The following is a 55,033-nucleotide window of genomic DNA, read 5'->3' as shown; positions in this document are numbered from 1 at the left end:
TCCTTGTCGTGTACCGCGGTTCTCGCGACCGATACGTTTGAACCGCGTCATACAGCGCGGTTCCCACGCGTTGAGCCGGAATTCTCCGATGGTCGGCGCGGCGTAGCTCCCGGTCGCTTGCGATCTGGGCCACCACGTATCTGTATGCGAGAAAGAGGCCGAGAAGAGTCAGCGCCAAGGGAAGGCCCACGTCTGTCAGGAATGTCGGGTCGTCAAGTCGGCAACCCACACCGGCGAGATAACTCTGCGTGCATGAAGCCGCTTGGAGGTGCATGGCATGTTCCTAGCACTTAGATTGCCGCCATGCCCGCCCGCTTCTTCACCCGCGAACAAGTCGCCGAGGAGCTCAACATCTCCGAGGCCCAGGTCTACGCACTCATCCGCCGCGGCGACCTACCTGCACTCAAGCGCGGGGGCGAGCGGCATGGCAATTGGCCGCGCCAGCATCGAGGTCACACGAGCGAGTGGCAACTGTTAGGCGACGACGTCCCAGGTCATACCGCAGTTGCTGCACTTCAGTGGTCGCGGTCACGCAGGTGCTGCGAGTCAGCGATTCCGGCGATTGGAACGAAGCGCTTGAGATCGGCCTTGTAAATGCAGTAACTCTGAGCGCCGAGTACGGCGATGTCGGTCTCGGTGCTGCGCTCCGTGACGGCGCGAAGCTCACCATTGTCCTGAAGCAACCATTCTGCGGCCGAGTGCTCGTCGACAAGCACGGACCCGATCGCGACCGCGACTCGGGCGTGGCGAGCGTCCTGCAAACTAATCGTGCCGGCGATCAGAATCGCGCCATCGTTCTTCTTTAGGTCCGCCTCGTAGTGGCCGTAGACGCTGATCGACCCATCAGGCCCCTCAGTGGTTGCCGGACCCGTAAACGATCCGTAGACAATCAGCGAGCGTCCCGCCCGGACGGTGGCACCGCCCGTCACCGCACCACGAATGATGAGGTCACCATCAACATGGAGGTGCTCGGAGAACTCGCCAGTCATAGTCCTAGTCACCATGGCGAGGAGACTACTCACGCTCGCGCAGTTGGTCCGGCATGATCCATCCCTGCCCAGTGACCCCAGGGAAGCTACCGTGAACGCCTGCCTGCCGACCGAGCCCCTCCGAACCTACTCACAGAGGTCGAGTCCCATGTCGATCAGGGGCGAGATGTCCTTCTTAAGGCCGTGGCCGAGCTCGGGATCGTCGGCCCAGATGGATCTGATCTCTTCGTACTGCTTGGTTTGTCTCGCGAGACCGTTGACCGCGTATCGAGAACCGTCCGGCCCGGTGAAAACGACGTTGCCTACCCCGGGACCGCCCGGATCCTCGCAAGCTAATGAGCCGCTCTTGACAGTCAGGGGCCATTGATCGCCCATGTCACTTCGGCTGACCGAGAGTCCCCCGCCCCCGCTGCCGTCCGTGCTGGCATCGGAGGCACAGCCCGAAAGGGTGGCCACAAGCATCACCGCTGTGGTCGTCAACCGTTCCCGCAGGGGCACGCGCGTGGTGGACAAGGCTGCCGCTGCGTCCTCAGAGCCCGACCTTGTCGGCCGCGAACTCTGCCTGCGCCTGAGTGAAGCCGTTGCCCGCGCGGGAGGAGAGTTGCTGGATTAGGCTGGCGCGACTAAAGCCCATGCCGCTATCCATGTAGTTCTTCGCCGCCTGCACGGCCTGCTTGTTCCAGTTCGGCTTGAGGTGCCTCACAGCGAACACGGCGTCAGCGCGCTTGAACCCCGAGCCAGCCTTCGACGTCAGCTGCTGGATCAGACCGGATCGACTGAAGCCCATCCCGCTGTCGAGGTAGTTCTCAGCAGCCGAGATGACCTGCTCCTGGGCGGCAGTGAAGTTGTTGCCCTTCTCGGATGAACCGCTTGAGCCGGCGTCAGTCTCTTCTGGCACCTCGCAGCCGCTTAAGGCAACAACGGCGGCGACCGCAACGAGGGCTGACGTGATGATCCTCTTCATTTTGCGACTCCCCCGTGTGGCGTAGGTGACTTGCGGTCCGTATGCGACCGGCCGACAGAGGATGGCGCGCCTAGGGTTCGGATGGCTAGGAAGTCCCATGATGCGGTCTGCCTGGGCTGGACCACTCCATATTGGCGGTCTCAAGCACAACCACAGCCGTAGCCCTGTTTCGCTGTCGTCGCTCGGGGCAGCCTGCACCGCATGACCAACTGGGTCACCCACCGACAGGCCGCCGAGATCCTCGGTTGCCATCCCAGCTATCTGCCCAAGCTGATCGCCAAGGGAGACCTCCCCGGTAGGACCGGGGTTAATCACCGAAAGCCGTCTCTGGACCGCGCCCAAGTCGAAGCCCTTGCCGAGCGTCGGGCGGAGAAGCGGGCGACGCGCGAGCCGACCAAGCCCCGCAAGTATCAGCGCGTCGACCACCGACCCGACACCATTCACGACTGGCTCAGCATTAACGAGGTCGCGAAGCTCCTCGGCATCGGCCGTTCCACGCTCAGGTACCGCATCGCCCGCCAGCAACTCCCCGCCACCCAGAACGGCGGACGGTGGTGGGTGCGGCGGGATCTGCTCGAGCAGGTGGAGGCTGCGCGGCTGGTGCGTAGGACGAGACGACCGTAGGTGTGCCTCGAACAAGAATTGCCGGGCACAAGCACTCCTAGTGGATCAGGTCTCGAACTCAGCCAATTTCGTTCTGGCCCAAGCTCCGAGCTGGGGTAAGTCGCTCTTCTGCGGGGTCTTTCCAGAATCGGAAACGACCGCGCCGAGTGCACTGCCAGAGTAGTAGTGCACCCAGTAGCCCTCCCTGCAAAGGGCGATGCGGTACTGCTTTCCGACCTCACGGCTGTTGCCAGTGTCGTCCCATCGAGCAATCCCGGTGGGCCACATAAGGGTAGGGACGTTCTCGTACTTGGCGTCGCGGAAGAATCCCCCGGGCCTGACCTTCTTCCTGATGAAGCAGTCCGAGCCTGGGACGCCAGCCGCGATGAACCGCTCCGCTAGCGCCACAGGGCTTGCGGCTAATGCGCTGTCAGCCAAATCCACCGCTTCCTTACTCGCTTGCGCTTCGGCCATCTTTTGCGCTTGCTCGGTCGCCAGCCGCCTTCGGCAAGGCTCACATTGATTGACCAGCGCGTAGCCGTACCCGTCGAGTCCACGATGCGACGTGCAAAAGGCGACCCCATCGGTGGCGCAGCGGCCGACCGCGACAACGCCGCAAGCGTTCCCACCTACGAGCACCTGGCACTCGGCTGACATATCGGAATGCTACGACGCGCCCGCGCCCCGTCGACACGTCAACGGATCGAATGCTGAGCACAGGAATGGACCTCTAGCCTGCTGCGGTGGCCCCAAGCTTCCTCACCCGCGAGCAAGTCGCCGACGAACTCGCCATCAGCGAGTCCCAGGTCTACGCACTCATCCGCCGCGGCGAACTACACGCACTCAAGCTCGGCGGACGCGGACAATAGCGCATCGGACGGGTCGACATCGAGGACTACATCGAACGCACCTACGCCGAGACTGAACGATGGATCAACGGGCACCCGTTCACCGATGAGGGCCCCGACGATGAGTTCTAACGGTCCCTCATGTGAGCGGGCCAGTTCGGCGGCGCGGGCCAGCGACTGGACGGGTGGTCGTCGAGCCGGTGCGTAACCGAGAGAGCTCGACGACCACCCTCGTCACAAGGTGGTCGCGACCGCACGTGGGCGGGTGGGCAGTGAGGCCGCTGAGGGGGAAGTGACGTGCGAGGTACCTACCCCTCCACCCGATAGATATGCACGAGATGTCCGAAAACTTATGGAGAAGGCCGCAACTGGTCGGGGCACCGCTGGGTCTGTGACCTCCAGGAGACACTGGGTGTGTGCCCGAGCCCCGCACCTACCCACCCGACGAACGCCCCGACGTCGAGGTCCTCGTCGACGGCCACTGGTACGCCGGCGAGCTCCACGCCTGGTGGCCCACCGACGACGGCAGCTGGGAAGCCACCTGCAGCTGGAACACCGCCGCTGGCAACCAGTACCGCGGGAGACTCTCCGCCGACCGAGTCCGGCCGCTCTAGCGTCCTAGGAGCTCAGCCACTTGGCTGCATTGCTGCCAGCTTGCGGTCGCTGTTCTCAAGCGCGCGGCCCGCCTTCTTCCAGCCGGCCTGAGCCTCGTCGTTGGCCGTACCCTCACTGAAGTCGCAGTTGTAGTCGTCGATGCAGTCACCCCATGCGTTCAGCACTTTGCTGTAGGCGTTGAGGGCGTTCTCGAGCGGCACCGCTACGGGGATGCATCCAGCTCCGGCCGCGTCGAGCTTGGGAATCGTGGCGTCGTAGGCCACCTGCGCGTCTCCCAGTCGGTCTCCGTAGTCGCCATAGTTGAGCCCCACGTCGAGACGGGAATCGACCTGCGCCAAGGAGACGCGGAGTGGCTTGGTGGCCTCGACACACTTCCTGTACGCGGCCAGCTTCGCTGCCTTGTCAGCTGCGGCTTGCTTCGCATCAGCAGCCTTGCGCGCTGCCGCGGCCTTCCTGTCCTTATCGGCCTGAAGTTCAGCCTCGCTGGGACCACCGCAGCCCACGAGCAATATCGCGACCAGCGATATGGAAGCGGCCGAGATGAGTCTCATATCTCGGAGGCTAGGGACTTTAGGTAGCGGAGGACTAGGGGGCGCCCATCCCGCGGTCACCCGAGGGTAAGACCAGGCTGCGGGTGACGGATCATGGTCGCTTCTTCCGCTTCTGCACGCCCTTGGCCGCCTTCTTGTCAACGCCCTTGCCGACCCCTTGGGCGATCCGGTCAGGGTGAGTCTTGAGCTCCTTCTCGAGGCTCTTGATCGCAGCCTCCTGGCGCTTCACGGTGGCGGCGACCGACGCAAGATGCGCGTTCGACTGGGCAATCTCCTTGCCATACGCAGCCTGACCCGCATAGGCGCCGACACCCGCGACGGCAGAGGCCCGCTGGTTGTAGAGGGATTCGTACTCCTGGATCTTGCCCTTGCCCATCGACGCCAGCGCCTGGGCCTTCACGGGGTCACCAGTCGATGCGATCGAGGCGAACGCGTCACCGTTCAGGCCCGCCTTGGATAGCGTTCCGAGCACGCCCTTGAACTGGTTCGCCTTCGCGATGTCGGCCTTCAGGGTTGCGAACGCGCCACCCACGCCAGCGCCAGCGGACCAGACGTCCGAGTCACCAAACAGGTCCGAGGTGAACGCGCCCTTGACCGAGGATGAGAGTTCGTCGCGGCGGGACACCAGGTCGTCACGAGCGGCAGTCTCGCGCTCCACGGACTTTGTGGCGAACCACAGGGCGGTCGAGAACTCCTTGAGGTCGCGCTTGACCGCGTTGTCGTTGCGGCCACGGACAGCAGGACCCTTGCCCTTGCCGCCACGACGGCCACCCTTGGCGAACCACTCGATGTCGTCAGGGTCGCCGCCAAGCAGTTCGACCGTCTCTTCGGCGATCCTGCGAGCGCGGGGGCGCCGGTCGTCATTGGCGAGTGGGATGTACGCCTCACCCTGCGTCTCCGGCTCACGCCAAACGCGCGTGACGCCGGGGCCAGCGAGCTCGGGCATGTGCCGGTTCGCGACGTCGCCCATCGCGTACCGACGAACCTCGGGCGACTCGGGGACCGAACCGAAGATGTTGCCGTAGGCATTGGTGATGCCAGCCGGGCCGCGGTTGCTGGACGCGTTCTCCCGCGTGAAGATGGTCCGCTGAATGCGGATCATCTCCGTGGTGATCGTGACCTTCTTGTTCTGCAAGGCACGGATCTGAGCGTTCAGCGCCCTGACTCGCGCAGAGGACGGTGAAGCGCCCTCCTCGAGCGCCTGGACCTTCTTGCTCTTGAGTGCCGCGATCTGAGTGTTGAGCGACTTGACTCGCGCCCTGGACGCCTCGGCGCCCTGCTCCTGAACCGTGGGGTTGGCTACGAGGCGGTCGATCAGGCCGAAGTCCTTGGCCCACTGGCGGGCGACCGGACCAGAGAAACCCATGTCCTTCGCTAGGGCGATGAACTTTTGCCGAGCGTCATCTAGGAACTTCGTCTTGCCGAAGCTCTCCTTCATGTCCTTGCCGGCATTCTGCATCTGTGTGCCGATGGCAACTAACTGCGACCGGGCTGCGATACCGGCCCGCTGGACCTCGATGCTGCCCTTCTTGATGTCACCGTTGGCCTTGAGGACCTTCCCGTTCTCCTTGACGAAGTCGCGCGCATCGAGCAGAGCCGAACGGAGCGCATCCTTCGCGGAGACGTGACCCATTGCGGCGTTGGCGGCGTCGATCGCCGCCGTCATCTGTGCAACGGACGACGCGGCCTCGCGTGCAGCCTCGGCGGTCATCCGGTAGCCATTCGCAGCGGCCTGAGCCGCCGTCGCGCTCACCCGAGCCGACGCGGCGGCATCCGCCTGACGCGGCGACAGAGTGCTCTGCGTCTGCGCGATCGCCGCGGCCCGCTGCGCCGCCTGAGACTTCGCGATCTTGTCGGCGTTCGGGTTGCTCTTGGGCCCGAAGTCGAACATCGTCGTCATCGGGTCCTTGAAGAAGTCCCAGAACCCAGGATCCTTCAGCTTGGTGACCCGCTTCTCGACGTCCTCCATCTGCTTGTTGAACGTCTCGAAGTCGACCTTGCCCGCCATTGCGTTCAGTGAAGCCAGCGAGTCGTTCAGGTCGTCGTTCGCGTGGGACAGGTCGATCACGGCGCCGACACCCGCACCCAGCGCGGCGCCCCAAGGGCCAGCCATCGTGCCCATCAGGGCAAGTGAGGCGGTGTTGGTGATGCCCATCCCGTCCGCAGCTCCAGTAGAGAGCAGCGCCAAGCCGCCGACCGCCATGCCCGCCTTACCGACGGCGGCGCCCGTCTGGCGCATGGCGGCGCCGAGCCGGGCCGCCTCGGCCGACCCCTTCCGCATGAGGGGGACCTGCATCCCGAGCGACTGCTGCGCTGCTACCTGCTGCGTCCGCAGGGTGCTCCAGTCCTTCGCGAGGCCCCGCACGTTCGCGCCGTAGGTCTTCATCCCGGCGACCGCAGGGCCACCAAAGGAAGCAGCAGAGATCTTCGACGAAGCCCGCATCGCCAAGTTGAGAGCCGAGAAGGCCGCGACCATGCTAAACAACGGGGTGCCGAGATCCGAGTCCGCAATGGCACCGATTGCCTTCGCGAACGCCTCGATGCCAGCCAGCACCGGCCCGCCGATCGGGGCCGCAGCCTGCACAATCTGCACCAGGGCGTTACCCACCGCAGCGAGCGCTTCCCCCACCTGGGGGCCAGCGGTGCGGATGTAGTCCACGAACTCTTGGAACCCCTGGGTCGCATCCAGCCCGGTCGCCCACCTGTCGAGCGAGGTGGTGGCATCGACCAGCCACTCCGAGAACCCTCGGTTCAGGGGCGTGAACGCCATCCACATCTCAGCCATCGCGTGACCGACGTTGCCTGCCGCGGTCGCCATCTCGGACAGTGCCGAGGGTGCCTCATTGCCGAGGAAGTCGAAGAACTCCGACCAACGGTCGCTCGCCAGGGAGTCGCCAGTGGCGGAGGCGATACTGCCGAGCTCCCCAGAGACCGCAGCCACGATGCGCTCCACGGTGGGCAGCAGCGTCTCGATCGAGTTGATGCCCTCGATGACGCCGGGGAACATCCCGGTCGCGGCCACGTCCCGGATGCCCTTGAGCGCCGGACCCATGCTCCGCAACTCGGTCACAAGATCCCGAGCGGCCGGAGAGATCGCATCCATTGCAACCTGAGCGGCCTCAAGGTTCTCCGCGGTCGGCTCAAGACCGGCCTTGTTCATCGCCTCGAGCGCGTCACCGACACCGTGGAACGCGGCGATAGCCGTACCGCCAGCAAGGGCGGCGACCCCGAACTGCGCCGCCAGACCCGTCACGGCAGGAATGGCTACGGCGGTCAGCGGGATCAAGCCAGGGCCGATCGACGCGGCCAGTTCGCCGTAGACGCGTAGGCGGCCAGTCAGCTGGTTGATTGAGTTTGCACTCTGGTCTGCACTCCGCGCCAACGAGTCGCTATCGCGCGAGATGGTGGCAGTGCCCTTGGAGGTCCGAACGGCCGTCCCGTCGAGGCTGTTGAGCTGGCGCTCAAAGACCGCGGTCTGCGCAGCGGCCCGCGCCATCTTCGAGGTGAACTGGTCATCGAGCTGTAGGACGACCCTCTCCACACGGGTAGCCATCAGATCGCCGCCCATTCCATTGCCCGACGCTCCTCGCGATCGGCGATGAGCAGGAGGTCCACGCACTCGGATAGGACCTGCGCCCCTGCGATGCCGTCGTCCCTGCCTGACAGTGAGAACGCCTGCAGGACGCCGGTGAAGACGTGAGATGCGGTGACCCGCTCCTCGGCCGACATGTTGGCGATGACGTCAGCGATCTTGTCGAGCCGCGCCTGAGTGTCCGGATGCCTCACGATGTCCGAACTCACGTGACACCGCCCGAGGCATCGAGACGACTGGATTGGAGAAAGCCCAGACCCGTAGAGAATCCGAGAGGCAGCCGCCCCCGGTGGGTCAGAGCGCCCCGGGGGAGGGGGGTGGATGGCCCCCAGTTCGGTCGGGGGGCGCGAGGAAAACTCAGGTCTCTGGACAGCGAGTCACCTTCACCACGGTCCGGGTCTGATGCCCGGCTGGGCCCAACCCCCCAGGGGGGTCCGAAATGTTTGAACCCGGCGCACCTATTAGAGACCTCCACCACGGTCCCTAAATACCGGACACTTCCGGCGTATCCCCCCACCCCCTGCGGAGCAGAGGTGGCGCCACGCCCGACCACCTGCGGGAGTGGCACCACCGTCGTTTGCCCGCTCACGCGGACTCCTTGACCAGAGCCACCCGTGCCGAGGCATCGGTGTCCAGCCGCTGCACAGCTTCCTCTGCCGCTCGCACCGCCCGGTCGTGCTGGGCTTGCCGCTGTTCCAACGCCTCATCCAGAAGCTCGCGCGCATGCGGCCCGTGGGCAGAGTCAGGCCAGTCGGGGTGCTCCTCGCGCAGCGCCTCCGCCACCGCCGCATGGGCTGAGGCCGGAACGGGGGGAAGACCGGGCTTCAGCAAGGCAAGCTCTTGCTCGGCCTCGCGACGATCGTGCAGCTCCTTGACGGGCTGCCAGATGGAGGCGACCAACTGGTAGCTCGAGGGAGTCTTCATCCGGTCTACCGACCCGAACATGCCGGCCAACCTCGCGGCGTCTTCGTGCGTCACGTCGGCAGGATCCAGCGGAAGGCGCTGCAACCACACCAACTCAGCCGGCGTGAGCTCGTCCTGACCGGACTCGCGGCGGTAGCTGACGGCCGTGTGCGTGGTGGCTGGGTGAACGTAGGTCCCCTTGGCCGCCCGAGGCATCTGGCTACACCCCTCCAGGAACTCCAAGCGCTTGGGTGCGTAGGCACCGCTGCGCCTTACGTTGCGCGCCCTCGCGGACGCCTTGCCCTGGGTCATGCCTGTCCATCGGGGGGTCCGGATGAGGTCCAGGATCATCCTCGATCCGGTCATGGCCTTTACGGCGTCCCTTGGATCAGCCATCTCAGGCTCCTTTCGATTCATTCGCCTTGGCCGTGGCCACTGCGATCACTTCGTCGATCTCGGCAACACGAATCCGTGAAGCGCCGCCGAGGCTGATGGGGTGGAACTCGCCCGCCTTGATCTGGCGCTTGAGCGTGCTCACCGAGATCGACAGCAACTGAGCTGCGGTCTCGTAGGTCACAAGGCGAGGGGTCATGACCTCAATCTGCTCGCTTCGCAACCCCGGCGCGAGCGATGAACCCGCCTGACCCCGAGTGACCCCAGAACCCAACTCCTCAAGCAAGCGATCCACCCCTGCGGGCGCGACTCCCCCGTTGATGTGCAGCTCCTTCTTCTTTGCCCGCACGGCATATATGAGGAAGGCGACCGTGTCCCCATCGAGGCGCATCAGCATCGGGCCCGTGCCCGGTCTGGTGGTCATCAGTGGGCCTCACAGTCGCTGCACCGTAGACCGGCCGGCTCTGGCCAGTTGATCGCCTGGTGACGCTGAGGCCCTCCGTGAAGGGCGTCGAGAACGACCGACAGCCGGTGCGTGTAGTCGTGCAATCGGCCAGTCAGGATGACCACCGCCCCACCACGCCTCACTGTGGAGCGGTGGACCCATCCGGGACCATCTCCTCCTCGAGACCGCCGCTCGCCCATCTCGGCACTGGTGGATCCTCCCCCTGGACGCCCCCTCCCCCATGGATGGAGAACGATCCGGGGAGGGTGTTCGCCAGTGCGGGAGAGGCGAGCGGTCGAGCGAAGACGGTGCGCCCGCCACCCGCGTGGCGAGTTGTGATCTGCAGTGACCTCCACGATGCTCCCGCGGTGACTTCCCTGAGCCTGACCACCCCAAGCATTGATGTTGTGCTGGCGATCGTCGGCCTGCTCGTTGCCGCCGTCAGTCTTCAAATGGCCGCGATGCGCACTGGGAATGGCAGGGTTGAGAGTTTCCCCCTCTTGATGCGCCGAGTGATCCCGGGCATCAAGAGGTTGCCTAGCGTGCGCGAGGAGGGGGCGACGGCCACCGAGAATGAGCAGGACGAGATGAACCTCGGCGTCTTGGCGATCGTGCTCATCGCAGCCTTGGCGACCTTCGTCTACGCCATCGTGTCCTTGATCATCTCGCTTGTGGACTAGGCACCCGTACACCTTCGCCGTCACGTCTATGGCCGGGCCATTCCAACCGCAGGCAGCGCGCGGGGGGCGCTTGCACATGCCAGTGGCGGTCACGACGCACTTCAGGACGCTGGCAGCAAGAGACGAGCCCCCGCCCTGGCTCTTCGTTGCTGCCATCGTCGCCTTGGTCCTCACGAGCGGGGGCGACGATGGATGATTGGATTCCGCGCTGGGGGTATCTACGGTCTTGCGCCGAGAGCGGGTCGGGGGTTTCGCCACCTGACGGCGGCGTACTAGAAGAGAAGAGAAGGGCGTGAGCCTGAAACGACTACCGATCAGGTAGTCACTTGAGTTCAAACGACTACCGTGCTCGTAGTCGTTAGGGGGTGAAGTGACCACACCAGCGGTAGTCGTTTGGACATCGGCGCCCATCACTGGACCACCTTGAGAGCTCGGCGACTCTTCGCGATTGAGTGCCGCTTGCAGGCGTCCTCGGGGTTGCCTGGACCACCCGTCATGCGGTGGGCCGGGACGATCAAGCAGAGGGCGCGTGAGCCCTCTGCTAGCAGTCCCCACTCAACCGCTTGCTGGATCGCTCGGTGCACCGTCCTGCGGTCGGCGGGTACGAACGTGCCCTGCTCGTCGAAGTGGCCCAAGTTCTTGGCGATCTCCTCACGACGAAAGTTCGCGTGGCCGTTGGCCCGATGGTTGCCGAACGCCAGGAACGCCACCCGCAGTGGCATGGAGAAGCGCGGGTTGGCTGCATCGTCCTTCCACGGCTGGTGGTAGTGGATTGACCAGTGACCACGATCTCGATCCGGTGCGCTCATACGACCTGGCCCCTCTCGAGCTCGATGACCGCCGCACGGTTCTCGCACGCCTCGATGAGCGCATCCAAGCGCCGGTCGCGCTCCTCGGGCGTTTCCCTCGGGCAACGCCCGAGGAAGTCCCCCTCACGCACACGACAGGCGTCGAAGACCCGAGCCCGGTAGCGCCACTGGCTGGCCCACCCCTGACTGATGCAGTCGCGAATCAGGTCAGTGGCGAACCGAGCCGCCTGCTCGGCCGGCACGGGGCGCGTCACCACAGGCCAGCCTCATCGTTCCCGGCGTCGTCGATACGCGAGGAGCTCGGTGGAGGCGGTGCGGGAGACGGGACGTCTCCCTCGAGCTTCACCTGATACCCGTTGCGCTCCAGGACGGCCACGGCGTCACCGAGACGCCTGCGGTCCAGGCACCATCCCCGTGCGTCGGGTCCATGGACATAGATCGGCCGCATGCGCGCACGACCCAAGCACTCGCGCACCAGGGGCCCAACGATCAGCACCATGTCGCTGTCGACGACCACGAGCGCCGCCGTCTTCATGACGCCGCCAGGATCAGCTCGAGCACGATCTTGCGGCACTCAGGGCCGAGACCGACGCGGACCGAGCGCGCTGCGCGTAGTGGATGCCGGCAGCGCATGCACCGCGCGGAGTGATCTACCGAAGTGTCTCTGATGTGGTCTAGGCTCGTCTCGTCGCCAGTCGTGACACCTTGGGGCCGCTCTTCGCCGGGGCGGCCTCTCTCATGTTCAGGCAGCATCGGGACCGCCCAGCGCCTTGAGCTCCGATTCCGCGGTCTCGGCGGCCGCGGTGAGTTCTTTCGCTTTCCGGCGGGCGCGGGCGCTCATAAGCGCCAACTTCTTGAAGTGCGCCTTACGCAAGTGCGCGGCGCGGACGGGGTCACCGTCTGCTTGCTCGAGGAAGCGCTGGTCCTGCGCCGCCCGGGCGGGAGCCGTTCGCGCGGAACGATCAATCGTGTTGGCCCACGACTGGTGGGCGGCAAGGCTACCTAAGAGCGAACGCTCGGCTTCGGTGATTTCGGACATGATGCACCTCACGAAGAAGGTGCACCGAACGCCCGTTCACTGGTGCGGTGGTCTGGAGACTAATCATCCTGGCCCCGCCGCTCCCCTTGGAGCGGTGTACTACATCACCAACTATAGCGTGTGTGATCCGTAAATCAGCGGAACTTCGCCAGCAGTCGCTTCGGGTCAAGCGCCTCGAAGTCCTCGAGGTGGGTCGGACAACGGACCCACAACGGGACACGACCGGTGGAGAAGGGCAGGTCGATGACATCAAGCAAGTGATGGGCACGACCCTTGCGATCTGCAATCCAACTCAGGTCCCCGGGACCTTTCACCTTCCACTGCTCGAGGTTCTCCAGGGCGTTCCTGAGCAACGCATCGTCGTCGAGCATGGCGCCCTGAAGAAGGTCGCTGAGGTACGAATCCTCAATCCATGGTCGCAACTGCGTCGCATCCGAAGGCGCCCAGGGAAGCTTCGCGACGAAGAAGGTGCCGTACTTGGTGGCGTGAACCTCGGCGACCTTCTGCGTCTTTCCGCCACTGTGCCGCTTCGGGCACCACTTGGTCAGTTTTCGGTACTCATCCGCGCTGTCGTCGTCTAGGAACATTTGTTGTCGCCGCGCCACTTCCGCGACTCGATCTTGCCTCTGACGTACGAGCAGTCGCACTTTCTCAAGATCGGGTTCGCTCACAACTCCCCCAAGTTCAGCTTCTTGGCCTCCTCGGCGGCCCGGGAGGACGCCTGGGCCTTGGTGTAGCGCATCAGCATGTCGGGTCGGGTCCAGCCGGCGACGGCCATCAGGCCGGACTCGGAGCCGCCTGCGGCGAGCCAGCGGTGCGCGGCGGTGTGCCGCAGCTTGTGCGGGTGGAACCCGGAGAGGCCGGCGACCTCGGCGCGTTCCTTCAGCGACTTGTGCAGGGCGTCGTAGGAGAACCGCTTCCCCCGGTCTCCCAGCCACAGGTCAGCGCTCGCGGCGAGGCGGTGTCCGCGGCGCAGCCGGAGGTACCGGTCCAGGGCGAGGGTGGTGTCCGGGCCGATCGGGACGGTGCGGCCCTTGCCGCCCTTGCCACGGCGGATGGTCAGAGTGCCGGCGACCAGGTCGACGTCGTCGACGCCCATGTTGACCACTTCTCCGGCCCGGACCCCGGACTCGAACATGATCCGGACCATCGCCTCGTCGCGGCGGTGGCGCATGGCGACCTTGGGTTCGGCGCCCTTGGGTGGCTGGCACGCCTTGAGCAGGGCGCGCAGCTCGTCATCGCTCAGCGGCTCGACCACCTGCTCATCGAGCTTGGGTGACTTCACCCCCACGAACGGATCGGTGGCGAGCTCGCCCTCCTCGGCCAGCCACGCGGAGAACCGGCGTACAGCGAGCTGGCGGGAGCGGGCGGTGGAGGCGGCGGCGCCGGCCTCGAGCAGGGTGGCCACCCAGAGGTTGAGCGCCGACTTGGTGAACGGCTCGGCGAGGTTCTCGGTGCACCAGGTGAGGTAGAACCGGACTCCGTCGCCGTAGGTCTTCAGCGTCTGCGGACTCTTGCGCTCGGCACGCAGCGCGAGCTGCCAAGAGGTGGCGAGCTGCTCGGCCTCATCGACGGTCAGGGTCATCGCCGGGTTGGCTCCTTGCGCCACCAGCGCTTGAACGACCCGTCGATCAGCATCATCGACACGAAGCAGATCCCGCCGCCGAGCAGGGTCCAGGGAGCGCCCTCGCCCAGGATCGAGAGCACGATCAGGAGCAGTGCCAGCCCACCCACACCCGCGGCCAGGCGCGAACGCCACAGCGGCACGTCTGGGTGTGGTGGGGCCGTCATGACACGCAGTCTACTTTGATATCTGGACTAAGAGCGCTGTGCGGCGTAGCGTGTCCCCCAGAAGAGGCCCTCACAGGCTTCTGACCTGCATGATCAGCCCTCCAGGGCCGAACACCTCAGTCGAGGTAGTCGCGCAGCACCTGGGAACGGCTGGGGTGCCGCAGCTTCGACATCGTCTTGGACTCGATCTGGCGGATCCGCTCGCGGGTCACGCCGTAGACCTTGCCGATCTCGTCGAGCGTCTTGGGCTGGCCGTCGGTGAGCCCGAAGCGCATCGAGACCACGCCGGCCTCACGCTCGGAGAGCGTGTCCAGCACGGCGTGCAGCTGCTCCTGAAGGAGGGTGAACGAGACGGCGTCCGCGGGGACGATCGCCTCGGAGTCCTCGATCAGGTCGCCGAACTCGGAGTCGCCGTCCTCGCCGAGCGGGGTGTGCAGGGAGATCGGCTCGCGGCCGTACTTCTGGACCTCGATGACCTTCTCAGGGGTCATGTCGAGCTCCTTGGCGAGCTCCTCGGGCGTGGGCTCGCGGCCGAGGTCCTGCAGCATCTGCCGCTGGACGCGGGCGAGCTTGTTGATCACCTCGACCATGTGCACGGGGATCCGGATGGTGCGGGCCTGGTCGGCCATCGCGCGGGTGATCGCCTGGCGGATCCACCACGTCGCGTAGGTGGAGAACTTGTAGCCCTTGGTGTAGTCGAACTTCTCGACCGCACGGATCAGGCCGAGGTTGCCCTCCTGGATCAGGTCGAGGAACAGCATCCCGCGGCCGGTGTAGCGCTTGGCCAGCGAGACCACGAGTCGCAGGTTGGCCTCGAGCAGGTGGTTCTTGGCGCGGCGCCCGTCCTCGGAGATCCACTGGAGCTCGTCGAGGATCTTGGGGCTGATCTTGCCGCCCTTGGAGAGCTTCTCCTCGGAGAAGAGGCCGGCCTCGATCCGCTTGGCGAGCTCGACCTCCATCTCCGCGTTCAGCAGCGGGACCTTGCCGATCTGCTTGAGGTAGTCCTTGACCGGGTCGGCGGTCGCACCGGCGACCATGACCTGCTGCTCGGGCTCGTCGGTCTCGTCGGCGGCCGAGACGATGAAGGTGGCGGTCTTCTCGTCTTCCTTGATCGTCGGATCGGCCTTGACGTCCTTCTCGAACTGTTCGTCAGGGAGGTCGAGGAGGATCTTCTTGCCGTCGGGTCCGACAGCGGCCACCTCGGCCTGGATCTGCTCGGCGGTCTTGACCGCTGCCTTCTTGGCGGGGGCTTTCTTGGCGGCCGTCTTCTTGGCGGTCGCGCTTGACGAACTCGAGGACACGAACTACCTCTCGATTGTCGTTCAGGAACTTTTCAGGAAACTGCAGGGGCGCGACAGGACCCGTACCTGTCAACAGCCGCATTCTCATTGTGTCACGACCCCCAAGCCGGGGGCGCGCCGGTCATGTTCCGGCCGCGGCCTTCTTGGCCTTGGCGGCCTTCTTGAAGCTCCGCACGCGCTCCAGGGACGCGGCGTCGACCACGTCTGCGACCGAGCGGTAGCCCTCGAGACTGTAGTCGCCGACCACGGCCTCCCACCCCTGCGGACGTACGCCGACCTGCTTGGCCAGCAGCGCCACGAAGATCTGGGACTTCTGCTTGCCGAACCCCGGGAGCGCGGTCATCCGTTTGAGCAGGTCGCGCCCGTCGGCCGCCTCTGTCCAGATCCGCTCGGCGTGCCCGTCGTACTCCTCCGCCACGACGCGCGCCACCGCCTGGATCCGCTCGGCCATCGAGCCCGGGAACCGGTGCACCGCCGGCGGCTCGGAGCACAGCGAGGCGAACTGCTCGGGCTCCGCGGCCGCGATCTGCGCCGGGTCGAGGTTGCCGAACCGCTCCAGCAGCTTCGCCGGTCCGGCGAAGGCACGCTCCATCGGGAACTGCTGGTCGAGGAGCATCCCGACGAGGAGGGCGAACGGGTCCTCGGTGAGTACCTGGTCGGCGTGCTCGTCGCCGGTGATGTGGATGTCCATGGCGCCATCATGCCAACGCAGCCTGTGGACCTCCCACCAGCCACTGGTGCGAGGGCAGGCGGTGCCCGCGGAGCCCGAGCTCACGGCGGCTCGTCGACTCGTCCCTCGCCTACAGGTAGGTGGTCGTGGGGCCGTTGATGATCGTGACCCCGGCTCCGGCGAAGTTCTCCAGGTCGGCGATCGCGGCCTGTCCCTCCGGTCCCGCGATCGCGGCCTCGAGAGCCTGCTGGTCGTCGAACGCCAGGGCGGCGATGAAGTAGTAGGGAGCGGGAGCGCCGTCCTCGGGCCCGGGGTGGGTGCCGGTGAAGGAGCGGAGCCCGGGGAACGCGAGGCCGAGCTTGGCGTGCGTCTCGGCGTAGTGCCGGTCGAAGGCCTCGGTGTCCTCGGGGTGGTTGTACATCGCGAGCAGGGTGTGGGTCATCACTCTCTCTTTTCTCGGGGGTTCTGCGGGGGCTGGAGAGATGCCGGAAGGGCTGGTCAGGCGGTGGTGCCGGCCCGGCTGAGCAGGTGGGTGCTGAACCAGTCGAGCTGGACCTGGGCGGAGATCTCGAAGCCGTCGACGTACGCGTCGAAGTGGCCCCCCGGGAGGACCACGAGCTTCTTGGGCTCACGCGCTTCGTGGAACCCGTCGATCGCGATCTTGGTGGGCGTCAGCACATCGTTCTCGGCCACGCACATCAGCAGTGGCGTCGGCGCGATCAGCCGCAGGTAGGCACCGGGCTGGTACTCGGAGAACCGCTCCACGCTGCGCAGGGTGCAGGAGTTCACGTAGCTGGGGGCACGCAGCTCGTGGGTACCGATGAACCACCTGTAGGAGTCCGGGGTCGGCAGCGCGGCGGGAGCCATCGGGTCCTCGTTGACGACGTCGATCATGGCCGGCTCGCCGCCACCGAACCGGGAACGGCGGTCCTCGTCGAACCCCGCGCGGGCACCGGCGACGAAGTCGGCACGGACCAGCTGGCGGAAGTTGGCGTCCCCGTCGATGACCGGGACCTGGGCGCTGACGCACTTGACCCGGCGGTCCTGGGCGGCGACGACCAGGACGTGGCCCCCGGAGTAGGAGGAGCCCCAGATCGCGATGCGGTCGGGGTCCGTGCCCTCGAGGGTCTCCGCGAACGTGATCGCGTTGCGGTAATCGTCGATCTGGTGCCACGGGGTGATCTCGCCGCGTGGGGTGCCGTCCGAGGCACCGAGGTTGCGGTTGTCGTAGACCAGGACGTTGAGCCCGTTGGCCGAGAAGTGCTCGGCGTACTTGTCGAGGTACATCTCCTTGACCGCTGCGAAACCGTGGCTCATCACGATGGTCGGCGCGGTGCCGCCACTGGTGGCCCGGTAGTACCAGCCGCGCAGGGTGACGCCGTCGGAGTCGAACTCCACGTCGCTGCGGTGGTCGGGGGTGGCGATGGCCGAGGGGTCGTCCAGGGTGCTGGTCATGTGGGTCCTCCGTGGGTGCGTTCCCAGCAACCTAGGACGTGCCCTCGGTCACAGCCATGCCTGCGAGTGCCGTCCTCATGACGTTGCGTGCCACGGCCCCGAGCCCCCTTGTTGGGCCCCAGGGCCGGACCTATCGTGAGGTGGCAGTGACCACGGTCACGCAGACGGGAGCTCAGATGAACGCACCCAGCGGAGCGGGCCGGGCCTCGAACCGACCCGCGACCCGTCTCGGGCCCGGCGAGCCCGATGAGTGGGACTTCCACGCCCGTTCGCGCGCCGACGCACACGAGGCCTGGTCACGGATGCTGTCCTCGACCCACCTGCCCTGGAGCATCCAGGAGCTCACCGGCGACCCGGACACCTTCGACGCCTCCGTACGGCGACGCCACCTGGCCGACCTGGTCCTGGTGGACTGCTCGTGCGACCCCTCGACCGGCGCCCGGCGCGCCCACGAGATCTCGCAGACCGACGACGAGTACCTAGTCATGCTGATGACGCTCAAGGGACGCGAGGTCGTCGCCCAGGGGCGCGGCGAGTCCCAACTGGAGCCGGGAAGCGTCGTGATCTGGGACTCCGCCCACCCAGCCCGGTTCGCCGTCCAGGAGCCGCTCGTCAAGCGCAGCCTGTTCGTGCCCAAGAGCGCCCTGGCCGAGGTCGGCAGCCGCGGGCTCCTCCAGACCGGGACCGTGCTCGACCGGGCCGCCCCCGCGGTGATGCTGCTCGCGGGCTACCTCGAAGGGCTCTCCCACACCCTCGACCGGCTGCCCCTGGGTGCACTGCCCGCGGCACGCAACGCGACCATCGAGCTGCTCGCCGCCGCCCTCCAGGACCTCCCGCTCAGCTCCACCGACACCTCGACGGCGCTGCGCACCGCCGCCGAGACGTTCATCGCACGCAACCTCGCCGATCCGGCCCTGAGCCCTGCCAAGGTCGCGTCCCGTCTCGGGGTCTCGCTGCGATCCCTGCACCGCGCCTACGAGGGCAGCGCCGAGAGCGTCTCGGGCACCATCCGCATCCGACGCCTCGCCCGTGCCCGCGACGACCTCCTCGCCGGCCGCAGCGTCTCCCAGGTCGCCAGCAGGTGGCGCTACTCCGATGCCAGCCACTTCTCCCGCGCCTTCAAGAGCCACTTCGGGTACAACCCCTCCGACCTGCACCGGCTTGGCCGGGCCCCCGGGTCGGTCTAGCGCCGGCTCGCAACGGAGCCTGTGGAGCGCCCACACCGGCGACTCGCACGAGGGCAGGCTGGGCCCATGGAGCCCGAGGTCGCAGCCGCCGTCCGCCGAGAGCTGCAGGACTTCGTGACCCGTTCCGGCACCCGGCGCACGCTGCCACCGACGTGCCACGTGGGCCACCCGGGCCGTGACCGGGTCTCGATCCCGCAGCTCACCGACGCATCGGTGCCGCTGCGCGCCGACCTGGTCGAGCGGGCGCTGGACGGGCTCGCCGAGCCCGGTGGCGCCTGCGCGTGGCTGACCCGCGGTGGCGGGCTCGAGCGGACCGACGCGGACGCGGAGTGGTTCGCGGCATCCCTGGCCGGGTTCGGGCGCCACGGGCTGGTGCTGCCGGCGTTCTTCGTGCTCAACCGCAGCGGTTGGGTCGACCTGGTCAGCGGTCGGTCGCGGGTGTGGAGCCGGATCCGGAACCGCTCCCCCGTCTCCGGCTGAGGCGCGCGAGGACCAGGAAGACTCACACGGGCCAGGTGTGCACCGGCTCGTTGGCGTGCATCAGCTCCCTGTAGGCCAGCAGGGCCAGCCGCAGTGCCTCCTCGCGGTCGGCGCCGACACGCTCGTGGGCGGCCACCTTCTCGACGAACCACGAGGCGCCGTTGCGGTGCAGCACGCACCGCTGCTCGATGATCGAGAGGACGCGTGAGGCCTCGTCGTGACCGACGCCCCAGCGCGAGAGCCCCTCGTAGGCCAGCGGGAGCAGCCGGCGCAGCACCAGCTCGGTGGCGCTCACCTCACCGATGCCGGGCCAGTAGACGCGTGCGTCGATGCCGTGCTGGGCGGCGACGTGGAAGTTCTCCTCCGCCGCGGAGAACGACATCCGCGACCACAGGGGCCGGTCGTCCTCGGCCAGCGCACGCGTGAGGCCGAAGTAGAACGCCGCGTTGGCCATCGTGTCGACCACGCTCGGACCGGCCGCGAGGACACGGTTCTCCACGCGCAGGTGCGGCACGCCCCCGGAGGTGTCGTAGACCGGCCGGTTCCACCGGTAGATCGTGCCGTTGTGCAGCTTCAGCTCCGAGAGCGCCGGGGTCCCGCCCGACTCCAGCACCTCGAGCGGGTCCTCCGCGTCCGTGATCGGCAGCAGCGCCGGGAAGTAGCGGACGTTCTCCTCGAAGAGGTCGAAGATCGAGGTGATCCAGCGCTCGCCGAACCAGACCCGGGGCCGGACGCCCTGCTCCTTGAGCTCCTCGCCGCGGGTGTCTGTCGCCTGCTCGAACAGCGGGATGCGGGTCTCCTGCCACAGCTGCTTGCCCAGGAGGTACGGCGAGTTGGCGCCCACCGCGAGCTGGATGCCGGCGATCGCCTGGGAGGCGTTCCAGTACGCCGCGAAGTTCTCCGGGCTCACCTGGGTGTGCAGCTGGGTCGAGGTGCAGGCGGCCTCCGGCATGATCGACTCCGAGGTCGTCCGGAGCCGTTCGACGCCCTGGATGTCGATGACCAGGTCCTCCCCACGGGCCCCCAGGATCTGGTCGCTGAGCAGCTTGTAGCGCGGGTTGGGGCTGATCCGCGAGGGACTCAGGTGGCCCTCCTCGAGCGTCGGCAGGATGCCGATCATCACCATGTTGGCGGCGACCTCGTTGGACTTGCCCTCGGCGTGGTTCAGGGCCGAGCGCAGGTCCTCCTCGAAGCCGGAGATCCCGCGTGCCCCGAGCCGTCGTGGCAACACGTTGATCTCGAGGTTGAACTGCGCGAGCTCGGTCTGGAAGTGGGGGCTAGCGATCGCCGCCAGCGCCTCGGCGCTCTTCAGCGAGGGCCTTCCGTCGCCGTCGACGAGGTTGAACTCGATCTCCATCCCGGTCATCGGGTCGTCGACGTCGAAACGCGACTCCCGCAGCATCCGCGCGAACACGTCCAGGCAGCGGCGTACCTTCTCGCGGTGTCGGGTGCGGTCGGCCCGGGTGAACTCCTGCAGCTCGACTTCTTCTCCCATGGCCGAAACAGTAGTGGCCACAGGCGGGTGTCACGAGGCTCGGTCGGCCCGTCCGTGCAGCGGGGTGGATGCAGCGAACACGGTCAGCTCCTCCTGCGGGATCGGGACCCACACGCTCGGCGGCACCGCCCGGGTGAGCACCTCGGCCACGCAGTGCGCCATCGAGTAGTCGGGCTCCACCTCCAGGCACCGGTCGATCGCGCACCAGGCCAGGGCGCCGTCACCGTGCTGCCAGGCGGCGAACGCGAGCAGCGCGGATGCCCCGGGGAGCAGCTCGCGAGGGCTGCGCCGGACCAGCTCGCGCCACAGGTCGACGTGGCCAGCGGAGGTCACCCGGTCGATCTCGGCCCAGGCGACGTCACGGGTGGGGACGAGCGAGGTGAGCACCAGCACCCGGCCGGCATCGCGGGGGTGCAGCGGCTCCCGGTCCGCCAGCCGGGCGCGGATGCGCTGCTGCAGCCACTGCGCCTCGCTGCGCAGGAAGCCGTGCACGGGGTCCGCGGTCTCCTCCGAGGTCGCCACCAGGTCGGTGAACCTCGTCGCGGCCAGCGCCACCGCCACCGCGTCCTCCTCGTCGGTCCCCAGCAGTGAGTCCGCCAGGTCCTCACGGTCGCGGTGGACGACGTGGCCCTCGAAGACCCGCTGCGCGGTGAACGGGTGCGTCTCGAGCTCGTACGCCGTGCCGGGGAGCCCGTCGTCGGGCACCGGGTGCCAGCGACCGTCGTCGACGCGCAGCACCTCGACGACCTCGACCCCCTCGGCGAGCAGCCGGCCCACCAGCAGCAGCGCCATCGCGTGAGCGGCCTCGGCGTCGTCGGTGTAGAGCAGGACAGCGACCCGGCGTGCCTGGTTGGCGACCACGGCCTCGAGGAGCAGGTCGGTCACCTCCTCCTGCTCCCCCGGCTCCAGCGGCAGGTCCACCCGGGCGTGGAAGCCGCCCGCGGGGGGCCCGAACGTGAGCAGGACGACGGAGTCCCGGGGATGGAAGCCCAGGACTCCGGGGACGACGGCGATCAGGTCGGTGGGCGTCCGGGCCACGAAGGTGGGCGGGTCCAGGGGCGACTCGGGTGTGGGGGTCATGCCTGTCACCCTCGGCCGTGCGGGGGACGTGCGCCGAGGCCGTCGATCGGCCTGTGCAGAACCGGTGCAGCAGGCCGGCTGTGGACGGGAGCCGGTCATGGGGCGCGCTCCCTCGTCGGCCGGTCGTGGCACGATCACGACGTGCGTTCCGAGCCGACGATCCTGCACATGGACCTGGATGCGTTCTTCGCCTCCGTGGAGCAGCGGGACAAGCCCTCCCTGCGGGGCAAGCCCGTCGTGGTGGGAGGCGTGGGCGGTCGCGGGGTGGTGGCCACCGCGTCGTACGAGGCCCGGACCTTCGGCGTGCACTCGGCGATGTCGACTGCCGAGGCACGACGGCGCTGCCCGAACGCGGCGTTCTTGTCGGGGCGCTTCCACGCCTACCGCGACACCAGCCGCGCGGTGATGGAGGTGCTGCGCTCGGTCAGCCCGCTGGTGGAGCCGTTGTCGCTCGACGAGGCGTTCGTCGACCTCGAGGCCGCGGACCTGGCGGACCGTTCGATCGCCTCGGTCAGCGCCCTGGCCCGTGACCTCAAGGCCCGCATCCGCGAGGTCACCGGCGGCATCGCGGGATCGGTGGGCATCGGCACCTCCAAGCTCGTCGCCAAGATCGCCAGCGACCTCGACAAGCCGGACGGCCTGGTGGTGGTCGCACCGGGCATGGAGCAGGACCTGCTGCGGCCGATGCAGGTCACGGTGATCCCCGGGGTCGGTCCCGCCACCGCCGAGCGCCTGCGCCGCGTCGGCGTGCACACGGTGGAGGAGCTCGAGCGGCTCACCGAGGAGGAGCTGGTCCGGCTCCTCGGGCGCGCCCACGGCGCCGGCCTCCACGCCCTGGCACGGGCCCGGGACAGCCGCCCGGTGGAGCCCGAGCGCGAGGCGAAGTCGATCAGCGTCGAGGACACCTACGACACCGACCACGTCGACAAGCGGCTGCTCGAGGCGCTTCTCGACCGCCAGGCGGGCAAGGTCGCCGAACGGCTGCGCAAGGCGCGGATCTCCGGTCGCACCGTCTCGATCAAGGTCCGGCTGCACGACTTCTCCACGGTGAGCCGCTCGGCCACCCTCTCCGAGCCCTCCGACGACGTGCGCCAGATTGCCCGGGTCGCCCGCCGCCTGCTCGCCGAGCTGGACACCTCGAGCGGCGTACGGCTGCTGGGGGTCGGCGTCTCCGGGTTCGCGGACTGGATCCAGGAGTACCTCTTCACCGAGGAGGACGACGAGCCCGCTGCCGTCTCCGACGAGGTCACCCTGGCCGCCGTCGCGGCCGCCTCAAGGCATCGCGCCTGGGCACCGGGCATGGACGTGACCCACGAGGAGCACGGCCCCGGCTGGGTGTGGGGTTCGGGCAGGGGCGTGGTCACGGTGCGCTTCGAGACCGCGGACACACCTCCCGGCCGGGTGCTCAGCTTCTCGATCGACGACCCCGCGCTGAAGCCGGTCAGACCACGCGAAGAGTGACCTGCTCCCCCGGCCGCAGCTGGGCGCAGACGGCGAGGTCCTCGAGCGCCACCACGCCGACCACCGGGTACCCGCCGGTGGTGGGATGGTCGTTGAGGAAGACCACTGGCTGTCCGTTGGGCGGCACCTGCACGGCACCCAGCACCATCCCCTCGCTCGGCAGCTCCTCGTCGTCGCGCCTGCGGATCGGCTCCCCCTCCAGGCGCAGCCCGATCCGGTTCGAGTCGCTGCCCACGGCGTACGACGACCCGTCGAGGGCCGCCAGGCTCCCCTCGGTGAACCAGTCCTCACGTGGACCGAGCCGCAGCCGGAGCACGCGCGAGGCCGGCGGCAGCCGCCCGGCGTCGACGGGCACCGGCGTCCCAAGCGGATCCCCCACCGGCAGCTCGTCGCCGGCGGACACCGGCTCGGGTCCCAGGCCCGAGAGCAGGTCCGTGGAGCGCGACCCGAGCACGGCGGGCACCTCGATGCCGCCCGAGACGGCCAGGTAGGCCCGCAGTCCCTCGGTCGGCGCCCCGAGCTCGATCTCGGCCCCGGGAGGCACGGAGACCGCGCTCCCCCACTCGCTCGGACGGCCGGCGACGCTCACCGCGACCCGGGCGCCGGTGACGGCGATGGTCAGGCCCGTCCGGGCCCGGACCCGCAGCTGCCCGGCCAGGCACTCCAGCGTCGCCGCGGACTCGTCGTTGCCCACCAGCCGGTTCGCCAGCCGGTGTGCCGGCTCGTCGAGCGCTCCCGAGCGCGGGACCCCGAGATGCGCCAGGCCGGGACGACCGAGGTCCTGCACGGTCACCTGCGGACCGACGTCGAGCACCTCCATGCACCGTTCAGCTCCCACTGCTGCTCGCCTCCACGAACCGCACCCGGGTGCCGGGCGCGAGCAGGGCCGGAGGATCGCGGTCGAGGTCCCACAGCGGCGCATCGGTGCGTGCGACCAGCTGCCACCCACCCGGCGAGGACCGCGGGTAGACGCCGGTGAAGGCGCCGGCCAGTCCCACCGAGCCCGCCGGGACCCGGGACCTCGGGTCCTCGCGGCGCGGCACGTGCAGTTCCTCGGGCAGGCCGCTGAGGTAGGCGAAGCCGGGAGCGAAGCCGCAGAAGGCAACGACGAACTCGGTCTCGCGGTGCAGCCGGACGACCTCACCGACCTCCATCCCGCAGTGCTCGGCGACCGACTCCAGGTCAGGACCGTCATAGGTCACCGGCAGCTCGACGAGGTCACCGTATGCACCGGCGTCCGGGTCGGGCTGGTCGAGCGACCAGCCGGCGAGCAGCCTGCCGACCTCGCCGGGTTCCCGTACGCCGTCCAGCAGGAGCGTGCTCGCCCCCGGGACGACGTCGGTGCAGCTCAGCTCGCCGTTGTCGCGGCGGCGCAGGACCTCGGCGTACGCCGCGCGTACAGCGTCGGGCCCCTGGCACTGGAGCAGCAACCCGTGGTCACCGAAAGGCCGGACATCCATCTCGAGGATCCTCGCAGAGAAGCCGGCGCCGCCGCAGCCCGCGGGCCGAGGCGACCTCGGACGTAGTCGTGGGGTCCGCGGGAAGTATGAGTTGCCGCGGACCCCACTGGTGGGACGACGTGATGTGACGTCCCGGACCAGCGACCCCACGGGCTTCGGCCGTCCACACCACCGACGGCTCCGACGGGTCTCCTCGCCGGGCTGATCCCACGGTCCTCATCTGGTCCACCGCTGCCCTGACGGGCTCGGTGCCCATTGTTCTACGCGACGGCGGGACGAGCGCACAAGACCCTGACCGCGCGGGAACCCGACATTTCCACCGTGCTGCGGCGTTGCCCACAGGGACTCGGGAGCCCTCCACAGGTTCGCGCCGTTTTCCACAGGTTTTCCCGTGCTCTGTGGAAAACCCGGTCACCCGGACCGTGCTGCTCCCGCCCAGGCAACGAGGCGGTGCCCGGTCCCCTCCAGTGCTGCTCGCACGGCGCCGGCGGTCCGGACCGCACCCGGTGAGTCACCGTGCACGCACAGCGACTGGACTACACCGCGCAGCGCCATCTCGACCGCGTTCCTGGCGACCGCATCGGCCCCCTCCACCAGTGCGCCCGGCTGGTCGCGCGGCACCAGCCGGCCCTCGTCGGTGTACCCCCGGTCCGGGAAGCCCTCCGCCACCACGGTCCGGCCCGCGGCCCGGGCCAGCCGCAGGATCGCCGACCCAGGTAGACCCAGCACCGGCAGGGAGCCACTGCCGCGCAGTACGGCGGCCGCCTGCCCCTCGTCGTCGACCACCCTGTTGTAGAGCGCGCCGTGCGGCTTCAGGTAGGCCACCTCGATGCCACATTCCGCCGCGATCCGGGACAGGACCTCCACCTGTTCGGCCACCCAGGCCGCGAGCAGGTCGCCTTCCACGTCCATCGAACTGCGCCCGAAGTTCTCCTTGTCCAGGTATGAGACCTGGGCTCCCACCACCACCCCGCGCGCAGCGGCGGACTCGCACACCCGGCGCATGGTGTCTTCGTCACCGGCGTGGAACCCGCAGGCGAGGTTGGCGCTGGTGACCACCTCGAGGAGTCCTTCGTCGTCGGTGACGCCCTCCCCGAGGTCGGCGTTGAGGTCGATCCGCATGGCAGAAGTCTGCCCGTTTTCCATCGCCGGGCGTGCGGGGGCCCGAAGGCGTGCCGGGGGCCGCCATCGCTGAGAACTGACTGAGAACTCGCGTACGCCGCAACTTCGCGGGGTACTAGCACGTCTACAAGGGTGAGAGGCGGATTTCGGGCCTCACCCCCGACACGGTCGGGAATCCCGTACCACCGCACTGTGTTGGACCAACAGGACCAGCCGTACCGGTCCACCTGCAGAAAGGGAAAGGCCGCCATGACCACCACCACCACCCGCAACGACCGTGAGATCGAAGGACGCGACAGCGTCGGTCTCTACCTCGACGAGATCGCACGGACACCGTTGCTGGACGCCGCGACCGAGGTCGAGCTCTCCAAGACCATCGAGGCGGGGCTGTTCGCCGCGAAGCTCCTCGAGGAGGGCCGGGTAGGCAGGCGGAAGGGTGGTGCTCCCAAGCTCGCCACCGAGGAAGAGCTCACCTGGTTGGCCGAGGAGGGCGAGCGCGCACTGCAGCGGTTCATCAACGCCAACCTGCGGCTGGTCGTCTCGATCGCCCGCAAGTACGGGCGCAGCCAGATGCCGATGCTCGACCTGATCCAGGAGGGCAACACCGGGCTGATCCGCGCCGTGGAGAAGTTCGACTACGCCAAGGGCTACAAGTTCTCCACCTACGCGACGTGGTGGGTGCGCCAGGCGATCACCCGCGGGATCGCTCAGCAGGCACGCGTGGTGCGGCTGCCGGTGCACGTGGTCGAGGAGCTCAACCAGGTGGGCTCGGCCCGTCGTACCCTCGAGCGCCAGCTGGGCCGGGCACCCGACCCCGAGGAGATCGCGGTCGAGCTCTCCATGGATCCCGAGCGCGTCCTCGACCTGATGGCCTGGGGCCGGGACCACGTCAGCCTCGACACCCCGATCGACGAGGACGGCGACACCTCGCTGGGCGACCTGATCGCCCAGGAGAGCTCGCCCGGTCCGGACCTGACCGTGCTCGACACCGAGTCGCGTGACCGGCTGAGCACGCTGGTCGGGTTGCTCGACGACCGCTCCGCGGACATCGTGCGCTCGCGCTACGGCCTGGTCGACGGACGCCAGCACAAGCTGGCCGACATCGGCGCCCGCCACGGCATCTCGGCCGAACGGGTCCGGCAGCTCGAGCGTGAGGCGATCGCGAAGCTGCGTCGCCTCGCCGATCCCGACCTCGCCGCCTGAGCACAGGCCTCAGACCGCTCGACGGACCGGGCCGGTTTGCTCACCCAGCTGATCCGGGACCCGTCGAGACCACTTCCGCGAAGACCTCCGCGACGCGCGCGCGGAGGTCTTCGCGTGTCCCGCTGTTCTCGATGACGTGGGTCGCGATCGCGCGCCGGTCCTCGCGGGACGCCTGTGCCCGGATCCGGGAGCGGGCGTCCTCCTCCGTCCAGCCCCGGTCGCGCGTCATCCGCTCGACCTGCAGCTCTTCGGGAGCGTCCACCACGATCACGGCGTCGAAGGTCCCGGCGCGACCGCTCTCGGCGAGCAGCGGGATGTCGTGTACGACGACCGCGTCCTCGGGCGCCTGCTCCTCGAGCTCGACGATGCGCTCGAAGACCAGGGGGTGCACGATCGCCTCGAGACGCCTCCGCGCCTGCTCGTCGTTGAAGACCAGCCGACCCATCGCGGGCCGATCCAGCTCACCGTCGGGACCGAGCAGCTCCTCGCCGAACTCCTCGACCACGGCCTGCAGCCCCGGGGTGCCCTTCGCAACGACCTCACGTGCGAGGGCGTCCGCGTCGATGATCACCGCACCGAGCTCGGCGAGAGCGGTGGAGACGGTGCTCTTGCCGGAGGCGATGCCGCCTGTGAGTCCTACGCGTGTGGTCACCGGGCGATCATCGCAGCACGAGTCCGGAGACGTCCCTCGGCCCCGCGGCGCCGGCGCCGGCTGAGGGACTCGGTGCCCGGAACCGGACGAGCGGGTTCAGGAACCGGCATCGGGCTCGTCGGGCTGCTCCCGCCGGAGCCGCCGCTCGAGCTTCGCCTGCTCCTCGCGAGCCCGCTCCAGCTCGGCCTCGCGGTGCCGGCGGCGCTGTTCCTCGGCACGCTCGCGCACCCTGCGCAGGAACGCCTCGTCGTCCTCCGGGCTGGTCGCCGCCGCGCGTCCGGGCCGGTCGTACTCCGGGAACCCCGGCGCGGCGCGCTTCTGCTGTGCTCGCCACGACGCCCCCTGGGGCCGCCCTGCCAGCAGGTAGGCCACCGACCCGGCGAAGGGGAAGAACAACACCAGCAGGATCCACGCGACCTTGGGCAGGTTGCGGACCTCGTCGGCGCTGCGGGAGATCACGTCGACCAGGCAGTAGATGCACAGCGCGAGCGTCACCAGGCCCAGGGCCAGCTCCAACCGGATCATGACCGAGAGTGTGCCGCAGGCGAGACGGGGGCGTCTGCCGTTCGGCGTACACGTCTCGCTCCTCGCACGGCAACCTGCCTCTTCACACACGGCGTGAGGTGTGCGAAGAGGCAGGTCGGGTTCATCACCTGGGAAACTGCCCCCGGCCCGACGGTCACTGCGGGGCGGAGGCTGGCAGGATCGGCGGCGTGGATTCGCTGGACCTCGCTCCCGGCTCCCGGGTGGCGCTGCTCGTGCCGGGCTCGGTGGCGTACGCCGAGCTGGTGATCGCGCTGCTGCGCCGGGGCGTGTTCCCTGTCCCGATGGACGCGAAGCTGACCGCGAGCGAGCGGTCGATGCTGCTCGAGGATCTCGACCCGGAGGTCGTGGTGAGCACGCCGGAGGAGCTCGACGCCCTGGGCCGAGTCGTGGCGGGCGACCTCGCCGGGCCTCCGCTCGGCCGGCCGATCCACCTCACGAGCGGCACCACCGGCCGCCCCAAGGGCGTGTTCTCGGGGCTGCTGGCGACACCGGAGGCGGAGGCGCTGCTGGCCGAGGAGCGCGACCTGTGGGGGTTCGCCGAGGAGGACGTGCACCTGGTGCTGAGCCCGCTGCACCACTCGGCCCCGCTGCGGTTCGCGACCGGCACCCTGCTCGCCGGCGGCCGGGTCGTGGTCCCCGGGCCCTTCGACGCCGCGGTCGTCACCGAGGCGATCCGCGAGCACCGGCCGACGACCATGTTCTGCGTCCCGGCCCACCTGCAACGGCTCCTCGGTCACTGGGACGAGCACGGCACCCCCGACCTGTCGTCGTTCCGGCTGGTCGCCCACGCCGGGGCGCCGTGCCCGGAGTGGGTGAAGCGGCGCCTGGTCGCGGACTTCCCCGAGGGCTCCACCTGGGAGTTCTACGGATCAACCGAGGGGCAGTTCACCGCCTGCCGCAGCGAGGAGTGGCTGCAGCGGCCCGGCACGCTGGGGCGCGCACGACCCGGTCGCACGATCACGGTCGACGAGGAGGGCCACCTGTGGTGCGCCGTACCTGCCCATGCGCGGTTCACCTACCTCGGCGACCCGGACAAGACAGCCGCCGCCTGGCGGGAGACCGACGCGGGCCCCGCGTTCACCGTCGGGGACCTCGGACGGATCGACGAGGACGGCTACGTCTTCCTCGACGGACGGCGCGAGGACCTGATCATCAGCGGCGGCGTGAACGTCTACCCTGCCGAGGTGGAACGCGTGCTCGGCGAGGTGGCTGGAGTCACCGACCTCGCCGTCTTCGGGGTGGCCGACGAGGACTGGGGCCAGCGGGTGTGCGCGGCCGTGGTCGGCGAGGCGGGCACGGCCGACCTGGAGGCGCATGCGCGGGAGCACCTCGCGCCCGCGAAGCGGCCCAAGGAGTACCACCGGGTCGACACCCTCCCCCGCACCCCCACCGGGAAGGTACGCCGCCTCGACCTGCCCGACCTCGTCGAGGACGGGCGCTGATGGGCTTCACCAAGACCGAGCTGGCGCAGTTCAACGGTGCGGAGGTCCCCGACCTGCTGCCCGAGGACCTGCGGCTGCTGTTCGTCGGGATCAACCCGGGCCTGTGGACGGCGGCCGTGCAGGCGCACTTCGCCCGCCCCGGCAACCGCTTCTACCCCGCGCTCCTGCGGGCCGGGATCCTCACCGAGCCGGTGGCCCCGTCGAAGGGGATGACCGAGCGGGAGCGGCAGCACCTGGAGTCACGCGGCCTCGGGATCACCAACCTGGTCCCCCGCGCGACCGCCGGTGCCGCCGAGCTGACCCCGGCCGAGCTCCGCGAGGGCGGCGAGCGCCTGCGGGCGCTGGTGCGCGCACGCAGACCGCAGGTCGTCGCCGTCGCCGGCATCACCGCCTACCGGCACGCGTTCGGCCGGCCGAAGGCGACCGCCGGCCGCCAGGACGAGCCGTTCGAGGGCGCCGAGCTGTGGGTCGTCCCCAACCCCAGCGGCCTGAACGCCCACGAGAACGTCGCCTCGCTCGCCGAGGCCTACGCGGCTGCCGGCCGGGCCGCCGGGATCATCTGACCTCTCCCGTACGGGAGCCGCAGCAGACGACGCCGAGCACCCCTCGAACGTGCCGGAGCCCGGCCCCCACGCATGGGGACCGGGCTCCGGAACTGTGTTCAGCCTGCGGGTCAGGCGCCCCCGCCGGTCAGCTTCTCGCGCAGTGCCTGCAGTGCCTCGTCGGAGGCGAGCGAGCCGCCCTCGGCCTCGGAGCCACCGTCGGCGTCGCCGCGGGTGTCGCCACCGCTGGAGTAGGACGTCGCCTCGCCGGCCTCGGCCTCGGCCTGCTTGGCCTCGCCCTGCTGCTTGAGGTGCGCCTCCCAGCGAGCGTGCGCCTTGGCGTACTGGTCCTCCCAGGTCTTGCGCTGCTCCTCGAAGCCCTCGAGCCACTCACCGGTCTCGGGGTCGAAGCCCTCCGGGTAGATGTAGTTGCCCTGCTCGTCGTAGGTCGCTGCCATGCCGTAGAGGGTCGGGTCGAACTCCTCGCCCTCGACCGCGGTGGCGGTCTCGTTGGCCTGCTTCAGCGACAGCGAGATCCGGCGACGCTCGAGGTCGATGTCGATGATCTTGACCATGACGTCGTCGTTGACCTGGACGACCTGCTCGGGGATCTCCACGTGGCGCTCGGCCAGCTCGGAGATGTGCACCAGGCCCTCGATGCCCTCCTCGACGCGGACGAAGGAACCGAAGGGCACCAGCTTGGTGACCTTGCCCGGCACGATCTGGCCGATCTGGTGGGTCCGGGCGAAGTGCTGCCACGGGTCTTCCTGGGTCGCCTTGAGCGACAGGGAGACGCGCTCGCGCTCCATGTCGACGTCGAGCACCTCGACGGTGACCTCGTCACCGACGGTGACGACCTCGCTCGGGTGGTCGATGTGCTTCCAGGACAGCTCGGAGACGTGCACCAGGCCGTCGACGCCACCGAGGTCCACGAAGGCACCGAAGTTGACGATCGAGGACACGACACCCTTGCGGATCTGGCCCTTCTGGAGCTGGGTGAGGAAACCGTGACGGACCTCGGACTGGGTCTGCTCGAGCCACGCGCGACGCGAGAGCACGACGTTGTTGCGGTTCTTGTCGAGCTCGATGATCTTGGCCTCGAGCGTCTGGCCCACGTAGGGCTGCAGGTCGCGCACGCGGCGCATCTCCACCAGCGAGGCGGGCAGGAAGCCGCGCAGGCCGATGTCGAGGATCAGGCCGCCCTTGACGACCTCGATGACGGTGCCCTCGACGACGCCGTCCTCTTCCTTGACCTGCTCGATGGTGCCCCAGGCGCGCTCGTACTGTGCGCGCTTCTTGGACAGGATCAGCCGGCCTTCCTTGTCCTCCTTCTGGAGAACGAGGGCCTCGACCTGGTCACCGACCTTGACGACCTCGTTGGGGTCGACGTCGTGCTTGATCGAGAGCTCGCGCGAGGGAATGACACCCTCGGTCTTGTAGCCGATGTCCAGCAGGACCTCGTCGCGGTCGACCTTGACGATGGTGCCTTCGACGATGTCACCGTCGTTGAAGTACTTGATCGTCGCGTCGATCGCGGCGAGGAAGTCCTCCTCCGAACCGATGTCGTTGATGGCGACCTGCGGAGCGTCGGAAAGAGTGGGGGTGATTGTCATAGGGAAAGAGGAACCTTCGGGTGGATAGAAGTCGTACGGGCACGCGCAGAGGCCCGTTTCACCATCACGATTGTTGGTTCGTTGCCCTACGCGGTTTCCCGCAACGGGCCGACAGCGAGCGAGAGGCTGCTACGTCTGAGACTCAGGCAGACTTCTGGCGCATCGCACAGTCTATCCACGCACCCCATCGAGCGTCCAACCGAGCGGGTCCCGTCCCACGCCCGGCCGCCCCGGCGCCAGCTAGGACCCCTCGACGACGAGTACGCCGGAGGCCTCCGCGGCCACGGTGACCGGGTCACCGGAGGTGAACGCACGCGCCTGCGAGCTCGGCATCTGGGCAACGACCGCGACCCCGTCGCGAGTGGTCAGGTGCACCCGGGAGAACGGCCCCAGGAACTCCACGCTGGTCACCCGGTCCGTCCCCTGGGGGTCGGCGGTCACGGTCACCGCCTCGGGGCGCAGCATCGCGACGCCGCTCCCGGACGTGATCGAGCCCTCCAGCACCGCGACCCGGGAGCCCAGCAGCTCGGCGACCTCACCGTCCACCCGCGCGGCGACCCGGTTGCTCAGCCCCACGAAACCGGCGACGAACGGGGTCGCGGGACGGGTGTACAGGTCCGCCGGGGCAGCGAGCTGCTCGAGCCGGCCCTGGTTCATCACCCCCACCCGGTCGGCGACCGCGAGCGCCTCCTCCTGGTCGTGGGTCACGAACAGCGTCGTCGTACCGACCTCCGTCTGCACGCGCCGGATCTCCTCACGCAGCTGGACCCGCACCTTGGCGTCGAGCGCCGAGAGCGGCTCGTCGAGCAGCAGCACGCTGGGACGGATCGCCAGCGCGCGTGCCAGCGCCACCCGCTGCTGCTGCCCGCCGGAGAGCTGGCTGGCGTACTTGTCGCGGTGCTCTGCCAGCCCGACCAGCTCGAGCATCTCCTGTGCCCGCCTGCGGCGTTCGGCCCCGCCCTGGCCGCGCAGCTTGAGGCCGAAGGCGACGTTGTCCAGCACGGTCAGGTGCGGGAACAGGCTGTAGGCCTGGAAGACCATGCCCATGTCGCGCTTGTTCGCCGAGACCCCGGTGAGGTCCTTGCCACCCACCAGGACCGTGCCGGAGGTGGCCTCGTCGAGCCCCGCCAGGATCCGCAGCGCCGTGGTCTTCCCACAGCCGGACGGCCCGAGCAGTGCCACCAGCTCCCCCGGCTCGATCGCCAGGGTGAAGCCGTCCAGCGCACGGACGGTGCCGTAGACCCGGGTGAGGTCCCTCAGCTCGACCGCCAGGCTCGATCCTGGCGTCGACGCGGTGGCGGTGGCCGGGCTGGGCGAGGTCATCGGGCTCCTTGGGGCTGCTGGGCGGTGAGTGCTGCCATGGCCGGGTCCCCGGGGTCGGCACCGGGACCGGCACCGGGCCGGCCACCGCGACGTCGGCGACGGGTCAGCAGGGCGAGCACTGAGAGCAGGACGAAGCCGAACAGCAGCGTGGCGAGCGAGGCCGCGACCGAGGTGGGCCCGTCGGACTTGCCGATCTGCACGATCGCGACCTGCAGGTTCTGGTAGCCGCTGAGCGAGGCGATGGTGTACTCCCCCAGCACGACGGCGATCGAGATGAACGCCGCGGACAGGATCCCCGACCAGATGTTGGGGACCACGACGCGCAGGATCGTGGTGGTCCAGCCGGCGCCGAGCGACCGCGCCGCCTCGGTGAGCGTCGCCAGGTCGATCGAGGCCAGGGCAGCGTCGATCGCGCGGTTGGCGTAGGGCAGCACCAGCACGACGTACACGAAGGTCAAGGTGAGCGTGGACTCGCCGAGGAAGTAGGTCACCCACTCGTAGACCCCGCGCATCCCGACCACGATCACCAGCGCCGGGATCGTCAGTGGCAGCAGGCACAAGAAGTCGACCATGCCCTTGGCCCAGGGCGCGCGCAGCCGCACCCAGATCATCGTCGGGACCAGGATCAGCAGCATCCCGACCACCGTGAGAGCGGCCAGGGCCAGCGAGATCGTGATCGCGGAGTAGAGCGTGTCGTCGCGGACGAGGTTCTCCCACGCGGCCAGGGTCCGGCCGCCCTGGATGAGGTTGCGGGTGCTGAAGTCGGCCATCGCGACCAGCGGGAACAGGAAGAACACCCCGAACAGCGCGAGCAGGACCACCCGCACCACCCGGTCGCGGGTCCGGGCACGTCCTTGGGCGCGACTCACTGCAACCACCTCGACGTACGCCGCACCAGGGCGCTGTAGGCCACCATCACCACGGCGACCACCACGATCATCTCCAGCGCCAGCGCATAGGCGAACCCGGCCTGGCCGAGGACCACCTCGCTGGTCAGCGCGGCGCGGATCAGCAGCGGCAGGATCGGGCTCCCCTGGCTGACCAGCGCCGCCGCCGTGGCGTAGGCGGCGAACGCGTTGGCGAACAGCAGCAGTGCCGAGCCGAGGAAGGCCGGGGTGAGCAGCGGAATCGCGACCTCGCGCCAGTACTGCCACCTGGTCGCGCCCAGGCTGACGGCGGCCTCGCGCCACTGCTCGCGCAGCCCCTCGAGGGCCGGCAGGAACACGATCACCATCAGCGGGATCTGGAAGTACGTGTAGACCAGGATCAGCCCGCTCAGGCTGTACAGCCAGCCGGAGCCGGCGAGGTTCCACCCGAGGTGCTCCTGGGCCCACAGGGTGAGCACCCCGTTGAGGCCGATGGTGGCGACGAACGCGAACGCCAGCATCACCCCGCCGAACTGGGCCAGCACGCTGCAGATCGAGACCACCGTGCGCCGGAACAGCGAGCTCGGCGGGCTGCTCACCACCAGCCAGGCCAGCACCGCCCCCAGGGTGGCGCCGAGGACCGCGGTGGTGCCGGAGAGCAGCACGCTCTTCCACAGCGCCGAGAGGGCGGTGCCGGTGAACAGCGCCTCGATCCGCCCGGTCGAGAACACGCCCTGGTCGTAGACCGAGCCGACCACCACGGTGATCGTGGGCACCAGCAGGAAGACGAACACGAACGCCAGGAACGGCACCAACGGCAGGGCCTCGCGAGCCCTGCGACTGATGCCGCCCCCAGCGGTACTGCGTGCCATCGCTCGGATCAGCCGACTGCCTTGGCCCAGTTGGCGGTGAGGTACTTCGTCGCCTTGGCGCTCTGCTCCTCGGTGACGATCACGGGCTCACCCTTGACCACCGGCAGCGCTTCGTAGGCCTCCTTGTCGATGGTGCCGTCCTTGACCATCTGCTCGGCCCGGACCGGACGGGCCCCGCCGGCGAGCCACAGGTTCTGGCCCTCGTCGCTGTAGAGGAACTCCTCCCACAGGCGCGCGGCAGCCGGGTTCGGAGCGAGCTTGTTGATCGCCTGGAAGTAGTAGCCCGCGACCGCGGCGCCCTCGGGCACGACCACCTTCCACGAGGGCAGCTTCGCGGTCTCGGCCGCGTTCAGGTAGTCCCAGTCGATGACGACCGGGGTCTGCCCCGACTCGATCGTCGCGGCCGTCGGGTCGACCGGCAGGAAGTTGCCGGCCGCCTTGAGCTTCTCGAAGAACTCGACGCCGGGCTTGATGTCGTCGGCGGACCCGCCCTGGGTCAGCGCCGCCATCACCACCCCGGAGAACGCGGCGCCGGCCTGGGTCGGGTCGCCGTTGAGCGCGACCTTCCCCTTGAAGTCGGGCTTGAGCAGCTCGTCCACCGTGGTCAGGTCCGGGACCTTCTTCGAGTCGTAGCCGATGGACATGAACCCGCCGTAGTCGTTGACCCAGGCGCCGTCCGGGTCCTTGTACTGCTCGGGGATCGAGTCGAACTCCTCGACCTTGTACGGCGCGAACATCTCGGTGTTGGCCAGGGCCACGGACTGGCCGAGGTCGAACACGTCGGGGGCCGTGCTCTTGCCCTTCTGCTGGTTTGCCGCGTTGATCTCGTCCTGGCTCGCCCCGTCGGGGAGCTGGGAGGTGATCTTGATGTCGTACTTCTCCTGGAACCTCTTGATGATCGCGCCGTAGTTGGCCCAGGTCGGCGGCAGCGCGATGACGTTGAGCTTGCCCTCCTTCTCGGCCGCCTTGACGAGCTCGTCCATGCCACCGAAGTCCGCGGCCGAGGTCGCCTCCGACGCCTTGCCCCCGGACTTGGTGGTGGAGCTGTCGTTGTCCTTCTCCGGCGGCGAGCACGCCGCGAGCGAGGCGGCGACTGCGAGCGCGAGCGATGTGGCAAGAAGCTTGTGTGGTCTCTTCATGGCGGCGAACCTTCCAGTGAGCGGGAGCGCCACGGTGTCGTGGCGGTGGCCCCGGGGCGACGCTTTGATGAAGGTAACCCTGCGAGGGGGCCCGAGTCGGGCAAGCGCGCCCCTTCCAAGTGTTGCGCGTCGGGTGTGGACTAGCCTTCGACTGTGTCTGGAGTCCGCCCCGAACGACGCCCCGTCGACGAGGCAGAGTCGTTGCTCGCCAACCGCGCCGACTGGGATGCCTACGCCGACGAGTACCAGGCCACCCACGGCGAGTACCTCGGCGACGCCGGCTTCCTGTGGGGGCCCGAGGGGGTGCGCGAGGACACGGTGCACGCGCTCGGTGAGGTCAGCGGCAAGGCGGTGCTCGAGATCGGCTGCGGCGCCGGCCAGTGCTCCCGCTGGGTGCTCGCCCACGGCGGGCTGCCAGTCGGCATCGACGTCTCCATGCGCCAGCTCCAGCACGGCCGGCGCATCGACGAGGAGCACGGGGTCGCCGTACCCGCGGTGTGCGCGACCGCCGCACAGCTGCCCTTCGGGGACCTGACCTTCGACGTGGTCTTCTCCGCCTTCGGCGCGCTCCAGTTCGTCGCGGACGCGCCGGCCCTGGTCGCCGACGTCGCCCGGGTGCTGCGGCCGGGCGGGGTCTTCGCCTTCTCCGTCACCCATCCGACGCGGTGGATGTTCCCCGACGACCCCGGCGAGGAGGGGCTGGTCGCCGCGCACTCCTACTGGGACCGCACCCCCTACGTCGAGGTCGACGACCAGACCGGTGCGACGCGCTACGTGGAGCACCACCGGACCCTGGGCGACTGGGTGGGCACCCTGTCGCGCAACGGGTTCGTGCTCACCGACCTGCACGAGCCGGAGTGGCCGGCCGACCACGACCGCACCTGGGGCGGCTGGAGCCGGGTCCGGGGCATGCTGACACCCGGGTCCGCGATCTTCGTCTCCAGGCTCTCCGCCTGAGCAACGACAGAGCCGCTGCCGGACCGGGTGACCGGTCGGGCAGCGGCTCGTGTCGTGTCGGGGTCGGAACCCCGGATCAGCCCTGGTGTGCGCCGACCTTCTGCTTGCGGCGCGGTGCGTCGTCGTCCGCGCCCGAGGAGCGGCGGCCGCTCAGGAGCAGCAGCACGCCGGCGCCGATCAGGCAGATCAGGCCGCCGGTGATGCCGACGATCGGGATCGTCCTGGTGATCAGGTTCAGGCGCGAGATGTTGGCCTTCGCGTCGTCCGCGTTCGTCTTGGTCTGGGCGTCGGTGAACGCGAGCTGCAGGTCGAGGACCTTGTCGCCGTCGTCGAGGTAGCGCTGCTGGTCGTCGGTCTGGTTCAGGATCGAGCCGGTCCGCGGTTCGACGTAGATCTCCTTGACGTCGTCGTAGGTGCCGTTGATCCCCTCACCGATCTCGATGGGCGCATCCTTGATCTCGACCCGGTAGAGGTAGGTCTCGATGCCGCGGATGCTGACCGAGCGCACGTACTCGGCGTCGACGGCCTTGCCGGCCGTGCCGTCCCAGTACGGGTAGGTCTTCTTCTCGGCGTCGAAGGGCCACTTGTTCATGAGGCCCTTGTGCTCGCTCGCGTCCGCAGGCAGGTACTTGCCGTCGTTGACCGCCAGCGCGGTCTCGCGGTCGGTGGCGAACACGTCGGTGTCGGCGGAGATCAGCCGGTCGTCGGTGCCGTCGACGCACGCAGGCGGGTCGTCGCGGTCGATGACCAGGCAGGAGCTGTTGGCCCAGGCCACCACCTTGTCGTCGGAGATCTTCGAGTCCGTCTTGGTCTCGTTGGTGGCCTTGACGGGGTTGCTCTCGAGCTCCCCGGTCGCGGTGTTCAGCTTTTCGGCCTGGCCGCTGAGCTTGGTGGTCGTGCTGACGTCGAGGGGGGTCTTCTTGACCATCCCCGGTGCCCACAGGGCCGCGATCAGCCCGGCGACCAGCAAGAAGCCGCCCAAAGCGAACAGCACCGGAATCAATTTGCGCATGTAAGTGTCCCTCCCAGAACGATCGTCGCCGCACCGTAGCGCACGAAGCACTCAGATGGTGAGACCTTGGGGCGTCGTCTTCGATCAGTGGTCCAGCTGCCGATCGCGGGCTACCGGTCCGTGGGGGCCACGGGTCCGGGCGGCAGTGGCGGCCCGACGGGACGGCGCATGTCATAGTCGGTCCGTGTCCCGTCGTACGCCAGCGCTCGCACCATGACCGCGCCCGTCGCCGCCGAGGAGACGACGTCACGCGACACCGGGGCCCTGACGACACTGCCCGCCCTGGACACGATGCGTGCGGTCGCGGCCATCGCGGTCGTGGCGACGCACGCCTCGTTCTGGGGCGGCGCCTACAGCCAGTCGCGCTTCGGCACGGCGCTTGCGCGCCTGGACATCGGCGTCGCGATCTTCTTCGTGCTCTCCGGTTTCCTGCTCTCCCGGTCCTGGCTGGAACGCCACGCGCGTGGCGCACCGGCGCCCTCGACGGGGCGGTACCTGTGGCGACGTGCGCTGCGGATCATGCCGGTCTACCTGTTGGCGGCCACGGGCGCCCTGCTGCTGCTCCCCGGCAACGACGAGGCCTCCCCCGGGCTGTGGCTACGGACGCTGACGATGACCAACATCTACCTCGACGACCGGCTGCCGGACGGTCTCACCCAGACGTGGAGCCTCGCCACCGAGGGGGCCTTCTACGTGCTCCTGCCGGTAATCATGTGGGCGACCCTGTCCCGGCGGCGCGACGGCCGCCCGTCCGCGGGCAGGACGGGCACCGTCGCCGTGCTGCTGGTGTTGCTGAACGCGGTGTGGCTGCTGGACCTGGCCGAGCGCCTGGAGGTCGTCAGCCCTCTGGCCGCGCTGTGGGTGCCGTCGTACCTGACGTGGTTCGCGGTGGGACTCGTCCTCGCTGCCTGCCACGTGCGCGTCCGGCAGGCCGGCCGGAGAAGCGACGACGGCGGCGATCCCGGCGACGACCTGGGCAGGTTGGCGCCACTGCTGCAGGTGATGGGGCGTTCGCCCGGTGTCTGCTGGACCGCGGCCCTGGCGCTGTTCGCCATCTCCGCGACTCCGTTGGCAGGCCCGTCCTCGCTCACCGCCCCGAGCCTGGGCGAGGCCGTGACCAAGAACCTGCTCTACGCCGCGACGGCCGGACTGCTGATCCTGCCGTGCGTCTTCGCCCCTGCGTCGGGACGGTTCGTGCGCGTGCTGTCCCTGCGCCCGCTACGGCACCTGGGGCACCTCTCCTACGGCCTCTTCTGCGTCCATCTCGTCATCCTCGAGCTGGTGGCCCGGGGCCGCGGCATGGCGCTCTTCGAGGGGCGGACCTTCGAGCTCTTCGCCCTCACCTTGGTGATCAGCCTCCTGGTGTCCGAGGCGCTGTACCGGCTCGTGGAACGACCGGCGATGCGGCTCAAGGACCTTCCCGGTCCCCGGAGGGGCAGGTCGGTGGACACCAGCAGCCCCAGCGCCGCGGCAACCAGCAGCTGAGGTGCGCTCAGGACGCCCGCCCATCCCTCGAGTGAGCCCAGCGGGCGTTGCCAGTAGAAGACTGCCGCGGTCGCAACGAGCAGTCCGCTCACCCAGGAGACGAGGTCGGGGTGCACGCGGCGCCTGAGCAGCGCGGTCGCTCCCACGGCGGCAGCGCCACACGCGAGTGCCCACCAGCCGGCCATCACGCCGAGCGCCAGCAAGCCGCCGCCGGCCAGGACCCACGGAGGAATCCGTCGCGCTCCGAGCGGCGGCTGGGACCCGGGACGTCGCCTGAGCCACCAACCGGCCGCCGCCAGCAACGCCAGCAGCACGCCGCCGAGGGCGAGCGAGGCCCGGTAGAGCCGGTCGGGCGCGAACGAGAGCTCCACCCGGTCCACCTGCCCGTCGAGCCGCCAGCCCTGCTGCCAGCCGTCCACGGTCACCCGGGTAGCAGTGCCCTCCCCCTTCACCGCGGCGCCCCATCCGGTGCTCTGGTTCTCGCGTACGGCGGCGATCCGCGGTTTCTCCCCCGACGGCACCACGAGCTCGCGCTCCACCGGCGACGCACCGGAGAGGGAGAGCGAGGAAACGGCCGCCGCCGGAGGCGTCCGCGTCCGCATGACCACCCGTACGCCGCGGAAGGCCGGCGCCGGAGCGAGCACCACCCGGGTCGACCCCGACGGGACCTCGATCCGGGGCGGGCCACACACGGTCGCGGGCAGCATCCCGCCCTCGAACAGCTGGCGGGGTGAGGCGGTCACCGTTGTCGGATAGAGGTCGTCGCCCACCCGCAACGTCGGGCCGTACGCACAGCCGACGTCGACGGGCGTCTCGGAAAGGGTGATCGGCAGTAGGCCGGTCCCCCCGAGCCGAAGCTCACTGACACCCACGCCGACGCGCTCCCGGCTGCCGTCGGCGCGCAGGTTCCTGGTCTTCTCGACCTTGGTCAGACCTATGTCGACGCGCGTGGCCCGGAACGGCTCCACTCGGGCGGTCCCGGTCTCGTCGAGGTCGACGATCTGGCTTCCCCCGGGGTACACCAGCTCGAGGCGCGTCGCCCGTGACGCCGCCGCCTGGCGGTCCAGCTTCACCTGGACCGAACGGACCGTCCGCTCGGCCAGCCACTGGACCGACAGGGTCGGGCGATCGTCGTCGGCATCGGCGATCCAGGTCGTTCCAGAGTCGCCGTCGATGGCGGCCACAGCGGACGCGCGGGCGTCGTCGACCGCGGTCGACGACGCCCGCACGTTCACCAGCTGGTCACGCTGGATCAGCCCCTGGAGAGCGGCCCCGTCCACCGGGGCAGCCTTCGCGGAGATCTCGTAGGACGCGCCGACGCCGAGCCGCAGGGTGCGGTCGAGGGCTCCCGGCTCCTCCCCCACGCGACCGCGCCCGACCCCGCACCGCACGTCCACCCCGACGTTCACGCAGGCGTCACGCCAACCGGAGGTGGCGGACAGCAGGATGGAGTCGGGAGCCCCCCAGCGGGCGGGCACCCGCGGGAGCTCCAGGGTCCTGTCCACGTCGACCCCGGGGACCTGGATCTCGGCGACGGACAGGTGGCTTCCCGCCGGCTCCGCACTGGCGACCTTGATGCTCGAGGTCCTCCCGGGCGGGAGCTGGATCGTCACGGCCTGACCGGGCAGCGCCACCACCGGCTTGCTCGACCCGCGGTCCGTCTCCACGCGCAGACGCGCAGCGGCGTCCTCGTCACCGGGCTCTCCGCCGAGGACGACCACGATGCTCGGCACGCTGCGGGGGCGCTCGAGCCGGATCCCGATCCAGGGACGGCGCGCGCCCGGATCGCCGGATTCCCACGCGGTGTCGAGCAGGCCGTCGAAGGCGGCGAACGGCAGCGTCTCCGGCAGCACGGCGTCAGGAGTGTCGGCGAAGGCCCGGGAGGACGACGCGGACACCTCCCCTGCCCCCAGGATCCGGGCCCTGGTCTCCCACCGGCCGTCGTCCATGGTGTAGTCCCGCGCCGGCGCCCCCCGGCGCCCCTCGTCATCGCCCTCGAGGGTGGCCGACTTCCCGTTCTGGATGCGTGCGAAGTTGGCCTCCCGACGACGCAGACCATCGGTGAGGACGAGTCCCTCGTGGTCGGCTCCCTCGGTGGCATCGACCGCCAGCACGGCGGGCTCGTCCCCGATCAGGTCCGACTCGATCAGCCCGAGGAGGTCCTCCGGGCCTCCCACGACGAGAGGAGACCGGGAGGCCACGACGGCCTTCTCCGCGCCGTCCACCTCGTAGATCTCCACGGCGGGGTGCCGACCGGTCCACCCGTCGTTGACCACCGTGTCGCGCAGCTTGCCGTCGAGGCGGGCCTGGGTGCCCACCCGCGGACCGAACCTGGCCACTGGCCGGATCCCGGGGGAACCGTCGAGTGCCTGGTGCACGAGCACCGGTGCCGGTGCTTCACTCGGTCGGAGGTCGTTGCGGACGACGAGGTGGCCGATCCCCGCCCGGCGCAGGTAGCCGACCAGTCCGGTCGAGGGCCGTCCGGAGCTCAGCTGGGCCTCGATGGCGTCGAGCATCCGGATGTTGCCGGCCGGGGCGAGGGGTACGGCGTTACGCACGGCCCAGGGCGAGCCGGCGAGCGGCTGGAGCGGCTCGTCGTCGGGGTCGCCCCAGAGGTAGTAGCCGAAGCTGGACCCGGGCACGAGCACGGCGGTGGCATCCTTCGAGTTCTCGGCCAGCCAGTCCGCCGTACGCGCCCAGTAACCGGGGATCGACTCGAAGTCGTTGGCTGCACCCAACCGGCCGGACAGCGCCGGACCGGCGACCCCGACCGCGGAGACCACGCACAGCAGCAGCACGTTCGCGTAGACCAACCGCTCGCCGACGAGCCCGGCCCACCTGCGCCGGGTGCCCCGTTCCCGGACGGCTTCCGAGGCCCTGGTTGCCATCACCGAGACGAGGTGGGCGAGGCCCAGCACGAGCGGCAACCGGATCACGAGGTCGAACTTGTGCACGTTGCGCAGGGGGGCCAGCACCCCGTCGAGCGCGCTGCGCTCCGCGTCGCTGAACCAACCCTGGAGCGCACCACCGTGGCCTGCGGTCACCATCAGCAGCCCGACGAAGGTCGACACGACGAGGAACCGGCGGTGCGGGTTCCTCGCCAGGGTCAGGCCGGCGATCCCGAACAGCAGGAGCACCCCACTGTTGAGCGCGAGATAGCTGGTCGAGACGAGGTCGTTGCCCGCCTGCCAGGTCCCGTCGACGTAGGGCACCCAGTGGGAGGTGCCGCGAAGGGCGTCGAAGAGCGTGGTGGGGAACGTGGTCACGGAAGCCGTCTCGATGTAGTCGAGGAACGGCGGGCTGTAACGGCCGAGCAGCAGGAGCGGCACCAGCCACCAGGCGGTTCCCACCAGCACGAACACCGGCCACCAGGTCATCATCGAGTGTCGGCGGGGACCAGGCGTCCGGGTCAGCAGCCACAGCACACCGAGCGGGATCACCGCGAACGTGGCTGCTGCGTTCACACCGCCGACAGCGGCCACTGCCAGGGCGGAGAGCAGGGCAGCTGTCCTCGGGGACCCTCTCTGCGACCCGATGACGAGCGGGACCAGCACCCAGGGGGCGACCGCACTCGGCCAGGCCTCGATGGAGATCGGTCCGAGCAGGGTCAGGATCCGCGGCGACAGCGCGTAGACGAACCCGGCGATGAGGCGACTCGTGGGCGAGCCCAGGCCCAGGACCCCGGCCAGCTTGACCACGCCGAGGAAGGCCACCACGAGCAGCAGGGACCACCACAGCCGCTGGACCGCCCACCCGGGCACGGACAGCACGTCACCGAGCCAGAAGAACGGTCCCATCGGGAACAGGTAGCCGTAGGCCTGGTTCTGGACCTGGCCGAACCCGCCCTGGGGGTCCCACAGGTGCAGCGACCGGGCCAGCAGACCGGCCGGGTTCACGACCAGGTCGAGCTTGGTGTCACCTACGATCCGGCCGGGTCGCTGCGAGAACGCCACCGCGACGAGGACGAGACAGCACGCCGCCAGCCGGAAGCGCCAGGTGACTCGATCCGGTGCGGTGGTGGGGTCGATCATCGCCTCTGGAGCACGATGACCAGGTTCCAGGTGACCAGCTCACGCAGGACCGGGAGCCGGGTCAGCCACCGGGCGAACCGAGGGTTGTAGCGCGGGATCACGTCCAGCACCTCGGCCTCCGTCTGCCGGCGTGCCCAGTCCGCCCCCGCCTTGACCGTGACCGGGAACAAGGACTCGCCGAAGCGGTTCTTCGGCTCCCGCCCGTGCCGGCGGCGGTAGCGCTCCCGGGCGCGCATGCCGCCGAGGAAGTGCCAGGGCGCGGTCTCATGCCCGCCCCAGGGGCCGTACCAGACGGTGTACGACACGAACGTCACGCCACCGGGCCTGGTGACCCGGACCATCTCCTCGGCCATCCGCCACGGGTCGGGGACGTGCTCGAGCACGTTGGAGGAGTAGCAGACATCGAAGGCGCCGTCGGCGAACGGGAGCTGCATGCCGCTGCCGATCACGGTGCCGGAGGCGATCTCCCCCAGGCCGGACAGCTCGCCGACGTCGGCGTCGAGGGCGAAGTACGTGGCTCCCGCCTCCTCGAAGGCACCGCGGAAGTAGCCGGGGCCACCTCCGACGTCGAGCATCCGGCTCCCCGGCAGATCGGTGTACTGGCTGACGTGGCCGACCGCATCCTCGGCGAGCGCGCCGTAGAACACCTCGGGCTGGGTCTGCTCGACGCGGAACGCGCGGAAGAGCCGCACGGAACGGCGGAGCGTGGGCGCCCAGGGCTGCGGTTTCCGAGTGAGCGGCTCTGGCACCCGGCGACTCTAGCCGATGCCGACTCCGGCCGCGGGGTCCCCACGGCCGGTCACCTGGCGCGTCGACAACAGCGCGCGTGAGCCCCACCAAACCTCACCTGCCGGCGCCGCACGGGCTAGCGTGGCCCCCTACGCGTCCCGACAGCGACGAACAACGAGGGCCCAGTGAAGCTGATCGTCCAGATCCCCTGTTTGAACGAGGAGGAGACGCTTCCGTCCGTCCTCGCCACGATCCCGCGCGAGGTGCCGGGCATCGACGAGATCGAGATCCTCGTCATCGACGACGGCTGCACCGACCGCACGGTGGCCGTGGCGCGGGAGCACGGCGTCACCCATTTCGTCCACCACGCTCGCACGCAGGGCCTGGGCCGGTCGTTCAGGGACGGCGTCGTGCGCTCGCTGGAGCTGGGCGCGGACATCCTCGTCAACACCGACGGCGACAACCAGTACCCCCAGGAGCGCATCCCCGATCTCGTCCGCCCCATCGTGGAGGGCCGGGCAGACCTCGTGATCGCCGATCGCCAGACGCACCTGATCGATCACTTCTCACCGGTCAAGAAGCTGCTCCAGCGGGTGGGGAGCGCCGTGGTCAACCGGGCAGCGGGCACCGAGCTCCCCGACGCCGCCAGCGGCTTCCGGGCGTACTCGCGGGAGAGCCTGATGGTGCTGAACACGTTCACCCGGTTCAGCTACTGCATGGAGACGATCATCCAGGCGGGCAACAAGCGCCTGAAGATCGACAGCGTCCCGGTCACGACCAACGCCAAGTCCCGCGAGTCACGACTGTTCCGCTCGACACCGGAGCACGTGGCGAAGTCGATGGCGGCGATCGTCCGGTCCTACATGATGTACAAGCCGTACGTGCTGTTCGCCTGGCTCACCGGAGTCTTCGGCCTGCTGGGGATGATCCCCTTCGTGCGGTACGGCGTGCTGTGGCTGCGCGACCGGGAGGACGGCCACCTCCAGTCGCTGCTCCTCGGGGCGCTGCTGCTGATCCTCGCCTTCATGAGTGTGATGCTCGGGGTGATCTCCGACCTGATCCGCACCAACCGCGAGCTGATCGAGGACAACCTCGAGCACACCAAGCGCAACCGCTTCCGCGTCCCCTACCCGGGGGTGGACCTCCCCCCGCCGGAGACAGCACTCGCGCGCGACCGAGCGGCCAGACCCTGAGCGAGGACCGTCGGGCAGCGTGGCCGCGCCGCCGGCTGTTGCGAGTACTGCTCGCGATGCTGGTCGTCGTGGGTTGCGGCTACCTGCTGGCCAGGGAGAGCGGTGACCTGGCGACAGCCGCCCGACAGCTGAGCCCGGCACGGGTGGGCCTCGCAGCCATCCTGGCCATCGCCGGGAGCATGTGCATGGAGCGCACCTGGCTGGCGCTGCTGCGCGGGTTCGGGGTGCAGGTCGGCACCCGTGACGCCGCCACCGTCTTCTACACCAGCCAGCTCGGCAAGTACGTCCCCGGCTCGGTGTGGCCGGTGGTGGCCCAGGTGAGTCTCGGTGCGCGTTGGGGAGCACCTCGCAGGGTGATGCTCGCGGCGAGCATCCTGCTGCTCACGATGCTGACCGTCACCGGGATCGTTGTCGGGGCGGTGCTGCTGCCCTGGTCCAGCCCCGACGGGCTGGGCAGGTACTGGTGGCTCCTCGTGCTGCTCCCCCCGCTCGTGGCCCTGCTCCACCCGCGGATCGTGAGCCTTCTCCTCGACCGGCTCGCGCTGTGGTCCGGGCGCGAGCGGCTCGACGCACGGATCTCCACCAGCGGCCTGGTTCGCGCCGGCTCGTGGGCCGTGCTGGCCTGGGTGCTGCTCGGAGCCCACCTGCTCGCACTGATGAGCGCCTACGGCCGCCTCGATCCGCTCGACGCCGCAGTGGCGGTCGGGGGGATCGGCCTGGCGTGGGCGGCGGGACTGGCGTTCATACCGGCCCCGGCGGGGGCCGGGGTCCGGGAAGGGGTCCTCGTCCTGACCCTGGGACCAGTGGTGGGCGCTGACGCCGCGGTGACCGTTGCCCTCGCCTCACGGGTGCTGCTCGTTCTCGCCGACGTCGCACTCGCTGCGGCGAGTCTCGGACTGCGGGGCCTGCGGGGCCTCAGGGGCGCGAGAGCAGAGAGGTCTGCTCGGGGTACGGCAGGGTCGGCGTCAGACCGGCGCACACCTGCTCGACGAGACCAGAGCGTGTGATCGCGTCCCGGTAGCGTCGCCGACGGCTGTTGTCGAACACGATGAGCCCGTCGGCAGCCAGCCTGCCCACCGCGGCGGCCAGGCACGCCTCTCGAGCACGGCCGTCGATGACCACGAGGTCGAACGACCCGGGCACCTCGTCGATGGCAGCGACGTACCGGGCGAAGTCCAGCCCCTCGTGGCCCTCCTTGCGCGAGGGCACGGACGGGTCGGCACTCGGCACCGGCTCGACCACGCGCACGGACGCGTTCGGGTGACCGGCCAGTGCAGAGGACATCAGCTCGGCGAACCCGGCATGGTGCTCGACGCTGTGCACCTGTCCGCTGCGGCGGGCCAGCCACACCGTGCTGGCGCCCGAGCCGTACTCGAAGACCCTCGCCGGGGCCGAGCGGGTGGCAAGCCACTCCTCCACCGTCGTGATCGCGCGGTAGGTCCACCACGGCACGTCGAGCTCGGCCATCGCCTGCGAGTCGTGCACGAGCGTCAGGCTGTGTGCCCAGTGCCGCCAGCGCCGGTCCAGCGGAGGTGCCTCGGCGTCGAGCCCGAGGCGGTCCAGCGTGCGGCGTACTCCCCGGGCGGATCCGGCGTACACGCTCTTCATCGTCGCGAGGGACCGCATGCGCGAAGCGTAGTGGTTGGCCGATCGTCACTGCTCAGGGCACGGGGACGCCGACGTAGGTGTGCACCAGGCAGAAGTTGGTCTCGGGGTCGCTCGACTCGAGCTCGATCACCGCCGGGATGCCCGTGTCGAGACGGCGATGCAGCTGGACGAGCGTCCCCTTCAGCTCCAGCTTGGGTGAGCCGCTGGTCACGGCCAGCTCCTCCCCGTCCTTGTCGAGCACCGACATGGTCACCCGATTCGCTCGGGGCTGGTAGAGCTCGAGCTGCAGGAACCACTCCTTCGCCCTGTTCACCTCGGCGAGCGGGATGCGAGTGGTCCCCTCCCCCCTGACGAAGATGCCGCAGCCCTGGATGCGTGGGCTCTTGTAGTCAGCCACCGACAGGAACTTGGCATTCACGAACTGGCCGGATCCGTCGACCGTCAACCTGTCCTTCGACGGGCCGTCGAAGTCCGCCGACGCGCCCCCCAGGCCCAGCAGATCGGAGAGGAACATCTCGGAGATGTAGGGAACGATGGCCTCCGGAAGCAGCGTGTCGTAGAGCTGCACGCTGGGACCGCGCTCTTCAGCGTTCCGCAGGACGTTCGCGGTGTAGTCCCGCGCCGGGTTCTGCCAGAACCGCTCGGCGAACCTCACCGTGGACAGGGCACAGGACACCAGGAGCAGGACCACGGCCCCGCTGACCAGCGCCTGTCGTCGGCGCTCGTCGAACCACCGGCCGGCGGCTCGGGAGCCCGTCCTCGCCGGCTCGCTGGGGGGCTTCGCCCCGAACGCGAGCGCGATCCCGAGAGCGAGCGCGAGCGGGACGTAGTAGCTGTACCGCAGGATGCTGGGCAGCACTTCCCCCAGCCACCAGCGACCGGATCCCACGAGCACCAGGCTTCCCATGGCGGTCCACACGGGGATCAGCCACGCGACCAGCGCCAACCGGCCGGTTCGCCGCACGCTGAGCGCGATCAGGCCCAGGAGCGCCACCTGCCCGAGGACCAGCAGGAACAGCGGTGGCTCGGCGTACAGGCTCCACTGATGAGGAAAGGAGTAGTACTGCCACGGGCCTCCCACGAGCGCCGGACCGAGGATGACCAGCCACCCCTGTCCCGCGAGCCAGAGGCCGTCGCCGATCGAGAAGTCCGAGTCCGGACTGTTGTAGTCACCGGCCAGGTACAACGTCGCGAACACCGCGCCGGCAACCGCGAGGACGAGCCACCCCCGCCACAGGCTGAGCCCGCCCCGTACGCGGTCGCGCCACGGCCCCTGCTGCAGGAACACGAAGGAGAGGAGCGGCAGGAGGACGACCATCGGCAGCGACTGCTGGGCGAACGCGAGCATGATCAGGGTCAGGACCGCGACGACCACGGCGTCCACCAAGCGGCGTTCTCGGGTGTACCGCACCTGAGCGAGCAGGGCGCCGACGAGGCACGCTTGTCCGATGCCCAGTCCGAGGCCGCTGTTGAGGGCTGCCATGCCCGGCACCAGGTAGGGACTGAACGCGTAGCCCACCAGCACCACCCAGAGCCAGGGTCGCGCACCCACGAGTGTGCGGAGGAGTCGCCACAGGAGCACGGTGGTGAGTGCCTGGAACGCGAGCCGGATCAGCACGGTGAACCACCACTCGAGCGGGACCACCCTGTTCAGGAGCCAGTACACGAGCCGCTGGGCAGCACCGAAGTGACCCCCGAGCGTGCTGGTCAGGTAGTCCCAGCTGAGGCCACGGCCATTGGCGTAGGCCAGGTTCGGCAGGTCCGCTGCGCTGTACCAGCCGCGCAGCATGATGAAGCCGAGCCACGTCGCCTGACCGACCACGATGGCCGACAGGGCCAGCTGTTCTCGCGAGAGCGTCACAGAGACGTGCGGTGGCGTTCGCTCTACGGACTCCTCGGAGACGCGAGTCGTGGTGCTCGACATGGCGCGCAGGCTATCCCACGAACCCGCCCGAACCGGGCGACCCTGCTGACGCGCCCTCGGAGCCTGACAGCACCCGTCCGCACACGAGTCCCACGACCAGGGCCGCGAGCACAGCGGACCCTTCGGGGGGTACGACGGCCGAACCGGGGATCGCGATCAGGACGGCGATGGCCAGCGCCGCGATGCACGCGCCCGACACCTCTCGCACGCCGCGGCCCCGGGTCAGGTGTCCGAGGACACCACCTGCGGCAAGCGGGAGGGACACCACCGCCATCGCCAGCAGCGTCACCAGCTGGGCGACCCTCCCCAGCGGCCGCTCCTCCGGGCCGTCGAGGGGCCCGTGATCCAGCACCTGGGCCCGGCGTCCTCCGCGCCGAGCCTGTGCCAGCAGCAGGATCGCGAGGACGACGAGCCCGCCGGCCAGGACCAGCCCACCGACCACGGCCACGCGGAAACCGGTCTGGGGTGCATAGGACAGCTCCACCACGCCCGTCGTGCCCGCTGGCACCACGAAGCCTTGACGCCACCCGTCCGAGACGACCGGGTCCAGCTCGACCCCCGACACGCTCGCGGTCCAGCCGCGGTTGAAGCTCTCCCCGAGCCCCAGGAGGGACGGGGAGTCCACGGAGACGTCCACGCGCCGCTTCGTGGCCGACCACGAGAGAACCTGCGGCTGCCTGATCGGGGCCGCGACGGTCGTGGACGGCGGCGCGAGGACCAGGCTCGTCATCGCGAAGCCGGCGGGGTTCGTGACGCGGATCCGGTGGGTCCCGGCAGGCAACGTCACGTTCTGGTCCCCACACGGGACGACCTCGAGCTCGGCGCCCGACCGCACGGCGCGCAGGGTTCCCGCCAGTCGGGTCTGGACCGTCTGCCCGGCGACCTCGACGGTCGGACCGAAGCCGCAGGCGGCGCCGGTCGGGCCGTCGAGGTCCGGGCGGTGCACGAGGTCCCCGATCCCGGTCACGTCCAGCTCGGAGATGCCGACTCCTTCGGGCCCGGCGCCCCCGACGGCGCTCACCAGGAGCTGGCGGGTGCGCACCGGGCGCATCTCCCCCGCCTCGGGGCCGGTGGTCGCCACCACCTGCGGTTTCCCTGTTCCCGGGCCACCGTCGACCAGCAGCGCCTCCGGCAGCCGACCCGGGTTGCCCGACGACGTCGTCGCCATCACCCCGGTGACCGTGCGACGAGGCCCCCACCTCAGCTGCAACCCGGCCCTCAGGTCCCCCGGGGCAGAGGTCCATCCGGTCTCGGAGAGGCCATCGACTGCGCCGGCGGCCGTGACGGCAGGGTCCCCGGCGAACGTCGAGGTCCCCGTGACCCGCACGAGGTCGTCCCCCAGCGGCGCGAAGAGCCTGTCCAGGTCGGGTCCGTTGGTGGCGATCGCGCTGCCGCCGACACGCCACGTGCCCGCCTCGCTCACCGTGATGTCGCGGTCGAACCCGGGCGTCTCGGAGGTCTGAACCTGCCGGCCGGAGCCGCACCTGACCCTCCCGTCGTCGGCGGCGACCGAGCAGGCCCGCCGCGGGGCCTCGCTCGAGGCGAGCACGGCGGTCCTCGACGACATCGCTCCCGGCAGCACCAGCGACCGGGTGATGTCGTGCCCGGCGATGCGTACGTCGGCCAGCCGGACCTGCCCGGTGTCGGACGCCGCATCCAGGACGGTGACGCGGAGCCGGGTGGCCGAGTCGTCGCCGAGCCGAAGGTTCGGCAGGGTCCCGTCCGCTCGCACCTCGGCGACCTCCGACCGGTCATCGGTGGCAACCCGTACCGACGTCACCGAGCTGCCGCCGACGGTGTCGAAGGTGAGCGACACGTCATCCACCGTCGTGGGCCGTTCGAAGTCGACCTCGATCCACTGACCCCGAGGGCGGGAGAACGGGGCGCTCGCCCAGGCGGTGTAGATGGACCGGTCGAACGCCGAGTAGGGATGTTCCTCGGGTCGCACGGCGCCGAAGACGTCGGCGTACCCGGCGGAGCTCGAGGCCACGATGCTGGCGGCCCCCTCGTACCGGGCTACCGTCCGGTCCTCCGGCACCGCCTCGTCGACGTAGTCGTGCGCCGGCCGGTCCACCCGGTACCGGTCACGCGCCGTCATCACCCCCGAGCCGGCCTCGTGAGACCTGCCGAAACTGCGCTCCACCCTGCGCAGACTGTCGGTGACGACATCGGGTCGCTGGCCGTCGGCGGCCAGAACCACCGCCTGCTGCTCGCCGGCGAGCCCGGCCGCCCGTACACCGGGCACCACCTCGGGACCACCGGAGACCACGACGCGCCGGTCCCAGTCCTGCAGCTCGACGCGCGGGTCGCCCTGCTGTGCGAGCTCGTAGACCTCGATCGCGGGCCCCCCGTCGTCGCGCTCGCCGAACGTGCCGGAGACCCGGACCCCGGGCACGTGGGTGATCGCGCTTCGGACCGACCCTGCCTCCCCGGCATCCGTCTGGTCCGAAGAGAGGTCGTGCCGCACGATTACATGGGTGATCCGCATGCTGCGGAGGACTTCCGCCACACGATCCTGGGGCCGAGCCTCGGACATGGATGCCTCGAGAGACTCCAGGAGGCGCACGGTGCTGGCGGGTGCGACCGAGAGCTGCGCTCGGGACGTCCACGGCGCTGGCTCCAGCACCTGGATCGGCTCGTCGATGGTCCGCCCCCACGACTGCAGGGGGAACGTGGGGCCTGGGAGCACCAGGGTGCGCGTGGTCCGGCCCTGGTCCTCGATGTGGGCCACGGCCTCGCGCCAGCTCTGCGGCAGGTCGGCGAAGCCGTCATCGGTCCGCATCGAGCCGGTGATCGCCGGTCCGGCGGCCGTGACCACCAGTGCCGTGACCACGCTCACGGCGGCCACCCGCGCCGGCCCGCGCCACGGGGAGGACCGCCACAGGCGGGGCAGCCCCTGGGTAACCAGGGCACCGAGTCCAAGTGCCAGCGGGAGGCGCACCAGGGGGTCGAACTTGTGGATGTTGCGCAGTGGTGCCAGGACGGTGTCGAGGGCGTGGAGCCAGGCGTCCGAGAACAGCGACCCTGCCCACCCGCCGCTTCCGGCCGTGAGGATCGCGAGCCCGGCGAGCACCGACCACACGAGCACCCGTCGCTGCCACAGCTCCCCCCGGAGCAGGCCCACCAGCCCGAGAGCGGCGACCAGCACGCTCGTGACCAGCACCCATGACGAGGACGCCAGCTCGTAGCCGCCGGTCCAACCGAGCGTCCCGCCGTCCGGGAAGAAGGCCACCCAATGACTCGTGCCGCGCAGCGCGGAGAGCCAGCCGATGGGTCCGGCGGTGTTCTGCGCCGACTCGATGAAGTCGAGGAACGCTGGCGCGTAGGAGCCGAGCAGGAGCAGCGGGACCACCCACCACAGTGAGGCCGCCCCGACCAGGGCTCCCCATCCCACCAGGTCACGGAGCCGTCGAGCGAGGGTTCTTCCGGCGCCGAGGGCGAGCAGCAGAGCCGGGAACACCAGGCACGCCACGACCAGGGTCGCGTTCTGCCCTCCCATGAAGGGGATCGTCGCCGCCGAGAACACGAACGCCACCCACGCACGTCGCCGGCCTCGGAGGTAGAGCACCAGGGGCAGGACCGTCCAGGGCAGCACCGCAGCCGGGAGGGTCTCGCCACTGAGCCCGCCCACGGTGGTCAGGACCCGCGGCGCGAGCATGTAGGTGAGGCCGGCGAAGATCGCCCCCGTGGCGCCGATGCCCGGCCAGCGAGCCGCCAGGCGGCGGGCACCCTCGTAGGCCAGCAGCATCACCAGGGCAGACCAGAGGCGTTCCCAGACCCACATCGGCACGCCGAGCAGGTCGCCGACCCAGAAGAAGGGCCCCATCGGGAACAGGTAACCCGAAGCTTGGTTCTGCAGCCCACCGGCGGCCGAGTCGCCGTTCCACAGGCTCAGGCTGCGGTGCATGAACCCGCCGGGATCGAACTGGAGGTCGAGCTTGGTGTCGAAGGTGATGCGTCCGGGTTGCTGGACCAGGTTGAGCGCCAGCGTCGCGATCACGACGGCGAGCGAGGCCAGCGTGTGTCGCGCGGTTCGTGCGCGCGCGCCCAGTCGCCCCAGGACAGACGCGTCGTCCGACACTGGGCCTGCCTCCCTGTAGGTCCCCACCCTGCGCGCGGAGTCTATATGCTGCCCCGGCACCCCGATCCGGCCACCACACCTGAGGAATGCCCTTCATGCCGCTGCCCGCGACCGCCCCGTTCACCGAGGTGTGGGAGCACGCGTCCGAGGTCTCGGGCTGGCTGACGCGGGCCCAGGCACAGCTGCTGTGGGACAGCGCCGACGATCTCCCGGACGAGCCGCTGGTGGTCGAGATCGGCAGCCATCAGGGCCGGTCCACGGTGATCCTGGCCGCGCGGGTCCGGGAACACGGCGGCACGGTCGTCGCTATCGACCCCTTCGTCGAAGGCCGCCTCTTCGGCGGGTCCCGGACTCGGGACCTCTTCGAGAGCAACATCGCACGCGCCGGGCTCGGGGACATCGTGGAGCTGGTCGCGGAGTACAGCACCCGGGCACGGCCCGGCTGGACCCGTCCGATCGACTACCTCTACATCGACGGCAAGCACGACTACTGGACGCTCTCCGACGATCTCGAGTGGGCGAGGCACATGCCCCCGGGATCCCCCGTGCTGATCCACGACTGCTACTCCTCCATCGGCGTCACGCTCGGGATCCTCGCCCACGTGCTGCCCTCGCGCACGTTGGTCTACGAGCGCAGGGAGGGGTCCTTGGCGCTCTTCCGGGTCGGCAAGCCGACCCGCGCGGACAGGATGAGGATCGTCGCGGAGCTGCCGTGGTGGCTGCGCAACGTCGTGATCAAGGTGCTGCTCCGGCTCAGGCTCCGCCCCGTGGCCGCGCGACTGTTCGGCCACCGGAGTCCGTACGACCCGTACTGAGCGAGCAGGCTTCGCCCCACTACGGCAGGTGGTAGATCCGGCGCTCGAGGATCGGGTCGTCGGCGCGGTGGTAGTCGGGCTTCACCACCGCGTTGAACCGGATCCGCTGGTCACGCCTGCGCCGCCGGGTCCGCCAGGTCAGCACCGAGGTCACCCCCTGGACGGCCACTGCCTCCCAGCCGCGGCGGTGCCCCTCGGCACGCATCGCCTCGGCCGCGAACTCCGGTGCCAGCTCACCCTCGACGCGCACCCGGATCGACCGCGACCAGTGCAGCTGGATCACGCGATGGTCGAACTTGCTGTTCAGCACTGCGTCCAGGGAGCGGCGGACACCGGCCCGGTCGATGTAGGCATCGATCTCCGCGTCGAAGTACGGCGCGTCCTTGGCCGTGAAGACCAGGGTGGGCCCCTCGGGGCCCTCCTCCAGGCGGCACCACCACAGGTGGCTGGGGAAGTCCACGATCTTCGCGCTCGCTGCCTCGGGGACCTCGATGTACCCCGCTCGGGCCACGCGCTGGAGCTCTCGTACGACGGCCTCCGGGTCGGTGACGTGCTCGAGCAGGTTGGAGCAGATCGCATAGTCGAAGACACCGTCGGCGAACGGCATGTCCGCGGCGTCCGCATCGAAGAGTGGGCGGCTCACCCGCGCGTGCTTCCGCCCGGAGCGCTGGGCCGCGAACTCGGCGCCGGCGTACCGGTCCAGCAGCACGTCGGCGCGCCAGGACGGCTTGTCGCCGCTGCCGACGTCGAGGACCAGTGCGTCCTCGGGCACGGGGACCTCGAGTCGGCGTTCACGAAACAGCTTCCACTTCGCGGCCCACGACATGGCGGGAGTATGGCAGCCGCAGACCCGGCCGCCGCGCCCGCACCAGCCTGGATGCCGACTCCCCGCGCGTTCGGGGCAAGAGCGACGAATCACCGGTAGCATCCGCTTCCATGCAGGGACAGAGTCCCGCGCCAGTCCGTGATCGCCACGTCGTGATCTTCAACTGGCGCGACACCGCCAACCCGGAGGGCGGCGGTTCGGAGCGATACACCGAGACGATGGCCCGCGGACTCGTGGAGCA

The 55,033-nt window shown here is 69.5% G+C and carries 55 protein-coding genes and 1 pseudogene (1 of these 56 only partly in view); 17 read left to right on the top strand and 39 right to left on the bottom strand.

All coding sequences use genetic code 11. From position 1 onward, the window contains the following. Positions 1 to 303: 303 nt before the first annotated feature. Complete coding sequence (locus AC4BGB_RS19350) at positions 304 to 594, top strand: helix-turn-helix domain-containing protein (protein ID WP_490548623.1); 291 nt, start codon at positions 304 to 306, stop codon at positions 592 to 594. Here AC4BGB_RS19350 and AC4BGB_RS19345 read toward each other — a convergent pair. The 3 genes from AC4BGB_RS19345 to AC4BGB_RS19335 all read right to left on the bottom strand — a co-directional run bounded on the left by AC4BGB_RS19345 (position 516) and on the right by AC4BGB_RS19335 (position 1,953). After that, entirely contained in the window at positions 516 to 989 is a 474-nt protein-coding gene (locus AC4BGB_RS19345; RefSeq protein ID WP_490548622.1) for a hypothetical protein, read from the bottom strand. The genes AC4BGB_RS19350 and AC4BGB_RS19345 overlap by 79 nt on opposite strands. 126 nt (positions 990 to 1,115) lie before the next feature. Beyond that, a complete protein-coding gene (locus AC4BGB_RS19340; protein WP_490548621.1) occupies positions 1,116 to 1,502 on the bottom strand; it encodes a DUF2511 domain-containing protein in 387 nt (128 codons plus the stop codon). A 16-nt stretch (positions 1,503 to 1,518) separates the two neighbouring features. Further along, positions 1,519 to 1,953 (bottom strand): Ltp family lipoprotein, encoded by a 435-nt coding sequence (locus AC4BGB_RS19335; RefSeq protein WP_490548620.1) that lies wholly within the window; start codon positions 1,951 to 1,953, stop codon positions 1,519 to 1,521. A gap of 201 nt (positions 1,954 to 2,154) precedes the next feature. Here AC4BGB_RS19335 and AC4BGB_RS19330 point away from each other — a divergent pair, with 201 nt between their 5' ends. After that, positions 2,155 to 2,577 (top strand): helix-turn-helix domain-containing protein, encoded by a 423-nt coding sequence (locus AC4BGB_RS19330; RefSeq protein WP_490548619.1) that lies wholly within the window; start codon positions 2,155 to 2,157, stop codon positions 2,575 to 2,577. Positions 2,578 to 2,622: 45 nt separating this feature from the next. On the opposite strand, the gene AC4BGB_RS19325 is transcribed toward AC4BGB_RS19330, so the two are convergent. Then, positions 2,623 to 3,213, bottom strand: coding sequence for a hypothetical protein (locus tag AC4BGB_RS19325; protein ID WP_490548618.1), 591 nt, complete (start codon positions 3,211 to 3,213; stop codon positions 2,623 to 2,625). A gap of 86 nt (positions 3,214 to 3,299) precedes the next feature. Here AC4BGB_RS19325 and AC4BGB_RS19320 point away from each other — a divergent pair, with 86 nt between their 5' ends. Together AC4BGB_RS19320 and AC4BGB_RS19315 are read left to right on the top strand one after the other, a co-directional pair. Further along, positions 3,300 to 3,425, top strand: a complete 126-nt coding sequence (locus tag AC4BGB_RS19320; RefSeq protein ID WP_490548617.1) for a helix-turn-helix transcriptional regulator — start codon at positions 3,300 to 3,302, stop codon at positions 3,423 to 3,425. Between the two features lie 395 nt (positions 3,426 to 3,820). Continuing rightward, on the top strand, positions 3,821 to 4,018 hold the full coding sequence (locus tag AC4BGB_RS19315) for a hypothetical protein (RefSeq protein ID WP_490548616.1): 198 nt from the start codon (positions 3,821 to 3,823) through the stop codon (positions 4,016 to 4,018). A 12-nt stretch (positions 4,019 to 4,030) separates the two neighbouring features. Here the strand turns inward: AC4BGB_RS19315 and AC4BGB_RS19310 are convergent, their stop codons facing one another. The 5 genes from AC4BGB_RS19310 to AC4BGB_RS19290 form a co-directional block, all read right to left on the bottom strand. Continuing rightward, a complete protein-coding gene (locus AC4BGB_RS19310; RefSeq protein ID WP_490548615.1) occupies positions 4,031 to 4,570 on the bottom strand; it encodes a hypothetical protein in 540 nt (179 codons plus the stop codon). A 91-nt stretch (positions 4,571 to 4,661) separates the two neighbouring features. Further along, positions 4,662 to 8,138: a hypothetical protein gene (locus AC4BGB_RS19305; protein WP_490548614.1), complete on the bottom strand. Its 3,477-nt coding sequence runs from the start codon at positions 8,136 to 8,138 to the stop codon at positions 4,662 to 4,664. After that, positions 8,123 to 8,371 carry a hypothetical protein gene (locus tag AC4BGB_RS19300; RefSeq protein WP_490548613.1) on the bottom strand — a complete coding sequence of 83 codons (249 nt, stop codon included), beginning with the start codon at positions 8,369 to 8,371 and terminating at the stop codon, positions 8,123 to 8,125. Before AC4BGB_RS19300 ends, AC4BGB_RS19305 begins: the two co-directional genes overlap by 16 nt. A gap of 376 nt (positions 8,372 to 8,747) precedes the next feature. Further along, positions 8,748 to 9,461 (bottom strand): hypothetical protein, encoded by a 714-nt coding sequence (locus AC4BGB_RS19295; protein WP_490548612.1) that lies wholly within the window; start codon positions 9,459 to 9,461, stop codon positions 8,748 to 8,750. A 1-nt stretch (position 9,462) separates the two neighbouring features. Continuing rightward, on the bottom strand, positions 9,463 to 9,882 hold the full coding sequence (locus tag AC4BGB_RS19290; RefSeq protein WP_490548611.1) for a helix-turn-helix transcriptional regulator: 420 nt from the start codon (positions 9,880 to 9,882) through the stop codon (positions 9,463 to 9,465). Positions 9,883 to 10,271: 389 nt separating this feature from the next. Between AC4BGB_RS19290 and AC4BGB_RS19285 the strand changes: the two genes are divergently transcribed. Continuing rightward, entirely contained in the window at positions 10,272 to 10,583 is a 312-nt protein-coding gene (locus AC4BGB_RS19285) for a hypothetical protein (RefSeq protein ID WP_490548610.1), read from the top strand. A gap of 410 nt (positions 10,584 to 10,993) precedes the next feature. Here the strand turns inward: AC4BGB_RS19285 and AC4BGB_RS19280 are convergent, their stop codons facing one another. The 11 genes from AC4BGB_RS19280 to AC4BGB_RS19230 all read right to left on the bottom strand — a co-directional run bounded on the left by AC4BGB_RS19280 (position 10,994) and on the right by AC4BGB_RS19230 (position 17,648). Beyond that, complete coding sequence (locus AC4BGB_RS19280; RefSeq protein WP_490548609.1) at positions 10,994 to 11,392, bottom strand: hypothetical protein; 399 nt, start codon at positions 11,390 to 11,392, stop codon at positions 10,994 to 10,996. Beyond that, complete coding sequence (locus AC4BGB_RS19275; RefSeq protein WP_490548608.1) at positions 11,389 to 11,646, bottom strand: hypothetical protein; 258 nt, start codon at positions 11,644 to 11,646, stop codon at positions 11,389 to 11,391. The genes AC4BGB_RS19280 and AC4BGB_RS19275 overlap by 4 nt, the downstream gene beginning before the upstream one ends. Positions 11,647 to 11,923: 277 nt before the next feature. After that, entirely contained in the window at positions 11,924 to 12,145 is a 222-nt protein-coding gene (locus AC4BGB_RS19270; protein ID WP_490548607.1) for a DUF6011 domain-containing protein, read from the bottom strand. Continuing rightward, positions 12,135 to 12,431, bottom strand: coding sequence for a hypothetical protein (locus AC4BGB_RS19265; RefSeq protein WP_490548606.1), 297 nt, complete (start codon positions 12,429 to 12,431; stop codon positions 12,135 to 12,137). Before AC4BGB_RS19265 ends, AC4BGB_RS19270 begins: the two co-directional genes overlap by 11 nt. Positions 12,432 to 12,565: 134 nt before the next feature. Continuing rightward, a complete protein-coding gene (locus AC4BGB_RS19260; RefSeq protein ID WP_490548605.1) occupies positions 12,566 to 13,102 on the bottom strand; it encodes a hypothetical protein in 537 nt (178 codons plus the stop codon). Then, positions 13,099 to 14,016, bottom strand: a complete 918-nt coding sequence (locus tag AC4BGB_RS19255) for a tyrosine-type recombinase/integrase (RefSeq protein ID WP_490548604.1) — start codon at positions 14,014 to 14,016, stop codon at positions 13,099 to 13,101. Before AC4BGB_RS19255 ends, AC4BGB_RS19260 begins: the two co-directional genes overlap by 4 nt. Beyond that, positions 14,013 to 14,222, bottom strand: coding sequence for a hypothetical protein (locus tag AC4BGB_RS19250; RefSeq protein WP_490548603.1), 210 nt, complete (start codon positions 14,220 to 14,222; stop codon positions 14,013 to 14,015). The genes AC4BGB_RS19255 and AC4BGB_RS19250 overlap by 4 nt, the downstream gene beginning before the upstream one ends. A 116-nt stretch (positions 14,223 to 14,338) precedes the next feature. Next, complete coding sequence (locus tag AC4BGB_RS19245) at positions 14,339 to 15,523, bottom strand: RNA polymerase sigma factor (protein ID WP_490548602.1); 1,185 nt, start codon at positions 15,521 to 15,523, stop codon at positions 14,339 to 14,341. A gap of 121 nt (positions 15,524 to 15,644) precedes the next feature. Beyond that, a complete protein-coding gene (locus tag AC4BGB_RS19240) occupies positions 15,645 to 16,214 on the bottom strand; it encodes an HhH-GPD-type base excision DNA repair protein (RefSeq protein ID WP_490548601.1) in 570 nt (189 codons plus the stop codon). Between the two features lie 109 nt (positions 16,215 to 16,323). Further along, positions 16,324 to 16,635 (bottom strand): EthD family reductase, encoded by a 312-nt coding sequence (locus tag AC4BGB_RS19235; RefSeq protein WP_490548600.1) that lies wholly within the window; start codon positions 16,633 to 16,635, stop codon positions 16,324 to 16,326. Between the two features lie 56 nt (positions 16,636 to 16,691). Beyond that, positions 16,692 to 17,648, bottom strand: a complete 957-nt coding sequence (locus AC4BGB_RS19230) for an alpha/beta hydrolase (RefSeq protein ID WP_490548599.1) — start codon at positions 17,646 to 17,648, stop codon at positions 16,692 to 16,694. 176 nt (positions 17,649 to 17,824) lie between these two features. On the opposite strand from AC4BGB_RS19230, the gene AC4BGB_RS19225 reads away from it, so the two are divergent. Next, complete coding sequence (locus AC4BGB_RS19225) at positions 17,825 to 18,835, top strand: AraC-like ligand-binding domain-containing protein (RefSeq protein ID WP_490548598.1); 1,011 nt, start codon at positions 17,825 to 17,827, stop codon at positions 18,833 to 18,835. A gap of 66 nt (positions 18,836 to 18,901) precedes the next feature. Beyond that, the gene (locus AC4BGB_RS19220; RefSeq protein WP_490548597.1) at positions 18,902 to 19,315 is read left to right on the top strand and encodes a hypothetical protein; all 414 of its coding nucleotides are present in this window, start codon (positions 18,902 to 18,904) and stop codon (positions 19,313 to 19,315) included. A gap of 22 nt (positions 19,316 to 19,337) precedes the next feature. On the opposite strand, the gene AC4BGB_RS19215 is transcribed toward AC4BGB_RS19220, so the two are convergent. Beyond that, positions 19,338 to 20,810, bottom strand: coding sequence for a glutamate-cysteine ligase family protein (locus tag AC4BGB_RS19215; protein ID WP_490548596.1), 1,473 nt, complete (start codon positions 20,808 to 20,810; stop codon positions 19,338 to 19,340). A 30-nt stretch (positions 20,811 to 20,840) separates the two neighbouring features. Further along, a complete protein-coding gene (locus AC4BGB_RS19210) occupies positions 20,841 to 21,890 on the bottom strand; it encodes a DUF4192 domain-containing protein (RefSeq protein ID WP_490548595.1) in 1,050 nt (349 codons plus the stop codon). Between the two features lie 141 nt (positions 21,891 to 22,031). Between AC4BGB_RS19210 and AC4BGB_RS19205 the strand changes: the two genes are divergently transcribed. Further along, on the top strand, positions 22,032 to 23,351 hold the full coding sequence (locus tag AC4BGB_RS19205; protein ID WP_490548594.1) for a DNA polymerase IV: 1,320 nt from the start codon (positions 22,032 to 22,034) through the stop codon (positions 23,349 to 23,351). On the opposite strand, the gene AC4BGB_RS19200 is transcribed toward AC4BGB_RS19205, so the two are convergent. The 3 genes from AC4BGB_RS19200 to AC4BGB_RS19190 all read right to left on the bottom strand — a co-directional run bounded on the left by AC4BGB_RS19200 (position 23,332) and on the right by AC4BGB_RS19190 (position 25,933). Beyond that, positions 23,332 to 24,171, bottom strand: coding sequence for a 5-oxoprolinase subunit C family protein (locus AC4BGB_RS19200; protein ID WP_490548593.1), 840 nt, complete (start codon positions 24,169 to 24,171; stop codon positions 23,332 to 23,334). The two genes, AC4BGB_RS19205 and AC4BGB_RS19200, sit on opposite strands and share 20 nt — an antisense overlap. Before the next feature lie 7 nt (positions 24,172 to 24,178). Beyond that, on the bottom strand, positions 24,179 to 24,811 hold the full coding sequence (pxpB, locus tag AC4BGB_RS19195; protein WP_490548592.1) for a 5-oxoprolinase subunit PxpB: 633 nt from the start codon (positions 24,809 to 24,811) through the stop codon (positions 24,179 to 24,181). A gap of 411 nt (positions 24,812 to 25,222) precedes the next feature. Then, positions 25,223 to 25,933: a LamB/YcsF family protein gene (locus AC4BGB_RS19190; protein ID WP_490548591.1), complete on the bottom strand. Its 711-nt coding sequence runs from the start codon at positions 25,931 to 25,933 to the stop codon at positions 25,223 to 25,225. A gap of 249 nt (positions 25,934 to 26,182) precedes the next feature. Here AC4BGB_RS19190 and AC4BGB_RS19185 point away from each other — a divergent pair, with 249 nt between their 5' ends. Next, on the top strand, positions 26,183 to 27,136 hold the full coding sequence (locus tag AC4BGB_RS19185) for a sigma-70 family RNA polymerase sigma factor (protein WP_490548590.1): 954 nt from the start codon (positions 26,183 to 26,185) through the stop codon (positions 27,134 to 27,136). A 40-nt stretch (positions 27,137 to 27,176) separates the two neighbouring features. Here the strand turns inward: AC4BGB_RS19185 and coaE are convergent, their stop codons facing one another. After that, positions 27,177 to 27,788: a dephospho-CoA kinase gene (coaE, locus tag AC4BGB_RS19180; protein ID WP_490548589.1), complete on the bottom strand. Its 612-nt coding sequence runs from the start codon at positions 27,786 to 27,788 to the stop codon at positions 27,177 to 27,179. 96 nt (positions 27,789 to 27,884) lie between these two features. Next, the gene (locus AC4BGB_RS19175; protein ID WP_490548588.1) at positions 27,885 to 28,313 is read right to left on the bottom strand and encodes a PLD nuclease N-terminal domain-containing protein; all 429 of its coding nucleotides are present in this window, start codon (positions 28,311 to 28,313) and stop codon (positions 27,885 to 27,887) included. A 188-nt stretch (positions 28,314 to 28,501) separates the two neighbouring features. Between AC4BGB_RS19175 and AC4BGB_RS19170 the strand changes: the two genes are divergently transcribed. Beyond that, positions 28,502 to 29,776, top strand: coding sequence for a class I adenylate-forming enzyme family protein (locus tag AC4BGB_RS19170; protein WP_490548587.1), 1,275 nt, complete (start codon positions 28,502 to 28,504; stop codon positions 29,774 to 29,776). Then, entirely contained in the window at positions 29,776 to 30,339 is a 564-nt protein-coding gene (locus AC4BGB_RS19165) for a mismatch-specific DNA-glycosylase (RefSeq protein WP_490548586.1), read from the top strand. The genes AC4BGB_RS19170 and AC4BGB_RS19165 overlap by 1 nt, the downstream gene beginning before the upstream one ends. Before the next feature lie 110 nt (positions 30,340 to 30,449). Here the strand turns inward: AC4BGB_RS19165 and rpsA are convergent, their stop codons facing one another. The 5 genes from rpsA to AC4BGB_RS19140 all read right to left on the bottom strand — a co-directional run bounded on the left by rpsA (position 30,450) and on the right by AC4BGB_RS19140 (position 36,131). Continuing rightward, a complete protein-coding gene (rpsA, locus tag AC4BGB_RS19160; protein ID WP_490548585.1) occupies positions 30,450 to 31,931 on the bottom strand; it encodes a 30S ribosomal protein S1 in 1,482 nt (493 codons plus the stop codon). A gap of 240 nt (positions 31,932 to 32,171) precedes the next feature. Then, positions 32,172 to 33,254 (bottom strand): ABC transporter ATP-binding protein, encoded by a 1,083-nt coding sequence (locus AC4BGB_RS19155; RefSeq protein ID WP_490548584.1) that lies wholly within the window; start codon positions 33,252 to 33,254, stop codon positions 32,172 to 32,174. Further along, positions 33,251 to 34,123 (bottom strand): ABC transporter permease, encoded by an 873-nt coding sequence (locus tag AC4BGB_RS19150; RefSeq protein WP_490548583.1) that lies wholly within the window; start codon positions 34,121 to 34,123, stop codon positions 33,251 to 33,253. The genes AC4BGB_RS19155 and AC4BGB_RS19150 overlap by 4 nt, the downstream gene beginning before the upstream one ends. After that, positions 34,120 to 34,992: an ABC transporter permease gene (locus tag AC4BGB_RS19145; protein WP_490548582.1), complete on the bottom strand. Its 873-nt coding sequence runs from the start codon at positions 34,990 to 34,992 to the stop codon at positions 34,120 to 34,122. Before AC4BGB_RS19145 ends, AC4BGB_RS19150 begins: the two co-directional genes overlap by 4 nt. Before the next feature lie 8 nt (positions 34,993 to 35,000). Next, positions 35,001 to 36,131 (bottom strand): ABC transporter substrate-binding protein, encoded by a 1,131-nt coding sequence (locus AC4BGB_RS19140; RefSeq protein WP_490548581.1) that lies wholly within the window; start codon positions 36,129 to 36,131, stop codon positions 35,001 to 35,003. 153 nt (positions 36,132 to 36,284) lie between these two features. Between AC4BGB_RS19140 and AC4BGB_RS19135 the strand changes: the two genes are divergently transcribed. Then, positions 36,285 to 37,088, top strand: coding sequence for a class I SAM-dependent methyltransferase (locus AC4BGB_RS19135; RefSeq protein WP_490548580.1), 804 nt, complete (start codon positions 36,285 to 36,287; stop codon positions 37,086 to 37,088). Positions 37,089 to 37,164: 76 nt separating this feature from the next. Here the strand turns inward: AC4BGB_RS19135 and AC4BGB_RS19130 are convergent, their stop codons facing one another. Then, positions 37,165 to 38,100 carry a PorA family protein gene (locus AC4BGB_RS19130; protein ID WP_490548579.1) on the bottom strand — a complete coding sequence of 312 codons (936 nt, stop codon included), beginning with the start codon at positions 38,098 to 38,100 and terminating at the stop codon, positions 37,165 to 37,167. A gap of 213 nt (positions 38,101 to 38,313) precedes the next feature. Between AC4BGB_RS19130 and AC4BGB_RS19125 the strand changes: the two genes are divergently transcribed. Next, positions 38,314 to 39,585 (top strand): acyltransferase family protein, encoded by a 1,272-nt coding sequence (locus tag AC4BGB_RS19125; RefSeq protein WP_490548578.1) that lies wholly within the window; start codon positions 38,314 to 38,316, stop codon positions 39,583 to 39,585. Positions 39,586 to 40,421: 836 nt separating this feature from the next. Here AC4BGB_RS19125 and AC4BGB_RS19120 read toward each other — a convergent pair. Together AC4BGB_RS19120 and AC4BGB_RS19115 are read right to left on the bottom strand one after the other, a co-directional pair. Next, a pseudogene (locus AC4BGB_RS19120) lies at positions 40,422 to 43,616 on the bottom strand (DUF3367 domain-containing protein); the annotation flags it as partial. Beyond that, the gene (locus AC4BGB_RS19115; RefSeq protein ID WP_490548577.1) at positions 43,613 to 44,365 is read right to left on the bottom strand and encodes a class I SAM-dependent methyltransferase; all 753 of its coding nucleotides are present in this window, start codon (positions 44,363 to 44,365) and stop codon (positions 43,613 to 43,615) included. The pseudogene AC4BGB_RS19120 and the gene AC4BGB_RS19115, both read right to left, overlap by 4 nt. Before the next feature lie 165 nt (positions 44,366 to 44,530). Here AC4BGB_RS19115 and AC4BGB_RS19110 point away from each other — a divergent pair, with 165 nt between their 5' ends. Then, complete coding sequence (locus AC4BGB_RS19110) at positions 44,531 to 45,538, top strand: glycosyltransferase family 2 protein (RefSeq protein ID WP_490548576.1); 1,008 nt, start codon at positions 44,531 to 44,533, stop codon at positions 45,536 to 45,538. A 56-nt stretch (positions 45,539 to 45,594) separates the two neighbouring features. Further along, positions 45,595 to 46,545: a lysylphosphatidylglycerol synthase domain-containing protein gene (locus AC4BGB_RS19105; protein WP_490548575.1), complete on the top strand. Its 951-nt coding sequence runs from the start codon at positions 45,595 to 45,597 to the stop codon at positions 46,543 to 46,545. On the opposite strand, the gene AC4BGB_RS19100 is transcribed toward AC4BGB_RS19105, so the two are convergent. From AC4BGB_RS19100 to AC4BGB_RS19090, 3 genes are read right to left on the bottom strand one after another with little or no spacing between them, the layout of a single operon-like run. Beyond that, positions 46,454 to 47,164, bottom strand: coding sequence for an O-methyltransferase (locus AC4BGB_RS19100; protein WP_490548574.1), 711 nt, complete (start codon positions 47,162 to 47,164; stop codon positions 46,454 to 46,456). The genes AC4BGB_RS19105 and AC4BGB_RS19100 overlap by 92 nt on opposite strands. 34 nt (positions 47,165 to 47,198) lie before the next feature. Next, entirely contained in the window at positions 47,199 to 49,070 is a 1,872-nt protein-coding gene (locus tag AC4BGB_RS19095; protein ID WP_490548573.1) for a hypothetical protein, read from the bottom strand. 10 nt (positions 49,071 to 49,080) lie between these two features. Continuing rightward, on the bottom strand, positions 49,081 to 53,151 hold the full coding sequence (locus tag AC4BGB_RS19090; protein WP_490548572.1) for an alpha-(1->3)-arabinofuranosyltransferase domain-containing protein: 4,071 nt from the start codon (positions 53,149 to 53,151) through the stop codon (positions 49,081 to 49,083). A gap of 95 nt (positions 53,152 to 53,246) precedes the next feature. Between AC4BGB_RS19090 and AC4BGB_RS19085 the strand changes: the two genes are divergently transcribed. Continuing rightward, positions 53,247 to 53,966, top strand: coding sequence for a class I SAM-dependent methyltransferase (locus AC4BGB_RS19085; protein ID WP_490548571.1), 720 nt, complete (start codon positions 53,247 to 53,249; stop codon positions 53,964 to 53,966). A 19-nt stretch (positions 53,967 to 53,985) separates the two neighbouring features. Here the strand turns inward: AC4BGB_RS19085 and AC4BGB_RS19080 are convergent, their stop codons facing one another. Then, the gene (locus tag AC4BGB_RS19080; protein ID WP_490548570.1) at positions 53,986 to 54,792 is read right to left on the bottom strand and encodes a class I SAM-dependent methyltransferase; all 807 of its coding nucleotides are present in this window, start codon (positions 54,790 to 54,792) and stop codon (positions 53,986 to 53,988) included. Positions 54,793 to 54,902: 110 nt separating this feature from the next. Between AC4BGB_RS19080 and AC4BGB_RS19075 the strand changes: the two genes are divergently transcribed. Beyond that, positions 54,903 to 55,033: the start of a glycosyltransferase family 4 protein gene (locus AC4BGB_RS19075; protein WP_490548569.1), read on the top strand. It continues 1,042 nt past the right edge of the window; the window shows 131 of its 1,173 coding nt (coding positions 1-131); its start codon is at positions 54,903 to 54,905; the stop codon falls past the right edge of the window.

It is taken from the genome of Nocardioides sp. Z30_9, assembly GCF_058215735.1.
Note: the sequence above shows the minus strand (reverse complement) of the source record. Positions and strands in the feature narration are given on the sequence as shown.

What these genes read in the sequence shown, in the direction of transcription:
- AC4BGB_RS19350 (WP_490548623.1), top strand. Translation starts at nt 304, where the DNA reads ATGCCCGCCCGCTTCTTCACCCGCGAACAAGTCGCCGAGGAGCTCAAC.
- AC4BGB_RS19345 (WP_490548622.1), bottom strand. Translation starts at nt 989, where the DNA reads ATGACTGGCGAGTTCTCCGAGCACCTCCATGTTGATGGTGACCTCATC.
- AC4BGB_RS19335 (WP_490548620.1), bottom strand. Translation starts at nt 1,953, where the DNA reads ATGAAGAGGATCATCACGTCAGCCCTCGTTGCGGTCGCCGCCGTTGTT.
- AC4BGB_RS19330 (WP_490548619.1), top strand. Translation starts at nt 2,155, where the DNA reads ATGACCAACTGGGTCACCCACCGACAGGCCGCCGAGATCCTCGGTTGC.
- AC4BGB_RS19325 (WP_490548618.1), bottom strand. Translation starts at nt 3,213, where the DNA reads ATGTCAGCCGAGTGCCAGGTGCTCGTAGGTGGGAACGCTTGCGGCGTT.
- AC4BGB_RS19310 (WP_490548615.1), bottom strand. Translation starts at nt 4,570, where the DNA reads ATGAGACTCATCTCGGCCGCTTCCATATCGCTGGTCGCGATATTGCTC.
- AC4BGB_RS19305 (WP_490548614.1), bottom strand. Translation starts at nt 8,138, where the DNA reads ATGGGCGGCGATCTGATGGCTACCCGTGTGGAGAGGGTCGTCCTACAG.
- AC4BGB_RS19295 (WP_490548612.1), bottom strand. Translation starts at nt 9,461, where the DNA reads ATGGCTGATCCAAGGGACGCCGTAAAGGCCATGACCGGATCGAGGATG.
- AC4BGB_RS19290 (WP_490548611.1), bottom strand. Translation starts at nt 9,882, where the DNA reads ATGACCACCAGACCGGGCACGGGCCCGATGCTGATGCGCCTCGATGGG.
- AC4BGB_RS19280 (WP_490548609.1), bottom strand. Translation starts at nt 11,392, where the DNA reads ATGAGCGCACCGGATCGAGATCGTGGTCACTGGTCAATCCACTACCAC.
- AC4BGB_RS19270 (WP_490548607.1), bottom strand. Translation starts at nt 12,145, where the DNA reads ATGCTGCCTGAACATGAGAGAGGCCGCCCCGGCGAAGAGCGGCCCCAA.
- AC4BGB_RS19265 (WP_490548606.1), bottom strand. Translation starts at nt 12,431, where the DNA reads ATGTCCGAAATCACCGAAGCCGAGCGTTCGCTCTTAGGTAGCCTTGCC.
- AC4BGB_RS19255 (WP_490548604.1), bottom strand. Translation starts at nt 14,016, where the DNA reads ATGACCCTGACCGTCGATGAGGCCGAGCAGCTCGCCACCTCTTGGCAG.
- AC4BGB_RS19250 (WP_490548603.1), bottom strand. Translation starts at nt 14,222, where the DNA reads ATGACGGCCCCACCACACCCAGACGTGCCGCTGTGGCGTTCGCGCCTG.
- AC4BGB_RS19240 (WP_490548601.1), bottom strand. Translation starts at nt 16,214, where the DNA reads ATGGACATCCACATCACCGGCGACGAGCACGCCGACCAGGTACTCACC.
- AC4BGB_RS19235 (WP_490548600.1), bottom strand. Translation starts at nt 16,635, where the DNA reads ATGACCCACACCCTGCTCGCGATGTACAACCACCCCGAGGACACCGAG.
- AC4BGB_RS19230 (WP_490548599.1), bottom strand. Translation starts at nt 17,648, where the DNA reads ATGACCAGCACCCTGGACGACCCCTCGGCCATCGCCACCCCCGACCAC.
- AC4BGB_RS19225 (WP_490548598.1), top strand. Translation starts at nt 17,825, where the DNA reads ATGAACGCACCCAGCGGAGCGGGCCGGGCCTCGAACCGACCCGCGACC.
- AC4BGB_RS19220 (WP_490548597.1), top strand. Translation starts at nt 18,902, where the DNA reads ATGGAGCCCGAGGTCGCAGCCGCCGTCCGCCGAGAGCTGCAGGACTTC.
- AC4BGB_RS19215 (WP_490548596.1), bottom strand. Translation starts at nt 20,810, where the DNA reads ATGGGAGAAGAAGTCGAGCTGCAGGAGTTCACCCGGGCCGACCGCACC.
- AC4BGB_RS19210 (WP_490548595.1), bottom strand. Translation starts at nt 21,890, where the DNA reads ATGACCCCCACACCCGAGTCGCCCCTGGACCCGCCCACCTTCGTGGCC.
- AC4BGB_RS19200 (WP_490548593.1), bottom strand. Translation starts at nt 24,171, where the DNA reads ATGGAGGTGCTCGACGTCGGTCCGCAGGTGACCGTGCAGGACCTCGGT.
- pxpB (WP_490548592.1), bottom strand. Translation starts at nt 24,811, where the DNA reads ATGGATGTCCGGCCTTTCGGTGACCACGGGTTGCTGCTCCAGTGCCAG.
- AC4BGB_RS19190 (WP_490548591.1), bottom strand. Translation starts at nt 25,933, where the DNA reads ATGCGGATCGACCTCAACGCCGACCTCGGGGAGGGCGTCACCGACGAC.
- AC4BGB_RS19185 (WP_490548590.1), top strand. Translation starts at nt 26,183, where the DNA reads ATGACCACCACCACCACCCGCAACGACCGTGAGATCGAAGGACGCGAC.
- AC4BGB_RS19175 (WP_490548588.1), bottom strand. Translation starts at nt 28,313, where the DNA reads ATGATCCGGTTGGAGCTGGCCCTGGGCCTGGTGACGCTCGCGCTGTGC.
- AC4BGB_RS19165 (WP_490548586.1), top strand. Translation starts at nt 29,776, where the DNA reads ATGGGCTTCACCAAGACCGAGCTGGCGCAGTTCAACGGTGCGGAGGTC.
- rpsA (WP_490548585.1), bottom strand. Translation starts at nt 31,931, where the DNA reads ATGACAATCACCCCCACTCTTTCCGACGCTCCGCAGGTCGCCATCAAC.
- AC4BGB_RS19155 (WP_490548584.1), bottom strand. Translation starts at nt 33,254, where the DNA reads ATGACCTCGCCCAGCCCGGCCACCGCCACCGCGTCGACGCCAGGATCG.
- AC4BGB_RS19145 (WP_490548582.1), bottom strand. Translation starts at nt 34,992, where the DNA reads ATGGCACGCAGTACCGCTGGGGGCGGCATCAGTCGCAGGGCTCGCGAG.
- AC4BGB_RS19140 (WP_490548581.1), bottom strand. Translation starts at nt 36,131, where the DNA reads ATGAAGAGACCACACAAGCTTCTTGCCACATCGCTCGCGCTCGCAGTC.
- AC4BGB_RS19130 (WP_490548579.1), bottom strand. Translation starts at nt 38,100, where the DNA reads ATGCGCAAATTGATTCCGGTGCTGTTCGCTTTGGGCGGCTTCTTGCTG.
- AC4BGB_RS19125 (WP_490548578.1), top strand. Translation starts at nt 38,314, where the DNA reads ATGACCGCGCCCGTCGCCGCCGAGGAGACGACGTCACGCGACACCGGG.
- AC4BGB_RS19105 (WP_490548575.1), top strand. Translation starts at nt 45,595, where the DNA reads ATGCTGGTCGTCGTGGGTTGCGGCTACCTGCTGGCCAGGGAGAGCGGT.
- AC4BGB_RS19100 (WP_490548574.1), bottom strand. Translation starts at nt 47,164, where the DNA reads ATGCGGTCCCTCGCGACGATGAAGAGCGTGTACGCCGGATCCGCCCGG.
- AC4BGB_RS19095 (WP_490548573.1), bottom strand. Translation starts at nt 49,070, where the DNA reads ATGTCGAGCACCACGACTCGCGTCTCCGAGGAGTCCGTAGAGCGAACG.
- AC4BGB_RS19085 (WP_490548571.1), top strand. Translation starts at nt 53,247, where the DNA reads ATGCCGCTGCCCGCGACCGCCCCGTTCACCGAGGTGTGGGAGCACGCG.
- AC4BGB_RS19080 (WP_490548570.1), bottom strand. Translation starts at nt 54,792, where the DNA reads ATGTCGTGGGCCGCGAAGTGGAAGCTGTTTCGTGAACGCCGACTCGAG.